Source organism: Gilvimarinus algae (genome assembly GCF_030518215.1).
Classification (GTDB): domain Bacteria; phylum Pseudomonadota; class Gammaproteobacteria; order Pseudomonadales; family Cellvibrionaceae; genus Gilvimarinus; species Gilvimarinus algae.
In genome coordinates this window covers 286,089-343,759 of record NZ_JAULRT010000032.1, presented here as the reverse complement: position 1 = coordinate 343,759, position 57,671 = coordinate 286,089, and the positions used below count along the sequence as shown (strand labels likewise).

The window sequence follows — 57,671 nt, the reverse complement described above, 5'->3', positions numbered from 1 at the left end:
TATCGGCGCTGAGCTTTTGAGTGTTGTAAGGCAGAGTGCGAATACGCCCGGTCACGGGAGACCAGTTGTCGTAGCGAAAGCCCTCTTTGAGCTGGCCTGTCAGATCCGCCGGCAGGGGCCGGGCCAATCCGGCATCGTTCACCAGACCTATGGCACCAGAGTCCACTGCCCAGAAAATATCTGCCCGGCGCACACCGGCCTTGGCCTCGGCGACAATGGTGTTGGCCAGCGCCGCCGTGACGCCGCGGCGAATGTTCAGGGTAAATTTCGGATTGCGCTTTTTAATCGCCTCGAGCACGTTTTCGTACAGCCCGCCTTCACCGCGCCCTAGATAGAGCGTCAACTCCCCCTCAAGCGGCGGAAGATCGTCCACCGAGAGCGCGGTGGCGCCAGCGGCCAATGCGCGGGCCAAGGGCAAGCTGCCCAGGATGCCGGCGCCGGCCAGAGTCTGTAGAAAAGTTCTGCGTTGCACTAAAAAACGTCCTTACGTTCTTCTTCCGCTTTCTGCAAAAGCGCTTTGGCGCGGTCGAGTTTGGTGTGCATAGCACTCACCACACCGCGCACATCATCCACGCTGCCGTTGCCAGAGATCGCCTTGGGCAGGGTGACGTTAAAGTCTTTTTCGAGCGCTTCCACCAGCTTGGCGTCCTGTTCAATCAGGGCCCCTTCCACGCCCTCAAAGAGGTTCAGGTAGGTGTCGTGAACAATGCTGGTGGCCTCTTCGGGCAACTGCTCGGCGTACTTGGCGACCACCCGATCCAGACGGTGCTTTACCTCATCCAGGGTCCCTGTGAGAGTGGTAGGCAGAGTCTCTGTGGTCTTGACCTGTGCCAGCAAGCCGCGCTGCTGATATTGGGCCGCCAGTTTAACCGCCCCGAGGGCCTGCCACAACGATTGCTCCAGTGCCGCCTGTTCGGCGCGTACTTCGGCCACGGGCTTTTCCGCATCAATGGCTTCTTTCACGCCGTACAGGCCCTGCCAGATGTTGGCGTAAATCGGCACATAGTTCACTTCAATGGCCGAGTGAAAGATCACCGATTCCCAAATATCCACCACCTGGTCCGACTCGGCCGCCTTAGCGCCTTTGGCCTCGTAGGTGTTCACCATGATATCGATTCGCTCGATAATCCAGTTCACCTCTTTGGTGTACTTGCCGAGGTTATCCTGCAGATGATTGACGTGTTCGCCAATGGCGCCATTGGCCGACACCTGCACCGCTGCCAACAGCAGGGCGGCGGCACACAAGGCTTTGTGACAGTTTCGCAATAAAACTTTCATAAAAAATTCCGTTAATAAGACTTGACCCCGCAAATGATACTTATTATCAGGAAGCTCGTAAAGCAACACCGGCGCCCGTCGCGTAAAGAAGCGAAAGCAGAGCCGCGCGAGTGGATACCCGCTCTATCGGCGTGTCATTATTCGCGCTCGGCAACTGGCAGCAGGGAGAATTCGTGTGAAAACCGCCACCGTCCTCTATCACATTGACTTTGAGCAGCTCGGCACTTGGGAGAGCACCTTGGAAGAACAAGGCTTTCGGGTGGAATACCTGAACGCCTGCACTGAAAAGCTGGCCGACATCGACCCTCTGGCGCCGGAGTTACTCGTGATCCTCGGCGGTCCTATGGGCGTTGACGACGGTCACCTTTATCCCTATCTCGACACCGAACTGGAGTGGATTCAAAAGCGCCTGGAGCGCAAAGCGCCACTGCTGGGGATTTGCCTGGGGGCGCAGCTCATCGCCAAGGCACTGGGGGCGGAGGTCAGCCCCATGAAGCAAAAGGAAATCGGCTTTGCGCCTCTGGAGCTGAGTCGCGCCGGTGCCAACTCACCGCTGGCACTGCTCGGTGACACCCCCGTGCTTCACTGGCATGGCGACCAGTTTGCTGTGCCAGAACAAGCCGAACTGCTGGCCAGCAGCGCCCAATGCCCACATCAGGCGTTTCGTGTCGGCAACAAAGTGCTCGCGCTCCAGTGCCACCTGGAGGCGGACCCGAGGCAAATCGAGCGCTGGCTGGCCGGCCACGCCTGCGAAATCGCCGGCGCCGGCATTGACCCTCGCATCCTGCGTCAGCAGGCAGGGCAGGCCCGCGAGTTGGCGGCCAAATCCCGCGCGGTGCTCACCCAATGGCTGGCACAGTGTGTCTAAGTCAGGTCGACATCGCCCACAGATGCGCGGCCACCAGAGCGCGCCAAGGGGTGAAAGCGCGCAGCCACCGCTCGGTATCGGCCTGGCTGATGTCATCCCTACCGAGTAATCGGGCCAGATTGCGGCGCACGGCGACATCGCCATGCAGTGAGGCATCCAGCCAGCCAAAACCGCGCAAAAGCGCATAGTTGACCGTCCAGGGACCTACGCCGGGTAAGGCCAACAAGCACTCCCCCAGCGCCTCAAGGGACTCGGACTCACTCGTGCGCACCTCGGGTAACTGGCCAGCTTCAAACCACTGCGCCAAGGCCACCAGTGCGCGCCACTTGCCCCGCGACAAACCAGCCGCCATAAGGGCCTCGGTATCGGCTTGCAACAAGTGCGCGGGCGCGGGAAAGCACCAAAGACCACTGCTGTGTTTTACCTCGCAGGCGAGAATCAGCCGGCGGCGAATGGCCGTGGCCGCGGTCACGCTGATTTGCTGGCCAATGATCGCCCAGGCGATGGCCTCAAACGGCGTTAAAGTCTGAGGGATACACAGGCCCGGGCGGCGAGCGATCAGCGGCCCGAGCTTAGGGTGAGAACACCAGGCGGCATTAAACGTTTGCACGGGTTGATCGAGCCCGAGAGCATGGCGGCTGAGACGCTTGAGTTCGGCCTTGAGCTTAGCCGGCGCGATCTCCCCCGCGCCATCGAGCGCGAGGCGAACCCGTGCCTGGTGGGCGGTGAAAAACCACTCCATCAGCGCTGGCCGTCCGCGCCAGACAAAGCCTTTGCCGACACGCCCGGAGGCTATCCGCTCGGCCACCGACTGGCGGTCCCGGCCATGAAAGTCGACAAAGGCGCTCTGATCATAGCCGGCGGGCAACCTCAGACGGTATTCAGCGTACACCTTGACGCTCGCGCTCCAGCAACTCGCGTTTGCGCGCTATCCCCCAGCGATAGCCGGATAAGCCGCCATCGCTGCGCACCACCCGATGACAGGGCACGGCCACCGCCAGCGGGTTGGCAGCGCAGGCACTGGCCACAGCGCGCGCACCGCTCGGCATACCCAGAGAAGTCGCCAGCTCACGGTAACTGACTGTCTGCCCCGGCGGCACCCGAACGAGTGCCTCCCAAACCCGGCGCTGAAACGCGGTGCCGCGAATATCCAGCGGTAACTCGTGCCCCAGGGCGGGGGCTTCAATCAGGCCAATCACTTGCGCGACCGTCTGCTCATAGCGGGCATCCGCGCCCACCAGCTCGGCCGCGCGAAAGCGCTGCTGTAAATCGCTTAGCAGAGTCTCGGGATCTTCACCTAACAATATGGCGCACACGCCTTTTGTCGACTGCGCCACCAGAATATGGCCGAGGGAACACTCCGCCAGGGCAAAGTAAATCGTCACCCCCGGCCCGCCCTCGCGGTACTGGCCCGCTTGCATTCCCAACATACGGTTTGACTCCTCGTAGAAACGGCTGCTGGCGTTATAGCCGGCCCGGTAAATGGCATTGGTCACACTTTCGCCTTCGCACAATTGCTGACGCAGGCGGGCCGCGCGCACTTCGCGGGCGTAAGTGTGTGGGCTGAGCCCCACCACCCGGGTAAAGCTTTTTTGCAAATGCTGTGGGCTGACGCTCAGCTCCTCGGCAAGCTCAGCGAGCGTGGGAATTTGCTCGCTCATCTCGAGCCTGCGGCAGACACACGTCACCGTCTGCAAAATACCCGATGAGCCTGGCAACTGCTGCGGCTGGCAGCGCAGGCAAGCCCGGTAGCCGGCCGACTCGGCCTGCGCCGCCTGCGCAAAAAACTGCACATTGCGCCTTAGCGGTCGGCGGGCACCGCAGGATGGGCGACAGTAAATGCCCGTGGTTGTAACGGCGTAAACGAACTGGCCATCGGCCGCTTTATCGCGCTGGAGCAACGCCTGCCAGCGCGCATCGGTTTCCCGCACGCCGAGCACTGGCATTGCCTTGTCATCTGGAGTTTGTATCATGGCTGTATAGTGCGCGCTCTTTGCTCGGCCGTCACTCCGAATCTTGTGCCCAAATTCCCGTTTGGCGTGCTATCTGTTATAAAGGGGCTGTTTCCCCATCCAGCAGGAACCTGAGTTGTGACACCCTACGATTGGATCAATATCGGCGCCGCCGTCTGGCTGTTTGTGGCCTGGATTGGTTATGCCCGCTTCGCCCGGCGTAGGGCGCGCACTGATCACTGCCTGGCCTCGGTACTGCACGTGTACCGCAAAACCTGGATGATCGAAATGCTCAGCCGCCAGAACCGCATTGCCGATACCGCGCTGATTGCCAGCCTTGAGCGCAACGTGTCGTTTTTGGCGTCCACCTCGATTTTAATTATCGCGGGCCTGGTAACCATTATGGCCTCCATCGACAAAGTCTACATCACCCTCAGTGCCCTGCCCTTTGCCAATGACAATATGACCCCGCGGCAAATGCAGCTGAAAGTGATCCTGCTGCTGTTGGTTTATGTGTACGCCTTTTTCACCCTAACCTGGGCTTTACGCCAGTACGGTTTCTGCTCGATTTTATTCGGCGCGGCGCCCGCGCACGATGCGCAAATCAGCGAGGAAGACCGCCGGCGCTACGCGGTCAGCACGGCAAAAATCATCGATCAGGCAGGCCACAGCTATAACTACGGCTTGCGCGCCTACTATTTTTCCCTGGCCGTCTTGCCCTGGTTTTTTAATACCTGGTTGTTCATCGCCGCAGTGGCCGTGGTGGTAGGCGTTCTCTACCGCCGGGAGTTTCACTCCACCACGCTGCGCGCACTACTGCGGGAAATTAATCAGCGCGAGAGTCAGGATACGGCCGCCGATCATCCGCTGGTAAGCACTCGCTCAGATAAAGACTTCGAGTAGCTCACTAACACCAAGGTCAAAACCACGACTCGCTCAGGCTAAATCCGAAGCGGAGACATCAATACATGTTAATCGGCTGACTCAACCCTTGAGCGCAGCCGCGCATTGACCGAGGTTGCCAGACCGTGGCGGCGGATAAGCTCGGCCAGCCTCTCAATTCGCTCATTAGACAATTGGCGGTAGTCAAGATAAGGCGTGACGATCTGTCGGTGAGCGACATCAATGGCGAAATGCGCATCCAACCATTCGAGCTGATTCAAACCCAGCGCTGCTGCATAGGTTTTCCCCGCGACAATATGCAGTCGCTCACCTCCAGCCGGCGGGGTAAACAGGAGGGCGCAGCCAGAGCCCGCTTGCAGCAAGTGCTTGTCCCGGTAATCCTGCCAGCGGCTTGGCCAGTGAGAGGCTGGCCCCAGGGCATAGAGACACTTGGCATAGACACTGAAGAGCTTGCGCCAATGGTTGCTTGAATTGGCGACTATGTGTTGTAACTCACCCGGCGCCAATGGCGCTATGCGCTCCAGCGCCGGGTAGTGATCAAGCGCCGGACGATTGGCAATGCAAAAGGCCAAGGCATAGTCGGGATCGCCCAGGCCGGCCGGTGTTACCAAGGCAAAACCTGACCATTGGAGTGCCAGAAGGTACCGGTGGTGGCCAGCGTCAGCTCGTCAATGCGCTGCATCAAACGTTCGGCCGCCTCATCGGGTGTAATATCGCCGTGACCACCGATCATATCGGTACCCACCAACCCCGGATGCAAAATCGCCACGGCAATACCGCGGCCTTTGAGATCCTGGGCCAGTGACATGGCCGCCGCGTTCAGGGCGGCTTTTGACATACGGTAACCGTAGCGCCCGCCGCTGGTGTTGTCAGTGATAGAGCCCATACGGCTGGTGATGACGGCCACCTTGGCTTGCGGGTTGAGCTGCCCCACAAGGGCATCGGTTACCCGCAGCGGTGCCAGTGCATTGATTTCAAATTGCTCGCGAATGGTCTCGGGGTCGAGATTGCCGAGTTGCTCGTTGCGCAAAATACCGGCGTTGTTGATCAACAGGTCAATGCCGACGCCGTCGAGACCATCCAGCAAGGTCTTGAGTCCAGCCTCTGTGCTCACGTCGACCCCATCAATGATGCGGGCATCGGAACCCTCCAGCTCGGGCGAGGCGCTGCGGCAGGCGGCGTAGACCGTATACCCCTGTGCTAGATAATGTTGGGTAAACGACAAACCAATACCGCGGTTGGCACCGGTAATCACGACAGTCTTGGACATGGGAACCTCTTTGTTTGTGCGTTAAACCGCTCTAATGGTGGTGACCGCGAGGTTTATCAACCCCGGCGGCCTGTTACCATAGAAACTGACCCAAGAGATTACACCGGATTACGCAAAAGGAGCGCAACCTATGTGCACACTGGTTATCGGTGCCGGCGGTCAAATCGGCCGGCTGATCATTGAGCAACTGTTTCAAAAGGGGGAGACACCGCGGGCCATGGTGCGCCGCCCCGCCCCTGAGCTTGAAGCGCTGGGCGCAGACACGGTGCGCGGCGACCTCGAAGGCGATTTTGTCCACGCCATGGAGGGCTGCGACAGAGTGATTTTTACCGCGGGCTCCGGTGCTAAAACCGGCGCAGACAAGACCATCCTGATCGACATGTGGGGCGCCATAAAAGCTATGGACCTGGCCCGTCAAGTCGGCATCAAACAGTTTGTTATGATCAGCTCGCGCGGCGCTGAAGATCCGGACAATGGCCCCGCCGCCATCAAGCACTATTCGGTGTGCAAAAAAATCGCCGATGATTACCTTCTGGCATGCGGCCTGCCCTACACAATTTTGCGCCCCGGGCGACTGTTAAATGAGCCCGCCACCGGCGGCTTTAGCACTCATATGCCCGCGGACAAAGAAGCTCAGATTATTACCCGCGAAGACGTTGCCGCGGCCTGTGTCTACTGCCTTGGCAACCCGGCGACACTCAATCGCATTTATCCGCTGGTAAACGGCGAGTCGCCGCTGGAAGAAGCGCTTAAATCAGCGGACTGAATAAGTGGGTGATGTTTTCAAAAAACCGTGAAACGGCGCTGCGCTTGCGCCATAGCTCAGCGCTGAGTTTTTCCGCATCCTCCCGATACTCAGCCAGAAGCCTTGATAAATCGCAAACGGTAGCGCGATCGTAGATGATCATGGTCATCTCAAAGTTCAGCCAAAGAGAGCGTAAATCGAGATTGACCGTGCCAAAAAACGCCAGGCTTTCGTCGACAATGATGGCCTTGGTGTGCAGTAAACCGGCGCGATAGGTATAAATACTGACCCCTGCCTCAAGCAGCCCGGCAAAGTATGAATGGCTGGCGTGACGCACCAGAAAAGAATCCACTTTTTCGGGCACTACCAGGTGCACCCGCACCCCGCGCCGGGCGGCAATTTTCAGGGCCTGCTCCAGAGCCTCGCCAGGGACAAAATAAGGAGTAACGATATCTACCGATTTACTTGCGGCGTATATCGCCTGTAAAAGAGCGCTGAGGATACTCTCCTTGGCCGCATCGGGTCCGGAGGGTGCGATTTGCACCAACGCCGGAGAAGTGTCAGCGGGAATCTCGCCATCGAGTAGCGGCAGAGACTCGTCGCACTCGATGTTCCAGTACCAGCGAAACACGGCATCGAGCACACACACGCTCGGCCCTTCAATCCTGGCCATTACATCAATCCACTGCCCCACACCGGCATCGGCCTTGAAGAACGCCGGGTCGATGAGGTTGAAGCTGCCCATATAGGCCACGCGATCGTCTACCACCAGGGTTTTACGGTGATTGCGCAAGTCGTAGCGAGCCAGCTGCCAGGGCATAATGCCAATGGGGCAGGCTTTTACCAAGGTGATATTGGCCACTCTTAAACGCCGCGCCTGCTCGGAGGAAAAAAACTCCGAGCTGCCCACCGCATCGAGCATCACCCGGCACTGCACTCCCCGCGCCGCCGCCTCGAGCAGTGCATCCACCACCCGGTCCGCCAATCCACCCGGATACCAGATGTAAAACTCCATATGACAAAAGCGCTGGGCGCTGGCAATGTCGGCCACCAGTGCATCGATGATGTCTCGGGCTTGCTGCAGAAACCGGATTTGGTTACCACCGAGAGGCGGTATTCCGGAGGTGCGATACTCCAAGATGGCCAGCGCCTGGCTGGCCGGGTGGCACTCGGTCCAGCTTAGGGGGTCTTCCTGAGGGCCGTTACGCCTGGCATTGACATAGGCCAGCCGCAGGCGGGTACTGCGCTGCGAGCGCTTTACCCCTAAAAAACGTTCGCCAAACAATAAGTAAAGCGCCACTCCCACGTAGGGCAGGAGCACCAACACCAACAGCCACGCCAGAGACACGCCCACCGGTAGCCGCTGCATAATTACCCGAACGGAAAAAGCCACCACCAGCAGCAAATGCCCCCAGACTAACACCTGTTGCACAATACTCAGTATGAGTGACAAACATTAGCTCCCTGTTATTTGAGGCCAACAGGCCGGCACAAGACTAGTACCTAAAACCGCGACGCGAACCACCACCCCTGGGCAAATCGCGCTATCATAGGGGCGGCTCGAATGGCTCAGTGTACCACGCCCCGTAGCCGGTTCAGGAACTGTCAAAGGAGACTGTATGTTCTATCGCAACCCACTGCTCTTGTGCTCTGCCCTACTTTATGTCAGCACTGCCCAAGCGGCAAATTTACAGTTTATGGGGCGCAGTGTCGCCAGCGAAATGACCGAAACGGAGGTCGCTTCTTTCAAAACCACAATTGGATCAGCACTGAACGATGCCCCCGATCAACAGACCATCCACTGGCAGTCGCCCGACTCGCCGCTGCAAGGACGCATCAAAGTCAAATACAGTTATGAAAACAGCGGCACCGAGTGTCGCAAGGCCATTTTGGATTTGCGCAACGATGAACAGCGGCGCGACTTTTTTCACGTTGATGTGTGCAATAACGCCGGCAAATGGCAGGTCACCGAGACTGCCGCGAGTCAATTTAGCAAAGACGACTGGACCAGCCTCGGCGAAGCTTTCGCCAAGGCGGCCGATAGCCTGCCAAACGATCAAACCGCCGAGTGGGAGCGCAGCGGCCACCAAGCCCGAATTACCCCGCTGAGCAGCCCAGTTGATGACTCTCACTGCCGGCTGATGAGCATTGAGCTAACCGACAGCAAAGACGCTCACGCCCAGGGAGTGTATACCTTTTGCAAAGAACAGGGACAGTGGCGCCGCAAAGCCCGATAAGCTAAAGCTGAGGCTCCACCGGTAAAAAGCGCAACACGCCGGCCAGAGCCCGGCGCCACCAGCTCGCCTCTGGTTCGCGATCAAAGGTCTGCCCTGTGGCCATATCCTGCCAGACGACTTTGCCATCGCGCAGGCTCACCCGGTAAGCGATATTATCCAGCAGCGGCGCCACGCCCTGCAGCAGCTTCACGGCCAGTTCAGGGGAATCGATAAGCACTCCCATTTCCGTATTCAACCAAGCGGAGCGCGGGTCGAGGTTAAACGAACCGATGAAGACCCAGCGCTTGTCGATCACAAACGTCTTGGCGTGCAGGCTCGAGGCAGAAGAAATACTCCAGGCCTTTGGCGCAATACTGGGCTTTGCCTTGACCTCAAAAACGCTCACCCCCGAGCGCAGTAAATCCTCGCGCCGCTTGGCATAACCGCTGTGCACAGCGACCACGTCGGTCGCCGCCAGGGCGTTGGTCACGACACTAACCTCAACACCTTTTTCTGCCTGCTCTCTGAGCAGCTGCGTGCCTTGTTTGCGCGGCACAAAATAAGGGGAAATCAAAAACAGCTCGCGTTCAGCGCGACTGAACGCTCCCAGCAAACGGTTGATCACAAAGGCGCTGCCCGACTCTCTAGCCCGCATCGCCTCAAGATCGGGTTTGTCGACCCAGAGCTCAATGTTCGCCCAGTGCAAGGGCAACTGGCCTTCATTCAACCGTGCCATAAATCCGGTGTTGACCAGCGCATCGGCGTAAGCGCTGCCTTCCAGCGCCGCAACCGATTGCTGTAAAAGTTTCTCCGCCCAGGCATGATGCTGACGGTCAAGCGGCTTGTGGTCGCTCAGTGTTGCAAACGAGTACACCAGTTCGCTGTTCCAGTAGCGGTCAAAAGCGCTGGACACTTCTCGCACCACAGGGCCGAGCAAGAGCGCGTCCATGTCGCCAAAATTTATCGACTGGTTTGCATCAAAGTACTCATCGCCTATATTGCGCCCGCCTACGACCGTGGCGAGGTTGTCCGCAGTAAATGACTTATTGTGCATGCGGTGATTGAGCCGGCCAAAAGAGCTGGCCAGCTGCCAGACTCTGGCGGCGCGCCAGTAAAAAGGGTTGTAGAGCCTCACCTCGATGTTGGGGTGGGCATCGAGCACAGTGAGCGGGAAGTCGTCCTGCCGCTTTTCCATATCGTCCAGTAGTAGGCGAACGCGCACCCCGCGCTCGGCGGCCTGCCAGAGAGACCAAGCCAGCAACACCCCTGTGGCGTCGCTATGGAATAAATAGTATTGAACATCCAGGCTGTGGCGCGCACTTTCTACCAGAGTCAGCCGGGCGGCGAATGCGTCAATGCCCTGAGGCAGCACATGCACACCCGAATGCGCCGCCTGAGCCGCCGACTGCTCGCGCGCCCTGCGCTCCACTACAGCCAAAGGCGCATCGGCTGCAGGCTCGAGCGCTACCGAGGTCGCCGTCACAGGCCGCCTGTCCGGGGCGCTGGCACAAGCGCTGACAACCAGCATGCCAAAGACCAAGGTCACGGCGCGAACCAGGCGGTGCGGGTATCCGAATGTGGTGTGCGTCTTCACTCGCAAAGCCTGGCCCCTATTTACTGGTGTAATACCTGAGTATAGCGTCAAGTGATCACAACTCTTTTTACCCGTGGCGCCCGGGCTCAGTGAGTGCTCTTTCGCACCACCAGAAACAGTGAGTCACCGGCTTTAGGCTGCCAGCGGTATTCGGTTTCAAAGCCGGCCTCTCGCAGCGTATCTTCCAAGGACTGCTCGCTGAAAAAGCGCACCAGCGGCAGAACGCCTATGAGCCTGCCAAACCCCAGCAGCGGGCGCCACCAGGTCATGCGATCACCAAGGCAGACATTGGTCGAGACAAACACCCCTCCGGGCTTTAACCACTGATAGACCTTGGCAATCGCCGCCTCCTTGTCATCCAGCAGGTGCAAAATATTGTGCGCCATGACCACATCGAAACTCGCCGGCTCAAACGCCAGCTCTTCGATTGTCGCCTGCTGAAAGCTGACATTATCCGCCGCCTGCGCTTGGCGTTTTTGTTCGGCAATTTCCAGCATTTTGCGGGACACATCCACCGCCAGGATGCTCTTAGTGTAGGGAGCATGAGCTAAAGCTGTGGTACCGGTACCACAGCCAAATTCAAAAACCTGGCAGTCTTTGGTAAAGAACTCGCGGGTTTTTTCCAGCTTGTGCTGATACTGCTCCTCGCTGGGTACCGCCTGCCTGGCGTACCGCTTGGCGATAAAATCCCAAAATTTTAAGTTGCGTCTGACCATACGGCATCCCTAGTTAGTAACCTTTATATCCCAAGCGATTCGCGCGACTGTTATTGTTTGTCAGGAGTCTCAGAGGGTCAACTCAAAAAGGTATAAAATTACCTATTTTTGGCGAAATCAGCACCAAAAGCGTAGCAACCTACCCTTTACAACGAAATATTAAAGGTATTAAAATACCCAAAATCGCGTGACTCCACCCCAATGAGGTATATTTTTACCCATGACAAAGATCACCAACACGCTTACCGACACAGCCGTGGCCGAGGCGCTCTTTGAGCGCCTGGAAAACCGGCGCAAGGCCATGAGCATTACCCAGGCCCAAATGGCCGAAAGAGTGGGCGTGACCCCAAAAACCTACCGCAATCTGCGCCAGGGACACAGCAGTTTACTGATTTTTATTACGGTGCTGCGTCAACTCAACCTGTTGGAATCCCTGGAGTCACTGATTCCACCAACGCAGCAACGACCAACAGACCTGTGGCAGCGCGAACACGGTCAAAAGCATCGCGCAGGCAGCGGACGCATCGCCCAGGCGCTGGCATCGCGCCAGAAGCTCAAAACCGAGACCCCGGAATCATGATTGCCAAAGCCTGCAAAGTCGAGTTTATGGGCCTGGAAGTCGGCACTCTCGCCCAACCAGACGACGCCCCCTGCGCCATGTTTGAATACAGTCCGCAGTGGCTGGCGGAGGGCTTTTCCGTGGCCCCGCTGCACATGCCGTTAAGCCGCGCCGTCTATCAGTTTCCGCATCTTCCCTCGGAAACCTACCGCGGGCTTCCCGCCGCCTTTGCTGACTCCCTGCCCGACGATTTTGGTAACGCGCTCATCAACGCCTGGCTGGCCCGACAGGGACTGGATCAGGCGCAGTTCGGCGCCATTGACCGTTTGCTGTACACCGGCACCCGGGGGATGGGCGCTCTCGAGTACCAACAGGCACTCGAGCCTTTTGCCAATCGGGCCGAAGCTCTGCAAATGACTGAACTGGTACACCTCGCTCAGCAAGTGCTCAACCAGCGCGGCCAGGTGCGAGTGAACGCCGGACAGGATCATGCCATGAGCCATCTTCTACAGGTTGGCACCTCCGCCGGCGGTGCCCGCCCCAAAGCCGTTATTGCGGTCAACGCAGATCGCACACAAATCCTTTCCGGACAAGTGGAGGCGCCGCCGGGCTTTGAGCACTATTTGTTGAAATTTGACGGAGTCGTTGAGTACCGCCAAGACCGGGAAACCTTTGGCGACCCGCAGGGCTACGGCCTGATGGAATACGCCTACTACCTGATGGCACTCGACTGCGGCCTCGATATGTCACCCAGTGAGCTGCTGGAGGAAAACGGCCGGGCTCACTTTATGACCCGTCGTTTTGATCGCGAGCGCAACCAGAAATACCACATACTCACCCTGTGCGCCATGGCCCACGCCGACTTCAAGCAGCCGGGGGCCTTTAGCTACGAAGAGCTGTTGAGCGTCGCCCGTCAACTGAACCTAAGTGTGGAAGAGCAGCGACAAATCTACCGACGCATGGTGTTCAACGTCATTGCCCGCAACCACGATGACCACACCAAAAATACGGCCTTTTATGTGGACGACGATTTGCGCTGGCGCCTGGCACCGGCCTACGACATCGCCTATAGCTACAAGCCCGGCTCACCCTGGGTCAACAGCCATCAGCTGAGCATTAATGGCAAGCGCGATGGCTTTACGCGCGGCGATTTACTGCAAGTGGCCAAACTGATCACCCGCTTCAACGACAGGCAGGCCACTGCCGTAATTGACGAGACCATTGCTGTGATCGCCCAGTGGAAAGACTACGCCAACCGGGCAGGCGTGTTCGCACCCTTCGCCGATGAGATCTTTGCCAACTTGCGACTGCAACTCTAGCGCCGATAAAAAAACACCGCCAGGTGGCGGTGTTTTTTTCAGCAGCAAAACGGAACAGTTACTCCGCAAACGGATGGCGCAGAACAATGGTCTCCACACGATCCGGGCCAGTGGAGATAATATCCACCGGGGTATCCAGAATTTCTTCCAGACGCTTAATGTAGTTGATGGCGTTTTGCGGCAGCTCATCCATGGTGTGCACACCGATAGTGGACTCGCTCCAACCGGGCATTTCTTCATACACCGGGTGTACACGATCCCAGCCGTCGGCATCGAAAGGAATAGGCATAGAGTTGCCGTCTTTGTCCTGATAACCGATGCAAATTTTCACGGTTTTCAGGCCGTCCAGAACATCGAGTTTTGTCAGGCACATACCAGACACCGAGTTAATGCGGTTGGCGTGACGCACGGCCACAGCATCAAACCAGCCGCAGCGACGCTGCCGGCCAGTGGTCGCACCAAACTCATGGCCTTTCTCGCCCAGGTGCTGGCCCACTTCGCAGCCGAGCTCCGTCGGAAACGGACCAGAGCCAACGCGAGTGGTGTAGGCTTTGGTAATGCCCAGCACGTAATCCAAATACAGAGGGCCAAAGCCTGAGCCTGTCGCGGTGCCACCGGCGGTTGTGTTAGAGCTGGTCACAAACGGATAGGTGCCATGGTCGATATCCAGTAGCGAACCCTGGGCCCCTTCGAACAAAATGCTTCTGCCCTGCTCGCGCGCCGTGTGCAGAATCTCGGTGACATCGGCAATCATGGGCTTAAGTTCCACAGCCCAGGCTTTTACCTGCTCCAGAACTTTCTCATAGCTCACCGGATCGGTTTTGTAGTACTCGGTCAGAGCGAAGTTGTGATACTCCATCACGTCTTTGAGCTTGCCGGCAAAGCTGTCCATATCCAACAAATCGCCCAGGCGCAGACCACGACGGGCCACTTTGTCTTCATAGGCAGGGCCAATGCCGCGGCCCGTGGTGCCGATTTTCGCCGCGCCGCGTTTGAGCTCGCGCGCCTGATCCAATGCGATATGGTAAGGCAAAATCAGGGGGCAAGCGGGTGACAAACGCAAGCGCTCGCGCACCGGCACACCGCTGTCCTCCAGCTCAGCCAGCTCGACAAACAGCGCCTCCGGCGACAGCACCACACCATTGCCGATCAGGCAGGTGACGCCCTCGCGAAGAACGCCCGATGGAATCAGGTGCAAAACGGTTTTTTTTCCATCGATAACCAGTGTGTGCCCGGCATTGTGCCCGCCCTGAAAGCGCGACACCAGCGATACCTGATCGGTCAGCAGGTCGACGATTTTACCCTTACCTTCGTCACCCCACTGGGTGCCCAGAACCACAACATTTTTGCCCATGATTGGCCTTACTCTCTTAAACGTGAAAATAATAAATGCTTACAATGGCGCCAGCTCGTAGCCGTCGCCTGTCTTAATCATCACTCTGTCACAGCCGAGCGCTTTTAGCTCATCGGTGCTCGCCGCGCTGACCACTCGCTCGCCATCGCTGCGAAGCGCGGCAACCTTCTGCCATTGCGCCTGGGAGTTATCATCCACAAAGCCCACAAGCCCGAGGCTTTCAGCTTTCAACAGCCCAAGCTTGGACAGGGCGGTAATATCCACCGCAAAACCCGTGGCCGGGCGACGACGCCCGAACACCTCGCCAATGTGATCGTAACGGCCACCACTGGCGATAGGGTTACCATAACCTGGGGCGAAAGCCGCAAAGACCATACCGGTCAGATAGTGATAGCCGCGCAGCTCACCGAGATCAAAGTAGAGTTCCGCCTCGGGATAGCGCTGCTCGATCACATCGGCCACCGCCGCCAACTCGTCCACCGCATTAACCGCCTCACTCGCGACAGCGGCAAAGAGCGTACGCGCCTTGGTCAGTATCTCGCGACCGCCCGCAAGCCCCGGCAAGGCCAGCAGCACCTTGGCAATGGCTTTATCGTGGATATTGTCAGCGACCCAGGCTTGGATTTCAGCCACGGCTTTGCGCTGCAACATTGCAAAGAAGGCATCTTCCTGACTTGGCTCCACGCCCGCCTTGGAAATCAGGGCACGGTAAATGCCCACATGACCGAGATCGATATGCAATTTAGGAAGGCCCGCCGCGCGGAGCGATTCGAGCAGTAAAGACACGACTTCGGTATCGGCGCCCAGCCCAGGCTCACCGTAGAACTCCACACCCGCCTGGATTGGGGTGCGGGTTGCCAGCGGGTTTTTCGGCCGGGTATGAACCACATGCCCGGCATAGCAGAGGCGGCTGGCGCCCTCGCGCTTATAGCTGTGGGCATCCATACGTGCCGTCTGCGGTGTGATATCGGCGCGAATTCCGAGGGTGCGACCGGTCAGCTGATCGGTGACCTTAAAGGTCAGCAAATCGACGTCGCGCCCCAGGCCAATCAGCAGAGAGTCGGTGTATTCCAAAAGCGGCGGAATCACCATTTCATAACCCCAGGTGCGGTAGAGCTCCAGCAACCTGCGGCGCAATAATTCAATAGGCCGTGCTTCGTCGGGCAGAATTTCTTCAATTCCGTCGGGCAGCAGCCATCTGTCGGCGTAAGTCATAACAGACTCTGTCGGTATTGGGTCTTCGTTGAAACGTGTGGCCGTGACGTAAGGCGGTCTTGCCGGGCCCCGACACAAAAAAACCGGGCCTCGCGGCCCGGCTGGGGGATTTTACCACCTTTGCGTGGCAAATGTTGAGCGAAAAATCGCCTATTTTTTGCCCTCGATATTCTTGAGGTAGCGGAAAAAGTCGCTGTCCGGATCCACCACCATCAGATCATCCTTGTTGGCAAAGGCGTTGCGATAGGCCGTCAGTGAGCGGACAAAGGCATAGAACTGCGGGTCCTGCTGATAGGCTTGGGCAAAGGTTGCCGCGGCCGTTGCATCGCCTTCACCGCGAATGATTTCGGCATCGCGATAGGCATTGGCCTCCAGCACAGCGACCTGACGGTCGGCATCGGCGCGAATCACTTCGGCCTGCTCAGCACCTTTGGAGCGGTACTCGCGCGCCTCTTTTTCTCGGTCGGCAGCCATGCGATCAAAGACCGACTGGCTGACATCTTCAGGCAAGTCGATGCGCTTGACCCGAATATCCAGCACTTCAATACCCAAGAGTTCATCGGCAACGCTGTTGAGCTTTTCCGTCAGTTCGTGCATCAGCTCATCGCGCTTGCCCGACACTACCTCGTGCAAGGTGCGGCTACCAATCTGGTTACGCAACTCATCGGCAACACGGCTGGCAAGACGGCTGGCTCCCACGGCCTCATCGCCACCGGTGCTTTTGTAGTACTTCTGCACATCGCGAATGCGCCACTTGGCGTAGGAGTCTACGATAAGCCGCTTGTTCTCGATGGTGTAGAAGCTCTCTGGGCGAGCGTCAGTGGTCAGAATGCGGCCATCGAACTTGCGCAACTTGTCCGCGAACGGAATTTTTACATGCAGCCCCGGCGCTACGTCCGGGTTGATCAGGCGGCCAAACCGCAGCACCACAGCACGCTCGTACTCAGACACGATATACACACTGTTGGCGCCGATAAGCAGCGCAACCGCCAGTACCGCCAGGCCGAAAAAGGATCGATTAGACATTAGCGGCCCTCCCGGTAGGTGTTATTGGAACGCCCCAGTTGGCGGGACACGTAATCACTGATCTGACGCAGTTGCTCCTGACTGAGCGTGGTACTGCGGGACTGGCCGGAGGACTGCTCCATCAATTTATCCAGCGGCAGGTACATCATATTGTTGCCACCCTCAACATCCACCAAAACCTTGGAAGCATTGCCCATGACTTGCTCCAGCGCCTCGATGTACAGACGCTCGCGGGTCACTTCCGGCGCCTTGGTGTACTCTGTCAGCAGATTGACAAAGCGCTCCGATTCACCTTCGGCGCGACTGGTGACTTCGGCGCGATAGGCCTCGGCCTCTTCCAGCATACGCTGGGCGCGACCGCGAGCCGCCGGGACCACCGCATTGGCGTAGGCCTGAGCTTCGTTTTTCAGGCGCTCTTCGTCCTCTTTCGCTTTAATCACATCGTCAAAAGCAGCGCGCACTTCTTCCGGCGGCCGGCCTTCCTGAATGTTCACATCGCGTACCAGGATACCCGTGCCGTAGCTGTCCAGATACTGCTGCAAGCGCACTTCCACCTCATCGGCGATTTTGCCACGGCCTTCCGAGAGCACTTGCTCGAGTTCGGTCGAACCCACGACATGGCGCAGGGCGGAATCGGCGGCGTGGCGCAGGCTCACTTCCGGATCACGGACGTTGAGCACATAGGCCTTCACATCGTTTACATTGTATTGCACGGTGATGGGTAGCTCGACGATGCTCTCGTCTTCGGTCAGCATCAGGCCGCGGCTCGGGTACTGCCGCTCCTCGGTGACGTTTTCCACAAACACTTCGGTAATCAGCGGGGCATTCCAGCGAAGGCCCGGCTGCTTGATTTCACTGAAGGCACCAAAGCGCAGTACCACGGCACGCTCTTTCTCATCCACCTGGTAAAAACCGGCAAAGGCGTAGAGCAGGCCCGCCACCACGATGGCGCCGATCAGCAAAGTGCCAAAGCCCTTGGCACTGCCGCCGCCCTTACCACCCGAGCCGCCACCAAAAATGCCACCGAGCTTTTCCTGCAGCTTTTTCAGGGCCTCATCCAGGTCCGGCGGACCGTCGTTGTTGCGATTACCCCAGGGATCCTTATCCCCGCCTCCCGGTTCATTCCAGGCCATAGATTGACTCCAATTATAATGATGTAGAGCGCGGGCTCTGCCCACGCCTGAGGTGTTCAGCGCCGGATTTTAGCACCCGTTATCGCGCGGCTAAAAGTTCCCCGCCACCTGATGTTCTTCAGGCGGCTCGCCGTCCCAGTGCAACTGCTCAAAGCCGAGGTTCAGACCGCTCAAAATCCGCATCAGGTCGCTTTGCGGGATACGCACCGACAGGGTGCTACAGCCGTCGTCGCGGTAGGATTCGGCAGACACGGCGTGCTGTTCAAACAGTCTGGCCCGCAGCCTGCCATCGGTGGGAGCGAGAATCAAATCTCCCTCGATCATCGCCTCACCGAGCAGCTCAGTAACCGCTTCAAACAGCAGCTCGACACCGTCACCGGTTTGCGCCGATAGCCAAACGGCAACAGGCGTTCCGTCATCGTCACGATCAATACGCGGAGCCATGCCGATCAGATCGGTCTTGTTAAAAACACGCAGCTGGGGCAGCTCGCCAGCGCCAATTTCATCAAGCACCTCTTCGACCTGCTCAATGTAGTGCAGCCTTTCATCGGCCGCCGAGTCGATCACGTGCAGCAGCAAACTGGAGTTGGCCGCCTCCTCGAGGGTGGCGCGAAACGCCTCCACCAGCTTGTGCGGCAAGTGGCTGATAAAACCTACGGTATCGGCAAGAATCACCGCCCCTATGTCGTCCAGCTCCACCCGGCGCATGGTGGGGTCAAGCGTCGCGAACAACTGGTCCTGTACGTATACGTCGGCCCCGGTAATGCGGTTAAAGAGGGTCGATTTCCCGGCGTTGGTATAGCCCACCAGCGACACCGTGGGAATTGACGCGCGCAGGCGCGAGCGCCTTCCCTGCTCACGCTGGGTACGCACTTTGGCCAGGCGCCGCTCGATATTGGTGATACGCCCCCGCAGCAGGCGACGGTCGGTCTCAAGCTGGGTTTCACCCGGACCGCGCAGGCCAATACCGCCCTTTTGCCGCTCAAGGTGCGTCCAGCCCCGCACCAGGCGGGTCGACATATGTTTGAGCTGGGCCAGCTCCACCTGCAGCTTACCCTCAAAGGTACGGGCACGCTGGGCAAAAATGTCCAGAATCAGACCGGTGCGATCCAATACCCGGCACTTGAGCGCTTTTTCCAGGTTGCGCTCCTGCGACGGGCTCAGGGTATGATTGAAAATAACCAATTCCGCCCGGTGCTCCTCCACCAGAGCCTGCAGCTCCTGGAGTTTTCCGGTGCCGACAAAGTACTTGGCGTGTGGCGCATCTCGATGGCCAAGCACCATAGTAACCGGGTCACCACCGGCAGACAGGACAAGCTCTTCAAATTCGCGGGGGTCTTCGGGCTCTTGGCCGCTGGAAAGGTCCAGATGAACCAGCACGGCTAGCTCACCTGAATCGGGACGATCAAAAAACAATGACTTACCTCGTGGTCTTAGTCGCCCTGTCCTTCGTCACCCTCACCCTCGCCTTCTGCAGCGGGGTTGAGAAGAGGCACACGAACAGCGCGGGAGGGCACCACAGTAGAAATGGCGTGCTTATACACCATTTGACTGACAGTGTTTTTCAGCAGCACCACAAACTGGTCGAACGACTCGACCTGGCCCTGCAACTTAATACCGTTAACCAGATAAATGGATACAGGAACGCGCTCCTTTCGCAGCACATTCAAGTAAGGGTCTTGTAAGCTATGCCCTTTTGACATCTTTTTTCTCCTTTTGATAATAAAAATACGCCTAAGTCTTTCAAAATCGGGAAAACCGCCTGAAAGGGGGCGAAGACAAGCATGAAAAACTGACTAGGGTTTTCACAGTTGTATTATATGGCCCCCGACGGTATAGAATTCAAGCTAAATCGTACAATTTCTTCGAAAGATAGCGCCTCTCCGGCCTCGTTTTCGCTCCAAATCCAGCAAACGCTCTCCCAGCCATTGAGCCAGGTAAACTGTCTTTTGGCCAATTGCCGGGTGGCAATAATGCCTCTTTCGATGGCCTCATCGAGCCCGCAGCGACCGTCCAGATAATCCCACACTTGCCGGTAGCCCACCGCGCGGATGGCCGGCAGCTCAGAATTCAGATCACCACGCCGGTACAGGGTCTCTACTTCAGCCACCAGACCTGATTCGACCATGAGGTGAAAACGTTTTTCTATACGCTTGTGTAAAGTTTTGCGATCACGCGGTGCAATTGCGAGCTGGGTCACATCAAAGCGCTCGGTAAACGCCGGCCCGCTCTGTTCGCGTTGGCGCCGGCGCAGCTCCGTCATGGTGCTACCGCTGGCGAGGTAGACCTCCAGAGCCCGGGACAGGCGCTGGGAGTGATTGGGGTGAATCTCGGCAGCACACACCGGATCTACCTCGGCCAGCTGGCGATGAACATGGGGCCAGCCGTGCTCTCGGGCATCGCGCTCGATCCGCTCGCGTACGGCCGGGTCGGCCGCCGGCATCTCGGCTAAGCCATCCAGCAGCGCCTTGAAGTAAAGCATGGTGCCGCCTACCAGTAGCGGAATCCGCCCCGCGGCATGAATGTCGGCAATCTCGCGTTCCGCATCGGCGACGAAGTCGGCGGCGGAATAGGGCTCGGCCGGGTCGCGGATATCAATCAACCTGTGTGGCGCGCGCGCCAACTCCTCGGCGCTGGGCTTGGCGGTACCGATATCCATGCCCCGGTAGACGAGGGTGGAGTCCACGCTCACCAGCTCAAGGGGCAGCTCGCGGTAGAGCGCCGTGGCGAGATCCGTTTTACCGGACGCGGTTGGCCCCATCAGAAAAAGAACCTGGGGTTTGCGAGCACTCACAAGCGGAGAATCCCGAGCATCACTGGCCGCGCATAAAGAGCTTGTCCAGCGCATCCAGCGACTGCAGCGTCCAGGTAGGCCGGCCGTGATTGCACTGGCCGCTGCGCTCAGTCGCCTCCATGTCCCGCAACAGGGCATTCATTTCCGGCAGGCTCAGGCGCCGGTTGGCTCGCACCGATCCGTGGCAGGCCATAATGGAGAGAATTTCATTTACGTGGTGCGCCAGTCGCTCGCTGGCACCGTGCTCGATCAAATCCGACAGTACGTCGCGCACCAGCTGATCGACTTTGGCGCCGTGCAAGATAGACGGAATCTGTCGGATCAGCAGGGACTCAGGGCCGGCGCGCTGTAATTCAAACCCCAGAGCGGCAAAGGTATCCGGGTGCTCTTCAGCGCAGGCGGCCTCCTTTTCACTCACCGCCAGCGTCACCGGCACCAGCAGCGGCTGGGCCTGAATGCGTCCGTCAGCGAATGCACTTTTCATGCGCTCGTAGGTGATGCGCTCGTGAGCGGCGTGCATATCAACAATGATCAAGCCCTGGGCGTTTTCCGCCAGAATATATATACCTTTAAGCTGGGCAATGGCAAAGCCGAGCGGGGGAATTTCGCCATCGGAAGTCTCTATTTCAGACAGGCTTGCCGCTTGCGGGGCTACCGGCCGGCCGTAGGCCGAGGGCGTTTCGGCGACCGAGGTATCGCCAGCGTGTGAACCCATGGCCGCCGGGAAATAAGACTCTCGCCAGTCGCCAGTGGGACGCCCCTGCCCGGCCAGCGCCATAGTGTTCTGCTGGGACATTTGCGCGACGCCTGCGTCGGCCGCTGGCACCGCCGGCTCATGCTCACGATCCAGCCGATCACCCGGCGATACCTCGGCCAGCGCATGATGCAAAGAGCTAAAGATAAAATTGTGTACTGTGCGCCCATCGCGAAACCGCACCTCGTGCTTGGTAGGGTGCACATTGACATCCACTGTGGCAGGGTCCACCTCTAAATACAGCACAAAAGCCGGGTGGCGACCGTGATAGAGGACATCCTGATAGGCTTGTCGCACCGCGTGGCTCACCAGCTTGTCGCGAATGGAGCGTCCATTCACGTAAAAGTGCTGCAAATCCGCCTGCGAGCGAGAAAAGGTCGGCAGCGCCACCCAGCCCCACAAGCGCAACCCGGCGCGCTCAATGTCTAGGTGAACGGCGTTGTCCATAAAGGCCGGTCCGCACACCTGCGCCACCCGCCGCTCGCGCTCGGCCTGCGTGCGACCACCGCGCCAGCTGTGAATGGCGCGGCCGTTGTGCCGCAGAGTAAAGCCCACATCAAAGCGCGACAGCGCCAGGCGTTTGACCACATCTTCTAAATGATTGAATTCGGTTTTCTCAGTGCGCAGGAACTTGCGCCGGGCCGGGGTATTGAAAAACAGATCACGCACCTCGACCGTGGTCCCCTGGGGGTGAGGCGCGGGCGCCAGCTCGGTCTCCATATCCCTCCCCTCAGCGGTGACCTGCCAGCCGGCCCCGCTTTCGTCGGTGGCGCTGGTGAGCGCGAGGCGTGCCACAGAGCTGATACTGGCCAGCGCCTCGCCGCGAAAACCCAGGGTCGCAACCGCCTCCAGATCATCCAGATCCGTGATCTTGCTGGTGGCGTGGCGCGAGAGCGACAGTGCGAGGTCTTCTCTATCAATGCCCGAGCCGTTATCGCGAACACGCATCAGTTTGACGCCGCCGTCTTCCACCTCGACATCCAGGCGGGTGGCGCCCGCATCCAGGCTGTTTTCCAGCAGCTCCTTGACCACAGATGACGGGCGCTCCACCACCTCACCGGCGGCAATCTGGTTGGCAAGACGAGGGCTTAACAGCTTGATTTTTGACATGAAACCGCGTTTAGGTCGTGGGGGGAATGCGCAGCACCTGACCGACCCGGATCATGTGGTTATCCAGGTCATTAAACTGCTGCAGTTGGCTGACGCTGATGTTAAAGCGCTTGGCGATATCGCTCAAGGTATCGCCGCGGGCGATGGTGTACTCGGTAATTTGACCGGCCTCGCCTCCGCCGTATTTTTTCCAGGCGAGATAAGTGCCCGCTGGCGGATATTGGTTGAAATACTGCCTAACACCGGCGACCAGCTGATCGGCCAATTTTTCCCGGTAGCGGCGGCTACCGAGGTTTTTGGCCTCTGTCGGGTTGGAAATAAAACCCGTCTCCACCAGAATGGAAGGCACGTCCGGCGACTTGAGCACCGCGAAGCCCGCCTGCTCTACCTGATGTTTGTGCAAGTGCGCCACCCGCCCCATGGACTTGAGCACGTAATCGCCCACTTGCAAGCTGGCGCCGAGGGTGGCCGTCATGGACAAGTCCACCAGCACCCCGGCAAGCACTTCGTCTTTATCCTCCAGACTGACACTGCCGACGCCGCCTATCAAATCCGATTCGTTTTCGCGCTGCGCGAGAAAGCGCGCCATTTCACTGGTGGCGCCAGAGCGCGACAGGGCAAATACAGAGGCCCCTTTTGCCGAAGGTTTGGTAAACGCATCGGCGTGTATGGACATAAACAAGTCTGCCTGCATTTTGCGGGCGATGTTGCGCCGCTCACGCAGGGCCACATAGTAATCGCCGGTGCGTACCAGCTTGGCGGTGTAGCCCGGCTCGGCGTTGATTTTATCCACCAGTATTTTGGCGATGCTGAACACCACGTCTTTTTCCCGCAGGCCATTGGGGCCCAGGGCACCCGGGTCTTCTCCGCCGTGCCCGGCATCCACGGCGACAATCACATCGCGACGGCTCTCAGAGGGCTCCGGCACGCTCACCGGTGGCGGCCCCTTAGGGGTGGGCCGCAGATCTTTCAAGTCCACCACCAGCCGGTCGGCCGCGCCAGCCTGGCGCTGTAAAAAAAAGCTGTTGGGGTTTACCGCCGTGGACAAGTCCAGCACCACACGCAAGTCGGTGCCGTCGCGAGGCGAGTGGCGAATGTCTTTAATGGGTGTCTCGCTCAAATCGAGCGAGGCAAAGCTGGATTTAAAACGGGCGTTACGCACATCGATAACGACGCGCTCGGGATTTTCCAGGGTAAAGAGTGTGTGCTCAGCCGGAGCAGACAAGTCAAACACCAGACGCGTATGGTCAGGTGCACGCCACAGGCGCACCCCCTCCACATCCGTTGCCGCTAAAACGCTGGGGGCAAAAAGCGCGAGCGCGGCCAGAAAGCCACTCAATATGCGCTTAGTGTTGTTGATGAAGGCCATAGTCACTGTATTGTTCTGCCACCCGCGCAATCAGACGAGAACCCGCATCGGAACCCGCTTCTAGCTTAACAACTCGGCCGGGCACTTGCATCTTATCTGACTGACTGACCGCCAAAGTCGCAATAATATCCGCCGGCGGCAAAATCCCCTCGCCTCGCGAGGGCCACTCAATCAGGCATAGGCTCTGCCCACCGAAATAATCGCGAATACCCATGTACTCCAACTCTTCGGGGTCGCCCAACCGGTAGAGATCAAAGTGATAGAGACTTCGCCCGGGCAGGTCATAGACCTCCACCAGCGTATAAGTTGGGCTCTTAACAGCTGAATGACCAAAGTGTTGGAGAACGCCGCGCGTGAAGGTCGTCTTGCCCGCGCCCAAGTCTCCCGCCAGATGAATACTGATGGCGCCCGGATGCTCAGCCAGCGCGCGCCCCACCGCTCGACCCGCAGCTACAGTGGCGGCCTCGTTTTCGAGAAAGCCAGACCACTCAGTCACCCAGCAGCTCTCCCAGATAGTCAAGTAAGTCGGTGGCCAACAAACTGCGCTGGCCGCGCTCAGCGGCCACCAAGTCGGCCGCATGAGCATGAAGGCTAGCGCCGAGCGCGGCCGCCTGCGCAAGCGGTGCGCCCTGGGCTAGGAGCGCGCCGAGAATGCCGCTGAGCACATCGCCCATGCCGCCGGATGCCATGCCGGGGTTGCCCGCAGTGATCACTTGTACGGGGGCATCCGCGCTCGCCACTAAAGAACCCGCGCCTTTCAAAATAACGGCTCCGCCGTAGCGCTGCTGTATTGAGCGCACAGCGGCGTAGCGATCTTGTTGCACCCCTGCAGTGGTGGAGGCCAACAACCGCGCAGCCTCGCCCGGGTGCGGTGTGAGAATCCAGTTGTCCCGACGGGCGCCCTCGCGCCACAACCGGCCGGCGGCAATCAAGTTAAGCGCATCGGCGTCCAACACCAATGGCAGGTCAGTTGCCAGGGCCTGTTGCAGCATTTGCTCGGACCAGGGGGACTCGCCCAGACCGGGCCCCACCACCAGCACCGATGGGCGGGCCAGCCAGGGCTCGAGTTCCTGCCCGGAAATAACACCACAACTCATGATCTCGGGCCTGCGCGCCAAAGCGGCGCCGACATGCTCGGGGCGCGTGGCCAAGCTCACCAGCCCGGCGCCTGTGCGCGCGGCCGCCTCGGCCGCCATGATCGCAGCCCCGCCTCGCCCCGTGTCGCCGCCGATTACCATCACATGACCAAAACTGCCCTTGTGTGCATCCGCCTCCCGCGAGGGCAGAGCCGCCAGCAAATCGGCAAACTCGGGCCGCTCGGCCGTCGCGGTAAGGCTTTTATAGATTTCGGCCGGCACGCTCAAATCGGCAAACAACAACTCCCCGGTGAGTGCCGGGGCACGGCCTGTGACCAGCCCCTGCTTGAGGCCGATAAAGCTCACGGTCAAGGCCGCACGCACCGCCAGACCACACTCGGCGCCGGTGTCAGCATTCAACCCCGAGGGGAGATCCAGCGCCACCACGGGCAGGGCACTGGCATTGATCTGCTCAATGACCTGACGGTATTCGGGCCGGACCTCGCCACTAATCCCCGTGCCCAGCAAACCATCAACAATCACACCCGCGCTCGGCGCCGGGCCCGGGGGCATCATCACCACCCCTTCCTGGCGAGCGAAATCGTAGGCGGCCCGGGCCTCGGCGCTGAGCTTTTCCACCTCGCCCACCAGCACCACATTCACCGGTATGCGTCGCGCTGCCGCGAGCGCTGCCACCACAAAACCATCGCCGGCATTGTTGCCACTGCCGCAATAGACGGTGATTTCCTCGGGCTCACTCCAGCGCGCCAGCAGCGCGTCAAAGGCGGCGCGCCCTGCGCGCTTCATCAATTGCTGCGCCGGAGTGCCGGACTGGATAAAGGCGGCGTCCAGTGCGCGCACCTGCTCGGCCGTGTAAAGCTTGGTGGCAGTCATAAAGGGTCCTGAGTCGGTATAATCTTGGCGCCATTATAGGGGCTTTACTTCACCACTCCCAACTGGAGAGCTTTTTGAGCGCTTTTGACTACGCACAACTGGCCCGCGACATCAAACGCTGGGGGCGCGAACTTGGGTTTCAGCAGGTGGGCATTACCGATACGGACCTGTCCGCCGAAGAGCCGCAACTCAAAGACTGGCTGGCGAAAGGCTACCAGGGTGAAATGAGCTGGATGAGCGAGCACGGCAATAAGCGCTCGCGCCCAGCCGAGCTGGTGCCCGGCACCGTGCGGGTGATTTCGGCGCGCATGGATTATCTGCCGGGAGACACTGAACAGATCAAAGTGCTGAAAGACCCGGAAAAAGCCTATTTGTCACGCTACGCCCTGGGCCGGGACTACCACAAACTCATTCGCAAGCGCCTGTCGCAGCTGGCCCGGCAAATCGAGGCCGCCCTGCCTACGCACCTTCAAGCGCAAGATGGGCAGCAGATGCGTGCCTTTGTCGACAGCGCGCCGGTGCTGGAGCGCCCGCTGGCGGCCAAATCCGGACTCGGCTGGACCGGCAAGCACACGCTGATTTTAAACGACAAGGCCGGCAGCTGGTTTTTCCTCGGCGAACTGTTCACCTACCTGCCCCTGCCGGTGGATGAAAGTGAGCAACCCAACCGCTGTGGCGAGTGCACCGCCTGCCTGAAAGTCTGCCCCACCGATGCCTTCCCCGCGCCCTACACACTGGATGCGCGGCGCTGCATCTCTTACCTGACCATTGAGCTCAAAGGCGCCATTCCAGAGGAGTTTCGCGAACCCATGGGCAATCGCGTGTTTGGTTGCGACGACTGCCAGGCCATCTGTCCCTGGAACAAGTACGCCCAGCCCACGGGCGAAAGAGACTTTCTGCCCCGCCACGGACTGAACGACTCGGACCTGCTGAGCCTGTTCAAGTGGGACGAGGAAGCATTCTTGCGCAACACCAAGGGCTCGGCCATTCGCCGAATTGGCTACCAGCGCTGGCTGCGCAACTTGGCCACCGGCCTCGGCAACGCACCGAGCCGGCCGGATATCATTGAGGCGCTGGAGCAACGGCTTGGCAAGCACGGCCCGGTAGTCGATGAACACCTGCTCTGGGCGCTGGAGCGCCAGCGCCGTCCCGGCTACCGGCGCAAGCGCAAAATCAAGGCCCCGAGCGCCTCTGGTTAGCCTTTTCAATCGGCGCCATAGCCAATAAATATCACCCCTGCCCAAGCAAAAGGCAGCGCATTCAGGTACAATTGCGGCCCTCAAAACCGGGCGCTGCCAATGCCCAGAGTGACCTCGGCGGCGATGATCGGTTATACACCCCTCTCCAATCACTGACAAAAGTACGGGTTGCTATGAAAACACTGTCTGATATCGGTTTGGTCGGTCTCGCCGTTATGGGTGAGAACCTTATCCTTAATATGGAAAGCAAAGGCTTCACAGTAACGGCGTATAACCGCTCTGTGGAGAAGGTAACCAACTTTATTGAGGGCCGCGCAAAAGGCAAGAATATTCGCGGCGCCGAATCGATTGAGCAGCTGGTAGCATCACTGGAAAAACCGCGCAAAATCATGCTGATGGTCAAGGCCGGCGCGCCGGTGGATGCGTTTATCGAGCAGCTGGTACCGCACCTGGACAAAGGCGATATCATTATTGACGGGGGCAACACCCACTTTCCCGACACCAACCGGCGCGTAGAACAACTGCGTGAAAAAGGCATTCACTTTATCGGCGCTGGCGTATCGGGCGGTGAAGAAGGTGCCCTGACTGGCCCATCCATTATGCCCGGCGGCGCACCTGAAGCCTGGGAAGCGGTCAAACCCATCTTCCAGGGCATTGCCGCCAAGGTGGACGACGGCTCTCCTTGCTGCGATTGGGTCGGCGAAAACGGTGCCGGCCACTTTGTGAAAATGGTGCACAACGGCATCGAGTACGGCGACATGCAACTGTTGTGTGAAGCGTATCAAATCATGAAAGAACTGCTGGGCATGAGCGCCGACGAGATTCATCAGGTATTCGCCGACTGGAACAACACCGAGCTGGACTCCTACCTGGTAGAAATCTCCCGCGACATCATGGCTTTTAAAGACGAAGACGGTGAGCCGCTGGTGGAGAAAATCCTGGACACCGCCGGCCAGAAAGGTACCGGCAAATGGACCGGTGTGGTTGCATTGGATCTTGGCGTACCCTTGACCTTGATTGCCGAATCCGTATTCGCCCGCTGCATCTCCGCCCTGAAAGACGAGCGCGTAGAGGCCTCCAAAGTACTGAACGGCCCCGAGCCGTCGTTCAGCGGCGACAAAGCCGCCTTTATCGAAGATCTGCGCCAGGCTGTACTGGCCGCCAAGATCGTCTCTTACGCCCAGGGCTACACCCTGATGCGCGAAGCGGCAAGCGAGTTTGGCTGGAACCTCAACTACGGCGGCATCGCCCTGATGTGGCGTGGCGGCTGTATCATTCGCTCCGCCTTCCTCGGTGACATCAAAGCGGCCTTTGACAAAAACCCAGAGCTGAACAACCTGCTGCTGGACGACTACTTCAAAGACGTAGTCACCAAGGCGCAACAAGGCTGGCGCAATGTGGCGGCGACCGCTATCACCAACGGCGTACCCGTGCCCTGCCTGACGGCCGCGCTGAATTACTTTGACGGTTACCGCACTGCCCGCCTGCCCGCCAACCTTCTCCAGGCCCAGCGCGACTACTTCGGCGCCCACACCTACGAGCGCCTCGATAAGCCGCGCGGCGAGTTCTTCCACACCAACTGGACCGGCCGCGGCGGCTCCACGGCCTCGACCACTTACGACGTGTAACAAGGGCCGTCCTTGCCCAAACAATAGAACCATTTCTGTGGGCAACCGATACCGTAAACGGGGAGCAAAGCTCCCCGTTTTTTCTTGTGCCAGACATGGTCATTCAAAATTGTTCTATCCCACCCCCTTGCGGTATTAGGTGACAGGCCTACAATCTGGACAGGCTTTCGCCTTATTCAACGTCTCAGCACTGAACAACTGGAGGTTTAGGCATGACGCTTTCGCGCATACTGATAATATCGACACTCGCAACCCTGATTGGCGCTTGTACCCAAGATGACAAACCCGCGCCCTCTACCATTGAAACAACCACCGCACTCAACACACCCGCTAATAGCAGCACCGCAAAGACAGCCGTTAGCAGCGCCTCATCCGACAAGGCCTGCCAGGCGGAGTTGAGCTGGATCACTGACCCCAACCCGCCCACAGAGATCCCTGGCGGCGGCACCAACTTCTGTCAGTTTTATCAGTTTTCCTGGCAGTGGTTTTTTTACCTGATGTCGCCGTCCCAGAGCGATCCATCACTGCGCAACTTTCAAATGGTTGCCGATTACCCCGTACTGGAAATTGACGGAAACTCCTGCTCCAACCCATCCAGCGAACCCGTGTTTTTTGTTCGCACCGTTAAGGACCAGGCCGCAGACACCAGTTTTACCCTACCTGAGCGTATCGGCCAGGCCGGAGGTGGTGCCACCATTTACGACCAGAACAGCAACGTTGTTTTCTACAGCATCTCATTTAGCCGCAGCCTGTGCGATGCAACCGCTACCGGCGACTTGCCGGCAGACACCACCGAGCTAAAGCTCGCCTGGCGGGTGATAGACGACTCGCTGAAAAACGAGTATTTCTGGATTGAGGCCGATGTGATTCCCGAGCAGGGCGCTCCCATCGGAGAAACCTTGGGCTTAATTGGCGTTCACCTGGTGCGCGGCACACCCGAACACCGCGAGCTGGTATGGGCCAGCTTCGAGCATAAGAACAATGCTCCCAACTGCCAGAGCCCGGCACAGGCACCTGCAGAGGGCTGGTCATTCCTATCTGCTAGCTGCCAAAGCTGTCTGGAGAGCCCAACATCGGCTTGCCTGGAAAGCTGCAGCTACAACCAGGCTACAAAAGCAAGCAGCCTGACAGGAACCGCGTCTGAAATTTGCCGTGTATTTCCGGAGGGCACCGCACCGGGCGATCACAAGGGTGAAGAAAACATTGTGGATGTCCAGTCTCTCAACAACCAAATCCAGAGTCTGCTGAACAAGAGCAGCGTACCCTCAACCATGTCCGTGTGGCGCCATTATTTTAATATCGGCGCGCTCTGGGTCAGCGACCCGTCCAAGCCCTCCACCACCGACAACCAGCGCGGCTCCATGCAACTGGCCAACCCCGTGATGGAGACCACCTTTCAAGGCAGCCTCAGTGTCAACAATGGGCAAATTGATACCTCGACCAGCGGTGTACTTAACTGTTTTGTCTGCCACGGCTACACGCCCGGCAAAACTGCTACCACGGGTCTGAGTCATATTTTTGATGACATTCAAGAGCAGCAGGGGAAATAATTGAATGTAGAACGGGGAGAGTCAAGACTCCCCGTTCTGCTTGTACGACAGCCTGCGACCCATAACACCACTCCGGTAGTGACACCCCTCTTTTACTCATTTACTGAACTCTCGCAGTAAGCAAGCTAGGCATTTACCTCAACAGCGGCTCCCAAAAACCCAGTAACCCCCGTCTTATTGGACGGCTAAAAATGAAGGATTCATTGAGTGCCACTTATCGGATTTTTCACACATAAAACCTCCTCTTTTCGCAATCCCTCCTACGTTACCCCCTTTCATTTATCGTATTTTTCAGACACAAAAAAATAACTATTCCCCTCAAGAAAATAGACATATCACATTTTGTGACTAAGTTAACGTGATTAAATACAACGTCCAGTGTTATAGTTATTTTAACAATAAGATAAGAATAATAACTTGCAACGCTGAGGCGATTATACATGAGCCAAGGAAGTTCACTTTTTAGAGAACAAGCAATTGCGGCCACCAACAACAAACTCTATGGCAGCGTCATAGCGACACCGAAAATTTCATACTTCTCATTTTTCATGTTATCGATAACCTGGCTTGCATTTCTTTCTTATGCGGCCTTCAGCGTTGAGTGGAGAAGCTATCAGTATTATCAGGCAAATGTACTCGCTCAGTCAGGGCTCAGGGCTAGAATACAGTTATCGACGGCGCCCAACCATAAAGTATCAACCGGTGAAACCATTAACCTTTACCCAAGCTCTTCAAGTACAGGGAATTCACTTAAAGGCCGCTTGATCAATCAAGACATAAATGACAAAAAATGGATTCTAGAGATTCAATTGGAGAAACCGGAAACTCTGCTCAAGACAGTAGGCCTTAAACTAGTTCAAGAAAAGCGAACTTTCTACGAGTTACTGACGCGAGAGAATTCTACGAAGCAGGAGTTTCGGCAATGAACTCTCAGCCAATTTCCAGCGACACCTCCGGCATCATTAAGCTCTTTCGTGAATCACCAAATCGGCCGTCCCGCGTCGTCCTACAAAATGAGCAAGCGGAGTGCGGACTGGCTTGCATTACAGCTATAGTCAGCGCTCACGGCCTGGACATTGACCTAAACTCCATGAGGAAACAATATCCAGTATCCATGCAGGGAATGGATCTTTCTGATGTTATTGATGTTTTCGCATCCTTAGGTCTATCTGCCCGTGCCATTCGGGCGGAAACAGAAGAACTTGATCAGATTCAGCTTCCCGCCCTGCTTCACTGGGATATCAATCACTTTGTGGTTCTTACTAAAAAGCGAAACGACCAATTTACTGTAATGGACCCCTCTCGAGGAGAGGTTTTACTTCCGTTAAGCGAATTCAACCTTCATTTCACGGGAATTGTGGTAGAAGTCACCAAAACTGAAGACTTCAACAAAGGAAACTACAATAAAAAGTTAAGGCTATCTGACCTATGGACTAACGTCATTGGCCTGAAGCGAAGTCTTTTTCAGATAATTGCAATTACCTTTGCACTCCACTTCGTGACGATTTTATCTCCGCTCTATCTGCAACTCGTAGTAGATCAGGTAGTAAGCACCGAGTACTGGGACTGGTTAGTGCCAATTGCCATAGGGTTTTCACTGCTCGTTCTCACCCAGGCGGCAATTAGCTTTCTTAGGTCTTTTGCCATATTGCACCTTTCGAAGCAACTTAGCTTACAAATGGGTGCAAACTTGTTCTTTCATCTAATAAGGCTTCCCTTTAGCTTCTTCTCGAGAAGACATGTTGGCGACATCGTCTCGAGATTTGGCTCCCTACGAAGCGTTCGGGACATGATCACCGGAGGCCTTGTCACCGCCATTCTGGATGGCGCCATGACAATAATCACTCTGGCAATCCTGTTTTACTACAGCACCACATTAACGATGATAACCCTTATGGCGGTCTCGTTGTACACCCTGCTGCGAATCTCGCTATATCGGAAGATACGCCTTCTTAGCCAAGACAGCATCATCGCCTCTGCCAATGAAAATAGCTTTTTCCTTGAGACGCTAAGGGCTGTACAAACACTAAAACTCTTTCAGAAGGAGGGTATCCGACAAGCCCAATGGGCAACAAAGTTTAGCAATCATATCGACAAAGAGGTACAGCTGTCCAAGTGGAATACTTTCACCACAAATGCCAGCAACATTCTATTTGGCATCGAAAATATTGCAGTAATTTTCCTTGCTGCACTTCTGGTCAGGGATAATCAATTTAGTCTCGGGATGCTATTTGCGTTTGTCAGTTTCAAGAGCAGCTTCACTATATCCTTCAACAACCTAATAACTCAGTCCATAGAGTTCAAGCTTCTTGACATTCATTTAGAGCGGCTCTCCGACATTGCTTTTACAAACAAGGAACCAGCGTCCAACGAAGCGAGTCTTGACAAGGACAATCGCATAGAAGGAAATATTAAAGTCGTCAACTTAGGGTACCAGTTTGAGGGAGAGAAGGATTTCGCCTTCCGTAACGTTAGCTTTGAGGTAGAGAAAGGCGAGTCACTTGCAATCACCGGCCCGAGCGGCTGCGGAAAATCCACACTGATTAAATGTCTAATGGGGCTGTATGAGCCCACCGAAGGCGAAATCCTTATCGATGGAAAACCCCTAAAATCCATACCTCAGTATCGAGGCCAGATCTCTGGCGTCATGCAGGATGACCAGCTTGTCAGCGGCAGCATCCGAGATAACATTGCCTTCTTCTCAGAATCGCCCGATGGCGAAAGAATTAAGCAATGCGCAACTAATGCTTGTATTCATAGAGACATCGAGAAAATGACCATGGGGTATGAAACCCTCATTGGTGATCTAGGTTCAAATCTCAGCGGAGGACAAAAGCAACGTGTCATTTTAGCTCGTGCGCTCTATCGCACTCCGCAAATTCTGTTCATGGACGAGGCCACCAGCCACCTGGACACTGATAGTGAGTCAGTAGTCAGCCAAAACATCGGCAAGCTCAGTATCACCCGGGTTCTGGTAGCACATAGACCGGAAACTGTTCGGTCTGCAGGGAAGCAATTTCATCTTGCCGGGAACCCTCGGCATACCATTCATAACGACTAGGAATGTCTTATGCGTTATCTAACGAAAGAAGAAATGAAGGCAGTCAGTGGTGGCGGATGTCGCGTCATCCGAGACAACTACAACAACGTGATTAGCGTTGAGTGTGACCCACCGCCACCACCACCGCCACCTTGCGATCCTTACTCTAGTGCGTGGCACTGCAACAACTAGAGAAGCAACACATCTGCGGGCTTGAAGCCCGCAGATGTTCAATCTGGCATCATGGAGTGAAACAATGAATCGGAAAATAGTGATGGTTGCCTTCGGCTCTCTGGGTGACATCTACCCTTTGCTGGCAATCGCTGAAAGACTGGCAAAGCACTGCAACGTGGCCTTCTTGGCCAATGAATACTTCAAAGACCACATTGTGGGCCGAGGCATTGAGTTCCACTCAATCGGATTGATAGAGCATCAACTTGCTGCTAGAGAGAGCGAAGACTCGTCAGGAGAAACCAAACAGGGCAGGAAACACCGCTTTGAGAATATTATTGGAAAAAGTTTCGAACGCACATTTGAGTATATTGAAAGACAGCATACTAACGGAGTCGACATTACGGTAATCACTCACGGCAACCTAAGCCCTGCCACTCTTGCCTGTGAGAAGTTCAACATTCCGTTAATCGTTACTTACTACGCCACGTCGCAGATCCCTCACAATGGTTACGATATGGATATGTACAATGAGTTTCATGGAAGACACTCATGGCTATCAAAGCGAATCCTCGGACCGCTGGAAAAACTTCATCGCCTATTCTCATTTGAGGTCGAAAGCGAGCTCAACGAATACCGAAAACAATACGGTTTAGCGCCTATACCATCCGGCTTTCGGCGAGTTATTGCGAAAGTCTTCCCTAAATTTTTAGGCTGCCGTTCTGGCGTAAAGGTCAATCTTCATATTGCCCTATTACCTGCATGGTTCAGCGATCCGGTAAACCGCTATTTCCCTCACATTGAGTTTGCGGGCTTCCCCTTCGTTACCGAACTACAGGAAAACCCACCTGAACTTCAAGAATTTCTTGAGAGACACTCAAATCCAATTGTGTTTACTCCAGGCACCGCCGTTGAGGACATCCAGCACCTTTGCCGGGAAATCATCCCCATCTGCCGAAAGCTGGGCTCACCTGCGATTTTGGTATCAAAGCATGGGCGCGCCGCTTTCGAAGCACTGAAAATCCCCTTTGACGTTCCCATTCAATTTATTGAGCACGTCAACTTTGAAGAACTTTTACCCAAAGTCCGCTGCTTGGTTCACCACGGCGGCATAGGAACAACAGCCCAGGCTATTCGGGCCGGAATTCCGCAAATCATTCGACCGAGAATGTATGACCAACCCATTAATGGCCTACGCGTAATGATGTGCGGCCTTGGCGGTTCCATCCCCGCACAAGAATTCAACGCCGACATGTTTGCCAACATACTCTTGCACATCGAATCAAGCAACATTCATCAAGAGAGAATTAGACACTTCAGCGATGACGTGAAGCGCCACAATGGGGCTGCAGCTTGCGCCAAATTTATAATGAACTTTATTGAAAATAAGGACTCAACTAATGATGCAGCTAGTGCGAATTTCGCAGCACATCAACTATAACAGACTGTCCACCACAAGCTTCTCTCCAGCAAAAAGGCTAGCTCTGTTGGCGGCAGGAGTAATGGAAGCGGCACGCTGTCAAGCATTATTCAAACGCCGCGCCAAGGTGGAGTGTAACCTATGCGGCTGGCAGGGACGATCGTTTATCAACTTCTACACTGGCTATGGCCACGTGTATCCAAACGCTGTTTGTCCAAGCTGTTACTCCCACCCAAGACATAGAAGCTACGCCTTTAGCTTGGAAAAACTTTTGAACAGCAACGGGAAAAAGAAAGTTCTACACTTTTCACCGGAAAGAATGATCACGGAAATTATTTGCAGCCATGCTGACATAGATTATCTGAGTGTCGATATTGATCACACAAAGGCAATGAGAAAAGAAGATATCACCGCCTTATCATTTCCATCTAACAGCTTTGATTATATCGTCTGCGTTCATGTCTTTGAACATATAAGCGACGATAGAAAAGCGATGGACGAGGTATACCGAGTTCTTAAACCAGGTGGAGTAGCGCTACTGGATGTGCCGATAGACCACAACAGGGAAGAAACCTATGAGGACTGGAGCATCACCTCACCAGAGGAGCGTACCAAAGCCTTTTGGCAATGGGATCATGTTCGACTTTATGGCAGAGATTACCCGCAAAAACTGAGAGCGGTAGGATTTTCTGTCCAAGAGGATCAGCTCATTAGTCATCTACCTGAGCACCAGCGAACACGGTTTGGACTCGAGGCGGAACCCAACTATCTGTGCACTAAACCGTAAATGCTAGGGTGCAGGTTAAAACCTTATGCTGCGGCAACACCCAGGCGTACGCATGGCTATGCCTTTTTCACAGACTCACTTTTCAGTATCATATCGCCGCCCTTGGCGAGCTTGCAGTCGATATTGTAGTCACCATCGACAATGCGCTTGATCACTTTAGTGCTCACTTTTAGAACCTCAGAGGCGCCTTTGACTTTCAAGTCTTTTGGCCAGAGTCGCACTATCCATCATTTTGTCTACTAAGGTTACACGCCCGAAAAAACTGTCACAGGATCAAGTCATATTTTTGATGATTTTCAAAAGCAGCAGAACATGTAAGTCAAGCAGGCAGTGGCAACGTATGTGATGCACCGCAGCCTTGCCTTACAGATGTAGCATACCAACAGCAGTCTCAAGACTTCTTCAGCTAATAGCGCCCGACCAACATCAAGCGACTTGTGCCCCTCGAGAGCTCATTAAATGAAATCTTCCAATTTATCAACATCTGTGAAAATCATGCTTGACAAAAAACGAAATAAATGATCAATTCATTTGGCAGAACCAACAAACAGTATATTGAGAATCAGACGGAGGACAAGTACATGGATTTCTCGAAGCCTGCAACATGGATCAGCAATCAGTATTCTCACCCATCAGAGGAAATAGATGCTCAATTCACTTACAATAGTCTTGAGCTCCCGATACCCTCCAAACGATTGCGAGCAACTGTAAGCGGGCCGGAGCTGGATCGATTTCTATATATTGGCTCTGCCTGGACTCAACTCAGCATGCAGTACACAACAAATTGCACAAACCCAAGAGTTCTTGATATTGGTTGTGGGGTAGGGAAAATGGCGCGGCACTTCTGCCTTTTACCTCAGTTAGAGTACATCGGATTCGACATTTATTGGCCTGCTATAGAGTGGTGCCAATATCATTTTAAAAAAGTTTACGGCAACAGGTTTAATTTTCACCACTTTGACGGAATATCTCACATGTACAATCCCAAGGGCCGGGTACCAACAAGGGATTTTATCTTTCCATGCCAGAACGGATCAATTGACCTAGCCATAGGCGCATCAATACTCACTCACCTTTATGAAGGCGATATCTCCCATTATTTAAAGCAAACAGCAGCTAGCTTATCACCTAATGGGGTCGCAATTTTTTCAACTCACACGCCGGATGAATTCTGTACCTTTTTCCCTGAAACACCCATACCGAACAACAAAGACATTGTAGGCAATGAACAAGTCATGATGATCAGCGATGATTTTTTAGATACATTGGCTCTAGAAGCTGGGCTACACCTAAAAGATAGACCTGGAAGACTGTGCGGACAGCAAATATCTGTTTTTGAAAGATCAATAAAATAAAAATTATTTATTCATATTTATAGAAAGCTCACCGAGAGAGAGAAAGAAAAGTTTTTAGAACGAACCAAACCCTAAAGACAAAGACTCCCAAACAACTACACTCGACACTAGGTAGGGATTATATAAAGCCATTTTCGAGGCTTACCGAGCACTCAAACTAGGTTGAAGGCCTTCCTTGATATTCCGATGGGTTACGAAGCGGAGAAAACCTATTAGGGCTGGACACCACCTCACCGGAGGAGCGTACCAAAGCCTTTTGGCAATGGGATCATGTTCGACTCTATGGCAGAGATTACCCGCAAAAACTGAGAGCGGTAGGATTTTCTGTCAAAGAGGATCAGCTCATTAGTCATCTACCTGAGCGCCAGCGAACACGGTTTGGACTCGAGGCGGAACCCAACTATCTGTGCACTAAACCGTAAATGCTAGGGTGCAGGTTAAAACCTTATGCTGCGGCAACACCCAGGCGTACGCATGGCTATGCCTTTTTCACAAACTCACTTTTCAGCATCATATCTCCGCCCTTGGCGAGCTTGCAGTCGATATTGTGGTCACCATCGACAATGCGCTTGATCGTCACTTTGGTCCCCACTTTTAGAACCTCAGAGGTGCCTTTGACTTTCAAATCTTTGGCAAGAGTAGCCGAGTCACCCTCAATGAGGGAATTACCGTTGGCATCTCGAACAGAAACCCCCTCATCCTTTTCTTCACCTGCTATCCATTCATGACCGCACTCAGGGCACATAAGAAACGCTTGATCTTGATAAGTGTATTCGCCCTTGCAAAGCGGGCAGGCAGGTAGTGGCATGTGGCATCTCTTCAGCGTGTGTTCGGGCCGCTATTATCTCGAGTAAGAAAGCGCTTAGCAAACTCTCAATCCTTCTTACGACGAAGAGCCAGGCCGAAGCCGTCTCACCGCTTTTACCGCCCCACCTACCACACTCAGCACAACGGCTGTGATTACCCAGACATAGGTCACCGCAAAGATCGCAAATTTGCACACGGCAAAAGAAGAATAGGGAATTGCCAACCAATTGGCAAAACCGGTGGGATTGGCCAGCATGACAAAGGAGATCAGGTTTTCCAGTGCGTCCATCAGCGCGGCGCTGGGCGCCAGCCAGACAAACACCCGGGCGATACGAAGCAGGATCCCCTCGCCGTACACCTTATGCACGGTGTGCAACACAGCTGCGGCCAGACAAAAAAAGGACAAAAACGTCGCCACCATAAACACATAATCCACAAGCTGAGTCTGGATATACACATCCAGAGTCCCCTTTTCCAGTAACTCACGGTAGTAGCCCTTGAGCACTTCGCCGCTGAAGCGGGTCTGACCGATATAATAGGGCACGGGAAATTCCGAGCGTGCGTAAAACCCGTCCAGCCAGCGCTGAGCAAAACGCGCAACTACAAAGGTGCACAGCGCCAGCAGCCACCACCGCACAGCACCGAACCTGCCGGTGGCGAACCCGATAAGCGATGATGCATAGCGTTTCAGTAAATTCCACATAAGACTTATCCTCTCCTTCAAATATACATTCCACGGAATATATTATTGTATTCTGCGGAATGGATTGTCAAGATGATGGAATGAAAGAAAATGTCATGCTCTTGGGGCAGTGCATCACCCGCTTGTCCATCTGCTACCAGCACCTCAGCGCCCATTTGGTTCAGGTGCTGGAGCCGCTCGGCCTGAACATGACTCGGATGTCGGTGCTCACCCACCTAGCACGGCGGCCAGAAGCCCCGGAAACCATCAGCTCACTGGTGGAGAAAATGGAAATGAACCAGCCCGTGTTAACCAAAGCGGTTAATGCTCTACAAGGCAGCGGTTGGGTTGAAAAAAGGCGGGATGAAAACGATGGACGCATTACCCACCTGCTGATCACCCAGGGCGGAATTAAGCAGCTTGGCGCCGCCCAGCAAGCCTGTGTGCCACTGCTGCAAGAGGCTTTCGGCGAGCTCTCCACCAACGAACTCAAGGTACTTCTCACGTTGTTGGGAAAGGTTCGTATTTAACACCCAACAAAAGCCATTGTACCTGGCGTTAAAGCGTGCATAATGCGCATCCTCTGTACACCTATGGTCTATACCTTCTGGTGAGTCTCCCGCTCAGACAAAAGCGGCAAACACGCACCAAAACTTCATCTTTGGGAATTTCTATGGCGACCGGCAAAAAGTACGACTACCGCATTATTGAGAGCAATGGCCGCTGGCGCGCGGAACTGACCCGCCGCGCCACAGCTCGGAAAACCCTTGTTTCCAAAGCGCAGGACGGTTTTGCTTCTGAAGAGGAAGCCTCCGTATGGGCACAGGCAGAGCTAAAAGCTTTGCTGGCGAACGTGCGGGCCCGCCAGGACGCCAAGAAATAGGCCGCTGTCAGCGCGGTGACGGGTCGGCCGGCAGACAGCGATTGATAAAAGCGCTGATATCGTCGATTTGCTCGCGGCAGACCTCATGGGCCATGGGGTAGCGGTGCGACTCAAACGCATAGCCATGAGCCGCCAGCGTCGCCTCGGCCCGCTCTGCCAACAAGGGGAAGACAACATCGTCGTGCAGCCCGTGCTGAATAGAGATAGGCAAATTCTTGTTTTGCTCGCTAAAGCGGCAAGTATCGCTGGTGGCAAAGTAAGTCGATAAGGCCAGCAAGCCCGCCAGCGGCCGGTTACTGCTTAGCGCGGCCTCAAACACCACGGCGCCCCCTTGTGAAAAGCCAGCGAGCAGTACCCGCTCGCTGGCGATCCCGGCAGCCACCTGCCGTTCGATGATCTCGTGAATAGCCGCACTCGCCTGCTGCAAATGCACTTCATTGAACTTTCGCTCGACATCCAAACTCACCAGATCATACCAGGCCGGCATTTCATAGCCGCCGTTAACGGTCACTGGTAGCGTGGGGGCCTGAGGGAAAATAAACCGGATGCGAGCGCCCTCGCGCAGCTTGAGCTCGGGCAGTAGATTGGCAAAATCGTTGCAGCTGGCGCCCAGACCATGGAGCCAGATTACACAGGCGTCGCTGGCGCCCGCTTTGGGGTTTTCGAGTGTTAAACACTCCAAATCGGAAAACGGGTTGGCTGATGACATAAAGCCTCTCTCTTCTGAATAAAGTAAAAGGGGTGTCAGATACACGGGCTTACTCTGCGGGCGAGGTATACACCAAAAAGCGATTGCCTCCTGCCTTTTTAGCCTTGTACATGGCGTGGTCCGCACACTGAATTAACGTCTGCTCACCGCCGCCATGCTCCGGGTAATGCGCAATACCAATGCTTGGAGCCAAGTTCAGCAGCTCACCGTTCAGGTTATACGGCCTGGCCAGCGACAGACGAATGTTTTCCGCCACTCTCTCGGCATCGGACACGGCACTAATACTGCTTAGCAACACCAAAAACTCATCGCCACCCCAGCGCCCTACGGTATCAGATTCTCGAACGCACCGCTCGAGGCGCCGCGCCACCTCCTGCAGCAACCGGTCGCCCACCGAATGCCCGCAACTGTCGTTGACGTGTTTAAAACCGTCCAGATCAATAAACAAAAGCGCGAGCTGGTTGCTATCCCTCCGGGCGCTGGCCAGGGCCGTGGCGATACGATCCTGCAACAATACCCGGTTGGGCAAATTGGTTAGCTGATCGTGCACCGCCAGATGCTGCAGCCGCCCCTCCATCTTCTTGCGTTCAGTTATATCGTGCGCCACCGCAATTCTCGCCTGATGTTTTTCCGACCACTGCGCCGTCCAAAGCACATGCACCACCCGCCCATCTTTACGAACCCAGCGATTTTCAAAGTGCGGACTCGGCTCGCCCGCCAACAGAGTATCAACTTTACTAAGCGTGCGCTCGCGGTCCTCGGGATACACCAAGTCGATCATCGGCTTACCCAACACCTCACTCGGCTTATAGCCAAAAATCTGCTCAAACGCCGCACTGACAAACAAAAAACGTCCGTCTCGATCAACCACGCAGACAGCGTCCAGCATCAAGTCCAAAACGTCTGCCAAATCAAACAACTTGCCGCTTTTCATCAACTAGGCACCTTTCGCCTTTCTAAGTGTTGGCATTATAGTCATAGATGGTTTGGGCTGCTGGAAACGGGGGGGGGTTTTATTCGTCCAATTCAACGAACGGGGGAGTTACTTTTGCGACAAAAAGTAACCAAAAATCTTGCCCAACAACCGGCCCCTTCGGGGCTCCCTCGCTCCTGCCGGTTTTAGAAGGCCTCATAGTCACTGTATCCCTTCTGTGACTATGCTTGCGCAGACTTCTTTTCTGCTTACCTCCTAAAATCGCCCTCCACTGGGCTCAGTCGTAATCGGGCGAAAAATCAACCTCTCAATTCTGATATTTTAACTAGGTGGATGATCGACACTTGAAGCACAATTAAATCTACCATCGCCCACTTCGAATCATATTGCGCTACCAATTTCTAACCTATCCTTTGACTATATGGAGTAACATACCATGGAAAAACTAAACGAAGACAGAAAAATAAAGCTACTTCAACACCCAGTTTTCATAAAGCATGAGCCCGGAACCAGAATAGTAAAAGCCCAACTGCTGTTCTTTAGCCTTTCTGCGATTGCCCTTCTGATTAGCGACTTAGATATCGGACCAAACTCATCAATATTGGGGATCAACCTAGTTGACCTAGAGAAAAGTGATATTCTATGGCTGCTATTCTCAATTATAATTTATCAGCTGAGCCATTTTTTCTGGATCTCAATTGAGTCTTTTAGCGAATGGCGGGTACGCCAAACGGCACTTGATACTGGGGGCTGGGACGGCGGCGGAGATCGAATAACTGAAGAAGACCTAACACTAAAAGTGCGGAACACCTCTATTTATCGTTTTTTAATAAGGGGCTTGTTATATGACGCGGAGAAAATCAAAGAATCAGCCAATGCTCTAGGTACAAAAAGCGATAAAGAGCTCAAACAAATTCAAACATCCTTAGACAACATTCTAGAACTATTAAGGACTCCCAGACTTGATGACGCTTTATGGAGATTCGACCACTGGTTTTTGATGTTATGCAAAATGCAAAACTACCGCTGGCTTATGTTTGAGTTCTTGATACCTATAGCCCTCGGAGTTTTCGCTCTTTCATTGATAATTCAATCTTCAACCTGATGCTTACTTCGCGTATATACAGACCGGAGAGAGGGACACCTAAGGCCCGGTTGTCCGGAGTGATTTTTGACGGAAAAGGCATTAACCAATTTCACGAGCGCATGAATGCGAAGGAGCGGCCGGTGACTTCATGCCGCACAGGAACAAGTCACTCGTCCACGCGGCGACAGAGCGCCGTCCAAAGCAAAATCAACAACCAAAAGAAAATGAAAGAAACCTCACCCCAAATCAATAAACGTCTCACGATAATGCACCAGCTCCGCAATTGAGTCGCGAATATCATCCAGCGCCAAATGCGCACCGGACTTTTTAAAGCCCTCCAGCGCCTCGGGCTTCCAGCGGCGCGCCAGCTCTTTCAGGGTGCTGACATCCAGGTTGCGGTAGTGGAAGTAGCGCTCAAGGCGCGGCATGCCGCGGGCAAGGAAGCGCCGGTCCTGGCAGATGGAGTTGCCGCACATGGGGGATTTTCCGGCCGGGACCCACTGTTCGAGAAAGGCGATGGTGGCGTTTTCGGCATCGGCGAGGGTGGTGGTGGAGTTTTTGACTCGCTCGGTCAGCCCGGATTTACCGTGCTGGTTGGTGTTCCACTCATCCATGGCGTCTAGAATACTGTCGGGCTGGTGTACGGCCATAACCGGACCCTCGCCGAGGATATTGAGCTGGGCGTCAGTGACGATGGTGGCGATTTCAATGATCACGTCGCTGTCCGGGTCGAGGCCGGTCATCTCCAGGTCAATCCAGATCAGGTTGTCGTCATTGGCGGTAGGGCTCATAGCGGTTTTTCCTTTACAATGCAGTTCGGGGCCTATAATCCCGTATGTTACCACTGCCAACCAGGGTCTGCCTTTGAGCAAACGCAAGCTGAGCCGCCGCCAGGCGTGGCGTATTGAAAAAATACAGAAAGAGCGTGAAAAGCGCGCCGCACGGCGGGATGAAAACACCGGCGAGCGGCTCGGTGAGAGCGACCTTGGCCCCGAGATTGAAGGGCTGATTGTCACTCACTACGGCACCCAGGTGATGGTGGAAAACCCCGCTGAACAAACCCTCAAACGCTGCCACTTCAGAAGCAACCTGGGCGGGCTGGTCACAGGCGACCGGGTGATCTGGCGCGATGGCAACCCCTATGGGGTGGTCGTGGCGCGCACCGAGCGGGACTCGGCGCTGATGCGGCCCGACCCCTACGGCGACTTGAAAACCGTGGCCGCCAATATCGACCGCATTGTGATCGTCATTGCCCCCTACCCCGAGCCACACTTTAACCTGGTGGACCGCTATCTGGTGGCCGCCGAGTCCATTGGCATTGAGCCGGCCCTGGTGATCAATAAAGTGGACCTGATTGACGACGATCAGCGCGACAAAGTGGAGCGCATTCACGCGCTCTACGCCGGGCTCGGCTACACGGTGATTCTCGCCTCGGCTAAGCGCGACGAGGGGCTTTTGCCGCTGCGCGAGTATCTGGCGCATTACACCAGCGTCTTTGTCGGCCAATCCGGCGTGGGCAAGTCGTCGCTGGTCAACGCCCTGCTACCCGATGCCAACAGCCGTGTGGGCGCCCTGAGCGAGAAACAAACAGGCACCCACACCACCACCAGCGCCCAGCTCTATCACATTGATACCGGCGGGGATTTAATCGACTCACCCGGTATCCGCGAATTCGGCCTGTGGCATATCGAGCCGGAGGACGTTCTGGCGGGTTTTAAAGAATTCAGACCCTACATTGGCGCGTGCAAATTTCGCGACTGCTCACATTCCCACGAGCCGGGCTGTGCTATTTTACAAGCACTGGACGATGGCGAAATCAGTGCCGGAAGACTTGCCGGCTACCGCCGAATTCTGGCAGATTTGCACCCTGGCCGCAGCGGCTACTGAGCCCGCCACCGCGATTTAACCCAAAAAAGGATTCTGTGTATGTCCCCACTGCCATTGATCATTGAGCCCGCCGAGCTGTTACCGCTGTTGGGCGGACCGCAGGCGCCGCTGATTGTGGACTTATCCAGTGAGGAAAATTACCGCCGCGGCCATATCCCGGGGGCGGCTCATGTCCCGCCGCAAATGCTGCTGTGTAACCGCCCGCCTGCGCCGGGGCGCATTGCGCCAGTGGAGCAGCTCAACCGGCTGTTTACTTACTTGGGCCTGACGCCCGAGACCCATGTGGTGGTCTACGACGACGAGGGCGGCGGCTGGGCCGGGCGCTTTATCTGGACACTGGACACCATTGGCCACACCCGCTACAGCTACTTAAACGGTGGCCTGCACGCCTGGTTGGGTGAGGATTACCCAGTAACCGGAGCAATTGAAGATCCCAACAGCAAACCCGTTGAGGTGGCGATCAATCCTGCTGAGCTGGTGGAAATTCCGGATATTCTGGCGGGCCTTGACGCGCAATCGCTGCAGGTGTGGGATGCCCGAAACCCAAGCGAATACCACGGGGAGAAAGTCACGGCGCAAAAGGCCGGTCATATCCCCGGCGCCGTCAACGTGGAGTGGACCGAGTTGATGGACCGCGATCGCGGCCTGCGTATTCGCACCGACGCGCGCGACTATCTGGCCGCTCGCGGAATTACTGGCGACAAGCCCATTGTCACTCACTGCCAGAGCCATCACCGCTCGGGCTTCACCTATTTAGTGGGCAAGCATTTGGGCTTTGATATCAAGGGCTATCACGGCTCCTGGGCCGAGTGGGGTAACCACCCGGACACGCCGGTAGAGGTGTAACCGATCTATGGAATGGCTGGATATAACGCTACTTAAAGTCGGCAACTACACGCTCACCAGCGGCGCGCTCTGCGCCTCGATCATCGTGATCATTGCCACCTTTGTGATCGCCGGATTGATCAGCCGCGCCATTAATCGCCTGGCGCTCTATCGCCACCCCACGGTGACCCACCAGATCTACACCATCAACCGGATTGTCTACTACTTTTTGGTCGTGCTCGGTTTTATTGGCGCGCTCTCGGTGCTGGGCTTTCAGCTCGATAAATTGGTGATTATCGGCAGTGCGCTGGGTATTGGTATTGGCCTCGGGCTGCAGTCCATCGTCAATAACTTTGTCTCGGGCATTATTATTTTGCTGGAAAAATCCATCAAAGTGGGCGACTTTATCGAGTTGGACTCTGGGCTGATGGGCGAGGTAAAAGCCATTCGCCTGCGCTCGACGCTGATACGCACCAACGACAATATTGATATTCTGGTGCCCAGCTCGGAGTTTATCAGTGGCCGGGTGGTGAACTGGACCCTGGAAGAGAACGTGCGCCGCTTTCGCATCCCTTTTGGCGTCGCTTACGGCTCGGACAAAAACACCGTCCGCGAGGCCGTGCTCAAGGCCGCCGCCAGTGTCAGCTACACGCTCAACGATGAAAAACACAAACCCATTGTCTGGATGAGCGGTTTTGGCGACAGCAGCCTCAATTTCTTGCTGGGCGTGTGGGTTGCGCCCGATGCGGTCAAACGCCCCACCCAGGTAACCTCGGACTACGTCTGGGCGATTGACGACGCGCTGCGCGAGGCAGGTGTGGAAATTCCCTTCCCCCAGCGGGACTTGCACTTGCGCTCAAGCCACATACCGCTGGTGGCCGACGACACTAATCCTGCGCCATAACCGCGCGGTTGCGGCCGTCAGCCTTAGCGTTGTAAAGCGCCTCGTCGGCGCGCTTGAACAGGCGGTCAAAATCCTCCCCCGGCCGGGCGCAAGCGCCGCCTATGCTTAAGGTCAACGACAGTCGGTGGCCGGGCGCGTCGAACACATGAGACTCTACCCGGCGGCGCACTTTCTCGGCAAGCGACCTGAGCGCGGCTGTGTCCACTGGCGCACAGAACAAGACAAACTCTTCGCCGCCCCACCGCGCCAGGCAGTCGCTTGCGCGTACTGTTTGCGCCAACAGCGCGGCGAGTTCACGCAGTACCCGGTCGCCGGTATCGTGACCCAGCGAGTCGTTAATTGGCTTAAAGTGATCGATATCGAGCACCAACAAGCCTGCGGAAGAGTCGAACAAACTCTGGCCTACCCGCTGCTGAACCTGACGTGCCATACCGGCACGGTTATTGGCGTTGGTCAAAGGATCCGTCAGCGAGAGCGTCTGATACTCGCGCGACTGCTGACGTAACTGCTTTACCCTCAACCCGGTATACAACAGCGCCGCCAACACCAGCAAGTAAGCGAAATAGGCCCAACCGCTGCGCCAGGGCGGCGGCTCCACACGCACGGCGATAGCCGCGCCTTGCTCGTTCCAGTTGCCTTCCTTATCGGCCGCCTTTACCCGGAACACATATTCGCCCGGTGACATGTTGGTGTAGGTCGCCGTGTGTTTGTGACCAATGAAATTCCAGTCGCGGTCAAAGCCCTCCAGCTTATAGGCGTAGCGATTGAGTTCGGGCGTGCGAAAGCTCAACGCCGCAAACTCAAAGGAAAACATGTTGTGGTCGTGTCGCAGTGTGAGCTCGCGAGTGCGATTAATGGCCTTTTTCAAAACTCCGGTGTCATCGCCCGCGCTGACCGGTTGATTAAACAGCCGCAACTCGGTAATCACCACGGGCGGCGCATTTTGATGGGTCTGTAGCTTGGCCGGATCGAACACACTGAAACCGCCAATGCTGCCCACAAACAAACGCCCCTGGTCATCTTTAAAAGTGGCATCGCGATTGAAGTTACTGGCCACCAGACCATCGGAGCGGTAGTAGCGGTTGAGCACACGAAAGGCCTCCGGATCGATGCGGGCAATACCGTTTACCGTCGTCACCCAGACATCACCGGCGTCATCCTGAATAATACTGGAGACGGTAGACGAGGGCAGCCCTTGCTCAACACTCAATCGCTCGAAGGTGCCCCTGGCATGATCAAAACGGTTTACACCGCCGTCTCGCGTGCCCACCCAAATATCGCCGGCGCGATCCTGATACAGAGAGATCACTTGATGGCTGCTTAGCCGGTCCGGGTCTGTGGCATCGGCTGGAAAATGCTCAAAGGTTTGCGTCTTTTTATTCAAACGGTCCAACCCATCCAAAGTCGCAATCCAGATGTGGCCGTCTTGCGACTCCAACAACGTCCATATCTGATTGCTGATCAGGCCCTCGCTCTGTGTGCCGCGGGCCGTATAGTGGACAAAGTCATCGGTGGCCGGGCGGTAGCGGCTCAATCCGGCATTCTCAGTGCCGACCCACAAAGTGCCGTCGCGATCTTCCAGCAACTTCCAGATAAACACACTACCAATACTGCTTGGCTGGGCCTTGTCTGGCAGGTAGTGCTGCAATTGATCGGTCGCCGGACGGTAGCGGTACAAACCACCCGACCAGGTGCCGAACCAAAAGTCGCCGTTACGGGTTTGCTCTATGGTCAGCACCGCCGCATCTGCCAGGGGCGCCAGAGCGCCACTGGCGCGAACAAAGCGGTGATTCTCCCGGTCCCAGCGGTTTACGCCGCGCTCGGTGCCTATCCAGTAGTGCCCGGCGTTATCTTGGAAAAACGTCAACACACCATTGTGACTAAGACTTGTGGGGTCGTCGGGTCGATGGGTGTAGTTCTTAAACACGAACGCCGAGCGGTCGAGAAAATCGACACCCGCCGGGAACATGCCAATCCACAGGTTTCCCTGATCGTCTTCATAGAGCCGGCGCGGCTGATCCGAGCTCAGACTGTCGGAATCGTAAGCGCTGTGAGTAAAGCGCTGAAAGTCATCCGTTTGCGGGCGGTACAGTGCCAGGCCACCGTGATCGGTGGCCACCCACACTCGCCCGCCGCTGTCAGTGAGCAAGTCAGCGACGTTATTGCTGGCCAGCGAGTACTTGTCATCGCTGCGGCTGTAACGCCAGAAGCGCCCGCTCGCGGGATCAAAACGCGTCAAGCCACTGCTGTAGGAGCCCGCCCAAATCTGCCCGGCATGATCCTCGGTAATGGCCGAGACATCGTCGTCAATCAGCGAATTGGGGTCATCGTCCCGATGGCGATAGACAACAAAACCACCGCTCTCTCGCTGCAGCCGATTCAGGCCGCCACCAGCGGTGGCCACCCAGACGCGATTGGCGCTATCGACAAACACGTCGCGCACATGATCCCGACTCAAACTGTCCGCTTGAGATTCACTGTTGCGATAGCGCGTCAACTGCTCGCGCTGCGGCCCGAGCACCAACAGGCCATTCGAGGTGCCAAGATAAAGTCGGTTTTGCGCGTCGACCGCCAGCGTAAAAATACTCTCGCCAGTGAGGCTGGTCTCGGCGGTTTGCAGGGTAAAGTGCTCGAAGTGATTGGTGTGGGGTCGGTAGATGTTCAGCCCATTACCCGTGGCTACCCAGAGGGTGCCGTCCTGATCGACCGCCAGATCCCAGACAAAATTGCCACTCAGGGTTGCGTCATTGCCGGACTGGGCGTGATAACCAACCAGCGAGCGGCCATCGTAACGGAAGACACCGTTTTCGCTGCCGAGCCAAATAAAACCCTGCGGCCCTTTCACCACGGCCCGCACAGCACTGATAGCGCCTCCGCCTTGGTCTTGAACCGCGGCCAGTGCCAAGCGCTCAAAACGCACGGATCCCTCGGCGAACGACAAGGCACTGAACAGCAAGACCACGAGTGCTGAGAAGACTGCCGGCAATTTCACACACATCACGTTTGGTGCCACTCCCTCTTTGTCTGGCACCCTTACGATAGCAGATCCCGAGATCAGATGCCGTTCATCGCCAGCGCGACCAGCTCCAACGAGCGCAGGCGGTCGCGCTGATCAAAGAAGTTGCTGGCAAAAATAAATTCATCAGCGCCGGTGAGGGTTTTCAACTCCTGAAGCTTCTGCCTTACCGTCTCTGGACCGCCAACCACGGCAATGCCGTGAAAGTCACTGATGTGCGCCGCCTCCTGTGGCGTCCACAGCGACTCCATGGACTCAACCGGTGGACGCAGCCGCAAGTGCTCACCACGCAGCAGCGCCAGAACGCTCTGCTGCGCCGTGGTATGAAGATACCGCGCCTGCTCATCGCTTGGCGCCGCACACACGGGCACACCAATCGCCGCATAGGGCGCATCGAGCACCGCTGAGGGTTCAAAGCCTGTGCGATACAGGTGAAGCGCCTCCAGCATCAACCGCGGCGCAAAATGCGAGGCAAAAGCAAAAGGTAAGCCGCGTCGAGCCGCCAGTTGCGCACTGTAAAGGCTCGACCCCAGTAACCAGATGGGCACCTGGCTGCTCATACCGGGAACGGCAAAGACTTTCTGCCCGGGCTGCTGCTCGCCCAAAAAGTACTGTAGCTCAGCCAGCTGTTCGGGAAAATCGTCTACCCCGCTGTGCAGCTCACGCCTGAGCGCGCGCATGGTAGCCCCGTCGCTGCCCGGCGCCCGACCCACCCCCAGGTCAATGCGGCCGGGGTAGAGGGCCTCAAGGGTACCGAAATGCTCCGCCACCACCATGGGCGCGTGATTGGGCAACATAATACCGCCTGCACCAACGCGAAGCGTCTGAGTCGCGCCAGCGATGTGGCCGATCAAGACACTGGTTGCCGAGCTGCCAATGCCGTCCATGCTGTGATGCTCGGCCAACCAAAAACGCCGGTAACCGAGATCCTCGGCCGCCTGCGCCGCCTCCACCACACGCGCGTAGGCGTCCGCGTAACTGGCGTCTACTTTGGCGTGGGCGAGGTCGAGAACTGAGTAAGCGGTTGCTTGGAGCATGGTGAACCTCTCTGACAGAAACACACGCCTCTATGCTAACGCGCGCCCTCAAAGACCAGAGAAAAAGAATCGTAAAGACAGGCTGGCCGGCGGTGCCAGAACGACTAACGGCCGTCGTTCTGTGGCACACCGCGCACAGAAAAGGGCCTCCCTGCCCGCTGGGTATTCGCCATCAATGGCGGCGGCCGAAGGCCTTATTGATCGTGTCCAACAACTCGTGGTTGTAGTCAGAGGTGTACTGCCAGAACATTACCCCGCCGAGCTTTTGCTCGCGAATGTACTTCACCTTGGCTGCGACCGACTCGGGATCATCGTAGCTGACGAAGGTGCGCTCTTTTTCGCTCCAAAGCCAAGGCGCCTTGGCCAGATCGTCCCAATGGCGGGTGTAATCACCCTGCCCGATAACCGCTTCACGCAGGTTGTGGTAACGACTGCTGCCAAAGGCGGGCTGGCCGGCCTTAGCGGTTTGTCCAAGACCAGCATTGCCGGGCTCAACCTCCGTCCAGGCGCGACCGTAGAAAGCCACCCCCACCACCAGTTTATGGGCCGGCACACCGGCGGCCATATGATGGGTTACCGCCGCATCGGCGGACTGACCACTGTCATCATCGGGGTGGCTGTACAATGCCGTGTGATGGCCGGTGGTGCCGCCGTCCCGCGGGAAGTTGTAGTCGTACGCCATGATGTTGATGTAATCCAAATACGCCTGCCAGTTGCCGATATCGCTCTTGGCCAAGTAATCGGGAAATCCGCCCGTGGCAATGGTGATCAACAGCTCGCGACCGAGTTCTTTTTCCAGTTTATCAAAGGCCGAGCGCAACCCTTTAAGTACCTGGGTAAAGTTGACACCGTCTTCCGGACGATGGGTATTGCCGGCACCGGTAAGACCCGGGTACTCCCAGTCGATATCAATGCCATCGAGCTGATGACGGCGCACAAAGGCCACTGCGCTGTCGATGAATGTCTGACGCGACTGCGGCGTCAGCGCCATATCGGAAAAACCGCCGGACCAGGTCCAGCCGCCGACTGAGGACAATATCTTAAGCGACGGGTTACGCTTTTTCAGGCTTTGTAGTAGTTGATAATTGTCGTCATCAAAATCAAAGCCATTGACCACCTTGCCGTTTTCAATATTGGAAAAGGCGTAGTTGATATGCGTGAGTTTTTCTGCGGCAATGGTATCCGGATCGAGGGGTTTGTCCGGGCTGAACACATAACCAATGATCACCGGATCGTAGTGGTGGTGATGGTGATCTTCGTGTGCAACAGCGCGGCAAGCTACCAGCAGCGCCAAGGCTACCAGCAGCAGGTTTATGGTTTTTTGCATGCGATCTCTCCAGTGGTTGAGATCATCTATCGGGCTCGGCGGGGAATTTATCCCTCGTCTTTTATCGGTGTAATACGGTCGCCCTTCCAGACCATACGGTAGAGGTCGTGGCGCCGGTCTTTCAGGTTTTGCACGGTTCCGCTGTTGCGCGCCATCAATAGGGACTCGGGGCGCAAATCGGCAAAAGCCACGGTTTCCACATTGGGCGTTGTATCAGCGGCAATACCGTCTCGGGCAAAAGCGAAGTCACAGGGTGTGAGAATACAGCTTTGGGCGTACTGAATATCCATGTTGGCGACATTGGGCAGGTTGCCCACATTGCCGGACATAATGACATAAAACTGGTTCTCTACCGCGCGCGCCTGACAGGAGTAGCGCACACGCAGATAACTCTGCCGCTCATCTGTACAAAAAGGTACAAACAAAAAGTGAATACCCTGATCCGCCAGATGCCGGGCCAGCTCCGGAAACTCCGAGTCGTAGCAAATCAACACCCCTATGGGGCCACAGTCGGTATCAATAGCTCGCAGGGTGCTGCCGCCTTCGATGTCCCACCAGTACACCTCATTGGGCGTGGGGTGAATTTTAGGCTGCTCGAACATGCGCCCATCGCGCAGGAAAATATAGGCAATATTTTCAATGCGCCCGTTTTCCATACGGGTGGGGTGTGAGCCGGCGATGATATTGACGTTGTAGTGCAGCGCCATATTGCGAAACGCTTCTTTCAACCGTGGCGTGTATTTGGTGAGCGCCTCAATGGATTCAAAGGGCGACAGCTCCTGATCTTCAATCGACAGTAGCTGCAGCGTGAACAGTTCGGGGAAAACCACAAAATCGCTTTTGTAGTCGGCCACTACGTCGACAAAATACTCAATGTATTTTATGAATTCGCCAAAAGAGGTAATTTTGCGCTGCATGTACTGCACAGTGGCCACTCGAACCACTTCGGGCATGCGCACCCCGTAATGTTTGGCCGGCTTGTCATTGGATTTGGGGACTTTGGGGTTTTCCCACTTCATGTGAGCGGCGTAACCGAGCGACTGCTTGTCTTCGTCGAGGTAGTTTTCAAGGATGCCGATGATTTCAAAGCCATTGCGCAACTGAAAAGACAACACCGGATCCTTGGCCTTTTTGCGAATGACCTGATCGACGTAGTTTTCCACCGTTTTAAAGCGCTTGAGCCGGCGCGACAAGTTGGGCATGCGTCCGGCAAACACCACCCCTTTAAGCTCCAGTGACTGACAAAGCTTTTTGCGCTCGTTGTACAAACGCTGGCCAATACGGTAACCGCGATAGGCATCGTCAATGCACACCTCCATACCGTAGAGCCACTCGCCATTGATGTCGTGACGCGAAGCATAGCCATTTCCGGTGATTTCAGCCCAGGTGTGCGGTTTCAAGGCAAATTTGCCCGAGATACGAAAAGTCGCGCAATAGCCCACCAGGACTTCGCCCACCATGACCACAATCTGCCCCTGGGGGAAGGTATTAATTTGGCCGACAATGGCAGAGCGCACATAGGCCTCCATGCCAATGGGAATATACACCCGCGCAGACAGGGCCACGATGGCATCCACATCGCTGAGCGTCGCATTGCGCACAATCAGGTGGGACTTTGGATCGGCGAGTTTGTTGGCGGGTGACTGCGTCATGCGAAGCCCTCATCGGAAAATATCAGCCACACTTTAAAGCAAAACGCCTGTGTTATGCTACGGGCAGCCGAAGTGGAGAGAAAACCATGTTGCACACGCGCACCTGCGTACTCATGTTGCTATTGATTGCAGGCTGCGCCGCTATTGGGGCATCTCAATTGGATGCCCGCTATGGCTCACCGAGCCCGCGCGAGCCTGGCATCGGGGGTGATGCCGCCGACTACCAGACCAACATTCGCCCGTTGCTGGAGGCGCGCTGCACGGTCTGCCACGGCTGCTACGACGCCCCCTGCCAGCTCAAGCTCGACGCCACCGAAGGGCTCCTGCGCGGCGCCAGTAAAAACAAAGTCTATGACGGCACCCGCCTGATGGGGGCGGAGCTGACGCGCCTGTTTGAAGATGCGGGCTCAACCGCTGCTTGGCGGGAAAAGGACTTCTTCCCGGTTATTAACGAGCGAGCCAATACCGCCGAGGCCAACCTGGCCGGCAGCGTCATGGCGCAGCTGCTGCTTTTGAAACAACAACACCCGCTGCCCCACTCGCCAGTATTGCCCGACAGCTTTGACTTTGCCACAGACCGGGATCAGCAGTGTCCGCGTGCCGAGGATTTTGACGGTTATGCCAGCGACTACCCACTGTGGGGCATGCCCTATGGCCTACCAGCGCTATCGGCCCAGGAGCACGACACCCTTATACAGTGGCTCGAAAGCGGTGCTCAAACTGGCGCCGAGCCGGGCGTGCCGTCAAAACTTCTCAAGATGCTGGCGGACTGGGAAACCTTTTTTAATGGTAACGACACCAAGTCCCAGCTCATCAACCGCTATCTCTATGAGCATCTTTTTCTCGCAGGGCTCTACTTTGATGCGGCACCGGATACCGTGTTTCGCTTGGTGCGTTCACGCACCCCGCCCGGCCAGCCAATTGAGCGTATCGCCAGCCGACGCCCCTTTGATGACCCGAAGGTGGAACGAGTGTACTACCGCCTCTGGCAAGACCCATCCACGCGCCTGGCAAAAACGCATATGCCCTACCGACTGCACCCTGAGCGCATGGCGAACTGGCGGCGCTGGTTTTACGCGCCCAAGTACGAGATCACCGCATTGCCCGGCTACACACCGGAGGTGGCCGCCAACCCCTTCGCCAGCTTTGCCGATCTGCCCGTGGATGCCCGCTACCGGTTTTTGCTGGACGAAGCCGAGTTCACCATCATGAACTTTATCAAAGGGCCAGTGTGTCGCGGCCAGGTGGCGCTCAATGTGATTCAGGACCACTTTTGGGTATTTTTTCTCTCCCCCGACACCGTTGACCCGGCCAACGATGGCGAGTTTCTGTCCAGCAACAGTGAGCACCTGCGCTTGCCTGCAGAAGCAGGCAACACTTTGCGCCCGCTCTCCCGCTGGCTGGAATACGCCCACCTGCAGGAGAGGTTCCTTGAGGCCAAGGCCAGATATATCGCCGAGCGCATGAAGAACGAAACGGACATTGGTATCGACGTTATCTGGGACGGGGAAGGTAACAATGACAACGCGGCGCTCACCATCGTGCGGCACAACGACAGCGCCAGTGTGACCCGAGGTATGATTGGCCCAGCCCCAAAAACCGCTTGGGTCATCGACTACCCGCTGCTCGAGCGCATTCACTACTTGCTGGTCGCCGGCTTTGACGTCTACGGCAATGCGTCCCATCAGCTGTTGAGCCGGCTGTATATGGACTTCTTGCGCATTGAAGGCGAAATGAACTTTGTCGCCTTTTTGCCCAAGTCCCGTCAAAATGAGCTGATTGCGCACTGGTATCAGGGCGCGGAGGACGATATTGAAGGGTATCTGACCCGCTATCTGGACCGCCTGCCTCCGGTGCATTTGCTCGACTATCAAACCGATCACCCCAAGGCCGAACTCTTGCAGCGGCTGCACGAACACCTTGAGCCCGCCTTTGCCGATAGTGAGCGCATTGCTCAGCTCACCTGGCCCGCCCAACTGAAAGCGGCGCTGCAGGCGCTGCAAAACACCCAGGGCCAGGGCGCCCACCTGATGCCCGAAGCGAGCCTCCTGCTGGTGCCCGGCCAGGGCGTCTTCAGTATCTTGCGCACCAGTGCCCACAGCAACCTCTCCTCAATGTTCAGCGAGGCGCAAAGGCGCCTGCCCGCGCAAGATTCTCTGGTGGTTACGGCGGGTGTAATAGGCGCCTACCCCAATACCTTCTGGCTGGTGGATGAAAAGCAACTGGCCACCTTTGCCGAGCGGGTGTCCGGCGCCCAGACCGAAGCAGACTACCGCGCCCTTAAGGCGCGCTATGGCATCAGCCGGGCGGACCCGAATTTCTGGGAGATCAGCGATCATATCCACAGCGCCTATCACCAGCAACAGCCAACCAAGGCCGGGCTGCTGGATTACAACCGACTGGAGAACCGCTGAATCACCGCCTCCGGCAACATCGGCGGCGGTGTTACAATAGCGTCTTTTGTCGGTTAAAGTGCTCGTATGAATTCGCCCCTGCTGCCAGAAAAACCCCTGGTCGTCTCCCCCTCTCTGGCTGCCGCCATAGGCTTGGAGGAGGCGATTATGCTGGGTGTGCTCAGCGATGCGTTGATCGCCAGCGGGGAAGAGGCCATCACCCTCTCAGGCGCCTACATTGCTGAGCGCCTGCCATTTTGGCCGCCGCTGGAAATACAACGCATCAGCAAAAACTTGCAGGAGAAGGGTCTGCTCACGCTGCTTAACGCGCCCTTTAGCCAAAGCGGCGAGCTGCACTTTCGCTTTACTCAGGGCGTGATACGAAGCGCCGCACCGCCTCAGCCGCCTCAGGGGCTGCGCGACGGGCCGCGACAGAGCAATCAAATCGCCCCCAACTGGAGGCCCGATGCCGAGCTGATGGCGCAGCTGGCGCAGTACAACATTCCGGATTATTTTATCCGCCAGCAGGTGCCCGAGTTTGTGACCTACTGGCGCGAACGGGGCGAGCCCCACCACGCCTGGGGAGCCAAGTTTCTCAAGCAAGTGATCCGCAACTGGCGCGAGCACGAAACCGGGCTGTTTCAGCGCGAGCAGGATACTGCCATGAGCGGCGACTGGCGCCCATCGCGCGATGCCATGGTATTGCTGGTACGTCACGCCGGCATCAACCAGGCCTTTGTCGAAGACGCCATCCCCGAGTTCGTGCTCTACTGGCGCGAGCGGGGCGAAGTGGGCCGCACCTGGAACAGCAAATTTATCCAGCACGTCAAACGCCAGTGGGCCAGGTACACCAGCGCGCTGGAGCACGACACTGAGCCCAAGCGCATACCGGATAACTGGCAACCGGGCCGGGATGTCTATGATGTCTTGCAACTGGCCAATATTGACCTGGAATTTGCCAGGCGCCAGGTGGCGGAGTTTGTCTTGTTTTGGCGCGACAGCAACCGTGTTCACAGCTCCTGGAATACCAAATTTCTGCAACACGTAAAGCACCACTGGGCGCGTCAACACGCGCTGGGAGCACAACCGATACAGGGTAATCAAGATGGCCGACAGCAATCACCTGCTGGAACAAGCGCAACGCGAGATCGAAGCCTTGTCGAAGACCTCACCGACAGAAGCTGGGCAAGCTGACACGCAGGAGCGCCCCAGAGCCTCCACCGAGCACATAGATGCGCTCAACGAGGTTTTTGCGCTGTTTCGTATTAACTATCACAACCAGTATTACAAAGCCTACAGCGACGCGAGCGTGCTCGGACAAATCAAAAAACTCTGGCTCGACTCGCTGCTGCGCTTTAGCCCGGCCACCATTCGCCGCGGCGCGCGCGAGGTCATTGAAACCTCCGAATACTTGCCCACCCTGAACAAAATGATCACCGCCTGCCAGGGCGACCCCAAAAAGCACGGGCTGAAAGATCCGCACGCCGCCTATGTGGAGGCCTGCCAGGCCCCATCACCGAAAGCAGCTTTTAAATGGAGCCACCCGGCGGTCTACTACGCCGGCAAAGCCAGCGACTGGTTTTTTCTCGCCAGCTCATCCGAACGCACGGCCTTTCCCGTATTTGAACAGCACTACCGGCGCCTGTGCGAGCGGGTGATGGACGGCGAGACCTTACCGGCACCGGACACCCCAGCGCTGCCCGAAACGCTGGAGACACCTCTGACAAAAGAGGAAAACCAACGGCGGCTGAATGAGCTGCGCAAAACCCTCGACTTGTAATGGCAGGCAATCACCTTTTATGCAGAGTCAAAAAAAATTCCAACTGACCGCCGCGGTGCTCGCCGCTTATGCCCTGGGCACTCTGGCCCTGACGCTTTACCTGAGCCAATCGGTGCATACCGCATCGCAGCTGGCGCTTCTGTCGGGCTCAACCAAACTGCCAAACATGAAGTCCATCAGTGATATTCCGTCGCGCAAGCAGACGTTTATCGATTTGTTACTGCCAATGATTGAAGAGAAAAACACCGCCTTGTTGCAGCTGCGTGGTGAGGTACTGCAGATGCAGCGACAATTGCGCACCGGCCAAGCGTTGACCCACGTGCAACTTAGGCGGCTGGAGCGCCTCAAGCAGCGCTATCAGATCGATGATGACGATAACGCTCTCAGCGCAGAACAGAGCCTGGATATTCTCAACCGTCGCGTGGACATTATCCCTCCCTCCATGGTCCTGGC

The 57,671-nt window shown here is 56.4% G+C and carries 54 protein-coding genes (2 of these 54 cut by a window edge); 24 read left to right on the top strand and 30 right to left on the bottom strand.

The genetic code is table 11. The features are described from left to right. Together QWI16_RS02915 and QWI16_RS02910 are read right to left on the bottom strand one after the other, a co-directional pair. On the bottom strand, positions 1-472 hold the 5' end (the start) of the coding sequence (locus tag QWI16_RS02915) for an extracellular solute-binding protein (RefSeq protein ID WP_302711234.1). It extends 560 nt beyond the left edge of the window; the window shows 472 of its 1,032 coding nt (coding positions 1-472); its start codon is at positions 470-472; its stop codon lies off the left edge, out of view. Beyond that, a complete protein-coding gene (locus QWI16_RS02910; protein WP_302711233.1) occupies positions 472-1,278 on the bottom strand; it encodes a hypothetical protein in 807 nt (268 codons plus the stop codon). The genes QWI16_RS02915 and QWI16_RS02910 overlap by 1 nt, the downstream gene beginning before the upstream one ends. Positions 1,279-1,453: 175 nt before the next feature. On the opposite strand from QWI16_RS02910, the gene QWI16_RS02905 reads away from it, so the two are divergent. Then, complete coding sequence (locus QWI16_RS02905; protein ID WP_302711232.1) at positions 1,454-2,146, top strand: glutamine amidotransferase; 693 nt, start codon at positions 1,454-1,456, stop codon at positions 2,144-2,146. Between the two features lies 1 nt (position 2,147). Here the strand turns inward: QWI16_RS02905 and QWI16_RS02900 are convergent, their stop codons facing one another. After that, entirely contained in the window at positions 2,148-3,038 is an 891-nt protein-coding gene (locus tag QWI16_RS02900) for a DNA-3-methyladenine glycosylase 2 (RefSeq protein ID WP_302711231.1), read from the bottom strand. After that, the gene (gene ada, locus QWI16_RS02895; RefSeq protein ID WP_302711230.1) at positions 3,028-4,119 is read right to left on the bottom strand and encodes a bifunctional DNA-binding transcriptional regulator/O6-methylguanine-DNA methyltransferase Ada; all 1,092 of its coding nucleotides are present in this window, start codon (positions 4,117-4,119) and stop codon (positions 3,028-3,030) included. The genes QWI16_RS02900 and ada overlap by 11 nt, the downstream gene beginning before the upstream one ends. Before the next feature lie 117 nt (positions 4,120-4,236). Here ada and QWI16_RS02890 point away from each other — a divergent pair, with 117 nt between their 5' ends. Further along, complete coding sequence (locus QWI16_RS02890) at positions 4,237-5,001, top strand: DUF599 domain-containing protein (RefSeq protein WP_302711229.1); 765 nt, start codon at positions 4,237-4,239, stop codon at positions 4,999-5,001. 68 nt (positions 5,002-5,069) lie between these two features. Here QWI16_RS02890 and QWI16_RS02885 read toward each other — a convergent pair whose 3' ends face one another. Together QWI16_RS02885 and QWI16_RS02880 are read right to left on the bottom strand one after the other, a co-directional pair. Beyond that, the gene (locus QWI16_RS02885) at positions 5,070-5,612 is read right to left on the bottom strand and encodes a DUF6942 family protein (protein WP_302711228.1); all 543 of its coding nucleotides are present in this window, start codon (positions 5,610-5,612) and stop codon (positions 5,070-5,072) included. Then, positions 5,606-6,271 carry an SDR family oxidoreductase gene (locus tag QWI16_RS02880; RefSeq protein ID WP_302711227.1) on the bottom strand — a complete coding sequence of 222 codons (666 nt, stop codon included), beginning with the start codon at positions 6,269-6,271 and terminating at the stop codon, positions 5,606-5,608. Before QWI16_RS02880 ends, QWI16_RS02885 begins: the two co-directional genes overlap by 7 nt. Positions 6,272-6,401: 130 nt before the next feature. On the opposite strand from QWI16_RS02880, the gene QWI16_RS02875 reads away from it, so the two are divergent. Further along, entirely contained in the window at positions 6,402-7,037 is a 636-nt protein-coding gene (locus QWI16_RS02875) for an SDR family oxidoreductase (RefSeq protein ID WP_302711226.1), read from the top strand. On the opposite strand, the gene cls is transcribed toward QWI16_RS02875, so the two are convergent. Beyond that, positions 7,021-8,469: a cardiolipin synthase gene (cls, locus tag QWI16_RS02870; RefSeq protein WP_302711225.1), complete on the bottom strand. Its 1,449-nt coding sequence runs from the start codon at positions 8,467-8,469 to the stop codon at positions 7,021-7,023. The two genes, QWI16_RS02875 and cls, sit on opposite strands and share 17 nt — an antisense overlap. A gap of 166 nt (positions 8,470-8,635) precedes the next feature. Between cls and QWI16_RS02865 the strand changes: the two genes are divergently transcribed. Then, positions 8,636-9,253 carry a hypothetical protein gene (locus QWI16_RS02865; protein WP_302711224.1) on the top strand — a complete coding sequence of 206 codons (618 nt, stop codon included), beginning with the start codon at positions 8,636-8,638 and terminating at the stop codon, positions 9,251-9,253. Between the two features lies 1 nt (position 9,254). Here the strand turns inward: QWI16_RS02865 and QWI16_RS02860 are convergent, their stop codons facing one another. Both QWI16_RS02860 and QWI16_RS02855 read right to left on the bottom strand, forming a co-directional pair. Then, on the bottom strand, positions 9,255-10,826 hold the full coding sequence (locus QWI16_RS02860; protein ID WP_302711222.1) for a phospholipase D family protein: 1,572 nt from the start codon (positions 10,824-10,826) through the stop codon (positions 9,255-9,257). An 86-nt stretch (positions 10,827-10,912) separates the two neighbouring features. After that, the gene (locus tag QWI16_RS02855; protein WP_302711220.1) at positions 10,913-11,542 is read right to left on the bottom strand and encodes a class I SAM-dependent methyltransferase; all 630 of its coding nucleotides are present in this window, start codon (positions 11,540-11,542) and stop codon (positions 10,913-10,915) included. Positions 11,543-11,762: 220 nt separating this feature from the next. Here QWI16_RS02855 and QWI16_RS02850 point away from each other — a divergent pair, with 220 nt between their 5' ends. Next, positions 11,763-12,122, top strand: a complete 360-nt coding sequence (locus QWI16_RS02850) for a helix-turn-helix domain-containing protein (protein ID WP_302711219.1) — start codon at positions 11,763-11,765, stop codon at positions 12,120-12,122. Beyond that, positions 12,119-13,420, top strand: a complete 1,302-nt coding sequence (locus QWI16_RS02845; protein WP_302711218.1) for a type II toxin-antitoxin system HipA family toxin — start codon at positions 12,119-12,121, stop codon at positions 13,418-13,420. The genes QWI16_RS02850 and QWI16_RS02845 overlap by 4 nt, the downstream gene beginning before the upstream one ends. A 58-nt stretch (positions 13,421-13,478) precedes the next feature. Here the strand turns inward: QWI16_RS02845 and QWI16_RS02840 are convergent, their stop codons facing one another. The 11 genes from QWI16_RS02840 to QWI16_RS02790 form a co-directional block, all read right to left on the bottom strand. After that, the gene (locus QWI16_RS02840; protein ID WP_302711217.1) at positions 13,479-14,774 is read right to left on the bottom strand and encodes an adenylosuccinate synthase; all 1,296 of its coding nucleotides are present in this window, start codon (positions 14,772-14,774) and stop codon (positions 13,479-13,481) included. Positions 14,775-14,813: 39 nt separating this feature from the next. Next, positions 14,814-15,989, bottom strand: coding sequence for an ATP phosphoribosyltransferase regulatory subunit (locus QWI16_RS02835; protein ID WP_302711216.1), 1,176 nt, complete (start codon positions 15,987-15,989; stop codon positions 14,814-14,816). A gap of 150 nt (positions 15,990-16,139) precedes the next feature. Then, a complete protein-coding gene (gene hflC / locus QWI16_RS02830; RefSeq protein ID WP_302711215.1) occupies positions 16,140-17,015 on the bottom strand; it encodes a protease modulator HflC in 876 nt (291 codons plus the stop codon). Then, positions 17,015-18,148 (bottom strand): FtsH protease activity modulator HflK, encoded by a 1,134-nt coding sequence (gene hflK, locus QWI16_RS02825; protein WP_302711214.1) that lies wholly within the window; start codon positions 18,146-18,148, stop codon positions 17,015-17,017. Before hflK ends, hflC begins: the two co-directional genes overlap by 1 nt. Before the next feature lie 90 nt (positions 18,149-18,238). After that, positions 18,239-19,564, bottom strand: coding sequence for a ribosome rescue GTPase HflX (gene hflX / locus QWI16_RS02820; RefSeq protein WP_302711213.1), 1,326 nt, complete (start codon positions 19,562-19,564; stop codon positions 18,239-18,241). A gap of 17 nt (positions 19,565-19,581) precedes the next feature. Next, positions 19,582-19,851 (bottom strand): RNA chaperone Hfq, encoded by a 270-nt coding sequence (hfq, locus tag QWI16_RS02815; protein WP_302711212.1) that lies wholly within the window; start codon positions 19,849-19,851, stop codon positions 19,582-19,584. A 113-nt stretch (positions 19,852-19,964) separates the two neighbouring features. Beyond that, positions 19,965-20,909 carry a tRNA (adenosine(37)-N6)-dimethylallyltransferase MiaA gene (gene miaA, locus QWI16_RS02810; protein WP_302711211.1) on the bottom strand — a complete coding sequence of 315 codons (945 nt, stop codon included), beginning with the start codon at positions 20,907-20,909 and terminating at the stop codon, positions 19,965-19,967. 52 nt (positions 20,910-20,961) lie between these two features. Continuing rightward, positions 20,962-22,806, bottom strand: coding sequence for a DNA mismatch repair endonuclease MutL (mutL, locus tag QWI16_RS02805; protein ID WP_302711210.1), 1,845 nt, complete (start codon positions 22,804-22,806; stop codon positions 20,962-20,964). 10 nt (positions 22,807-22,816) lie between these two features. Further along, entirely contained in the window at positions 22,817-24,175 is a 1,359-nt protein-coding gene (locus QWI16_RS02800) for an N-acetylmuramoyl-L-alanine amidase (protein WP_302711209.1), read from the bottom strand. After that, positions 24,153-24,671 (bottom strand): tRNA (adenosine(37)-N6)-threonylcarbamoyltransferase complex ATPase subunit type 1 TsaE, encoded by a 519-nt coding sequence (tsaE, locus tag QWI16_RS02795; protein ID WP_302711208.1) that lies wholly within the window; start codon positions 24,669-24,671, stop codon positions 24,153-24,155. Before tsaE ends, QWI16_RS02800 begins: the two co-directional genes overlap by 23 nt. Further along, positions 24,664-26,145 carry an NAD(P)H-hydrate dehydratase gene (locus QWI16_RS02790; protein WP_302711207.1) on the bottom strand — a complete coding sequence of 494 codons (1,482 nt, stop codon included), beginning with the start codon at positions 26,143-26,145 and terminating at the stop codon, positions 24,664-24,666. Before QWI16_RS02790 ends, tsaE begins: the two co-directional genes overlap by 8 nt. Before the next feature lie 74 nt (positions 26,146-26,219). On the opposite strand from QWI16_RS02790, the gene queG reads away from it, so the two are divergent. From queG to QWI16_RS02755, 7 genes are all read left to right on the top strand, one after another. Then, positions 26,220-27,344: a tRNA epoxyqueuosine(34) reductase QueG gene (gene queG / locus QWI16_RS02785; RefSeq protein WP_302711206.1), complete on the top strand. Its 1,125-nt coding sequence runs from the start codon at positions 26,220-26,222 to the stop codon at positions 27,342-27,344. A 173-nt stretch (positions 27,345-27,517) separates the two neighbouring features. Next, the gene (gene gnd / locus QWI16_RS02780) at positions 27,518-28,972 is read left to right on the top strand and encodes a decarboxylating NADP(+)-dependent phosphogluconate dehydrogenase (protein ID WP_302711205.1); all 1,455 of its coding nucleotides are present in this window, start codon (positions 27,518-27,520) and stop codon (positions 28,970-28,972) included. 212 nt (positions 28,973-29,184) lie between these two features. Continuing rightward, positions 29,185-30,522 carry a hypothetical protein gene (locus QWI16_RS02775; RefSeq protein WP_302711204.1) on the top strand — a complete coding sequence of 446 codons (1,338 nt, stop codon included), beginning with the start codon at positions 29,185-29,187 and terminating at the stop codon, positions 30,520-30,522. Positions 30,523-30,962: 440 nt separating this feature from the next. Continuing rightward, positions 30,963-31,448, top strand: coding sequence for a hypothetical protein (locus tag QWI16_RS02770; protein ID WP_302711203.1), 486 nt, complete (start codon positions 30,963-30,965; stop codon positions 31,446-31,448). Next, on the top strand, positions 31,445-33,583 hold the full coding sequence (locus QWI16_RS02765; RefSeq protein WP_302711202.1) for a peptidase domain-containing ABC transporter: 2,139 nt from the start codon (positions 31,445-31,447) through the stop codon (positions 33,581-33,583). The genes QWI16_RS02770 and QWI16_RS02765 overlap by 4 nt, the downstream gene beginning before the upstream one ends. A gap of 235 nt (positions 33,584-33,818) precedes the next feature. Beyond that, positions 33,819-35,174, top strand: coding sequence for a glycosyltransferase (locus QWI16_RS02760; protein WP_302711201.1), 1,356 nt, complete (start codon positions 33,819-33,821; stop codon positions 35,172-35,174). Next, positions 35,134-35,940: a class I SAM-dependent methyltransferase gene (locus QWI16_RS02755; RefSeq protein ID WP_302711200.1), complete on the top strand. Its 807-nt coding sequence runs from the start codon at positions 35,134-35,136 to the stop codon at positions 35,938-35,940. Before QWI16_RS02760 ends, QWI16_RS02755 begins: the two co-directional genes overlap by 41 nt. 56 nt (positions 35,941-35,996) lie before the next feature. Here QWI16_RS02755 and QWI16_RS02750 read toward each other — a convergent pair whose 3' ends face one another. After that, entirely contained in the window at positions 35,997-36,161 is a 165-nt protein-coding gene (locus QWI16_RS02750) for a PhnA domain-containing protein (protein ID WP_370659908.1), read from the bottom strand. 360 nt (positions 36,162-36,521) lie between these two features. On the opposite strand from QWI16_RS02750, the gene QWI16_RS02745 reads away from it, so the two are divergent. Next, positions 36,522-37,295, top strand: a complete 774-nt coding sequence (locus QWI16_RS02745; RefSeq protein ID WP_302711199.1) for a class I SAM-dependent methyltransferase — start codon at positions 36,522-36,524, stop codon at positions 37,293-37,295. 478 nt (positions 37,296-37,773) lie between these two features. Here the strand turns inward: QWI16_RS02745 and QWI16_RS02740 are convergent, their stop codons facing one another. Beyond that, entirely contained in the window at positions 37,774-38,103 is a 330-nt protein-coding gene (locus QWI16_RS02740; protein WP_302711198.1) for a zinc ribbon domain-containing protein YjdM, read from the bottom strand. Between the two features lie 75 nt (positions 38,104-38,178). Further along, positions 38,179-38,805 carry a hypothetical protein gene (locus tag QWI16_RS02735; protein ID WP_302711197.1) on the bottom strand — a complete coding sequence of 209 codons (627 nt, stop codon included), beginning with the start codon at positions 38,803-38,805 and terminating at the stop codon, positions 38,179-38,181. A gap of 80 nt (positions 38,806-38,885) precedes the next feature. Here QWI16_RS02735 and QWI16_RS02730 point away from each other — a divergent pair, with 80 nt between their 5' ends. Continuing rightward, positions 38,886-39,314, top strand: a complete 429-nt coding sequence (locus QWI16_RS02730) for a MarR family winged helix-turn-helix transcriptional regulator (RefSeq protein WP_302711196.1) — start codon at positions 38,886-38,888, stop codon at positions 39,312-39,314. A gap of 143 nt (positions 39,315-39,457) precedes the next feature. Beyond that, positions 39,458-39,667 (top strand): DUF3622 domain-containing protein, encoded by a 210-nt coding sequence (locus QWI16_RS02725; RefSeq protein ID WP_302711195.1) that lies wholly within the window; start codon positions 39,458-39,460, stop codon positions 39,665-39,667. Between the two features lie 7 nt (positions 39,668-39,674). Here the strand turns inward: QWI16_RS02725 and QWI16_RS02720 are convergent, their stop codons facing one another. Beyond that, entirely contained in the window at positions 39,675-40,376 is a 702-nt protein-coding gene (locus QWI16_RS02720; RefSeq protein WP_302711194.1) for an alpha/beta hydrolase, read from the bottom strand. A gap of 49 nt (positions 40,377-40,425) precedes the next feature. After that, positions 40,426-41,310: a diguanylate cyclase domain-containing protein gene (locus QWI16_RS02715; RefSeq protein WP_302711193.1), complete on the bottom strand. Its 885-nt coding sequence runs from the start codon at positions 41,308-41,310 to the stop codon at positions 40,426-40,428. Between the two features lie 436 nt (positions 41,311-41,746). Here QWI16_RS02715 and QWI16_RS02710 point away from each other — a divergent pair, with 436 nt between their 5' ends. Continuing rightward, positions 41,747-42,415, top strand: coding sequence for a hypothetical protein (locus tag QWI16_RS02710; RefSeq protein ID WP_302711192.1), 669 nt, complete (start codon positions 41,747-41,749; stop codon positions 42,413-42,415). Positions 42,416-42,633: 218 nt separating this feature from the next. Here QWI16_RS02710 and orn read toward each other — a convergent pair whose 3' ends face one another. Next, a complete protein-coding gene (orn, locus tag QWI16_RS02705) occupies positions 42,634-43,188 on the bottom strand; it encodes an oligoribonuclease (protein WP_302711191.1) in 555 nt (184 codons plus the stop codon). Positions 43,189-43,261: 73 nt separating this feature from the next. Here orn and rsgA point away from each other — a divergent pair, with 73 nt between their 5' ends. The 3 genes from rsgA to QWI16_RS02690 are packed head-to-tail and all read left to right on the top strand — an operon-like array spanning position 43,262 to position 46,013. Further along, the gene (gene rsgA / locus QWI16_RS02700) at positions 43,262-44,284 is read left to right on the top strand and encodes a small ribosomal subunit biogenesis GTPase RsgA (RefSeq protein WP_302711190.1); all 1,023 of its coding nucleotides are present in this window, start codon (positions 43,262-43,264) and stop codon (positions 44,282-44,284) included. A 39-nt stretch (positions 44,285-44,323) separates the two neighbouring features. Next, positions 44,324-45,130, top strand: a complete 807-nt coding sequence (locus QWI16_RS02695) for a sulfurtransferase (RefSeq protein ID WP_302711189.1) — start codon at positions 44,324-44,326, stop codon at positions 45,128-45,130. Between the two features lie 7 nt (positions 45,131-45,137). Further along, positions 45,138-46,013 (top strand): mechanosensitive ion channel family protein, encoded by an 876-nt coding sequence (locus QWI16_RS02690; RefSeq protein WP_302711188.1) that lies wholly within the window; start codon positions 45,138-45,140, stop codon positions 46,011-46,013. Here the strand turns inward: QWI16_RS02690 and QWI16_RS02685 are convergent. The 4 genes from QWI16_RS02685 to QWI16_RS02670 all read right to left on the bottom strand — a co-directional run bounded on the left by QWI16_RS02685 (position 45,997) and on the right by QWI16_RS02670 (position 53,045). Then, on the bottom strand, positions 45,997-49,005 hold the full coding sequence (locus tag QWI16_RS02685; RefSeq protein ID WP_302711187.1) for a ligand-binding sensor domain-containing diguanylate cyclase: 3,009 nt from the start codon (positions 49,003-49,005) through the stop codon (positions 45,997-45,999). The two genes, QWI16_RS02690 and QWI16_RS02685, sit on opposite strands and share 17 nt — an antisense overlap. 62 nt (positions 49,006-49,067) lie before the next feature. Beyond that, entirely contained in the window at positions 49,068-50,066 is a 999-nt protein-coding gene (locus QWI16_RS02680; protein ID WP_302711186.1) for an LLM class flavin-dependent oxidoreductase, read from the bottom strand. Between the two features lie 172 nt (positions 50,067-50,238). Continuing rightward, complete coding sequence (locus QWI16_RS02675) at positions 50,239-51,393, bottom strand: glycoside hydrolase family 18 protein (RefSeq protein WP_302711185.1); 1,155 nt, start codon at positions 51,391-51,393, stop codon at positions 50,239-50,241. 47 nt (positions 51,394-51,440) lie between these two features. Then, the gene (locus tag QWI16_RS02670; protein WP_302711184.1) at positions 51,441-53,045 is read right to left on the bottom strand and encodes a carbon-nitrogen hydrolase family protein; all 1,605 of its coding nucleotides are present in this window, start codon (positions 53,043-53,045) and stop codon (positions 51,441-51,443) included. Between the two features lie 86 nt (positions 53,046-53,131). Here QWI16_RS02670 and QWI16_RS02665 point away from each other — a divergent pair, with 86 nt between their 5' ends. From QWI16_RS02665 to QWI16_RS02650, 4 genes are all read left to right on the top strand, one after another. Then, the gene (locus QWI16_RS02665; protein WP_302711183.1) at positions 53,132-55,459 is read left to right on the top strand and encodes a fatty acid cis/trans isomerase; all 2,328 of its coding nucleotides are present in this window, start codon (positions 53,132-53,134) and stop codon (positions 55,457-55,459) included. 66 nt (positions 55,460-55,525) lie between these two features. Beyond that, positions 55,526-56,632, top strand: a complete 1,107-nt coding sequence (locus QWI16_RS02660) for a DnaT-like ssDNA-binding domain-containing protein (protein WP_302711182.1) — start codon at positions 55,526-55,528, stop codon at positions 56,630-56,632. After that, the gene (locus tag QWI16_RS02655; protein WP_302711181.1) at positions 56,544-57,218 is read left to right on the top strand and encodes a replication protein P; all 675 of its coding nucleotides are present in this window, start codon (positions 56,544-56,546) and stop codon (positions 57,216-57,218) included. Before QWI16_RS02660 ends, QWI16_RS02655 begins: the two co-directional genes overlap by 89 nt. A 19-nt stretch (positions 57,219-57,237) precedes the next feature. After that, on the top strand, positions 57,238-57,671 hold the 5' portion of the coding sequence (locus QWI16_RS02650; RefSeq protein WP_302711180.1) for a glucosaminidase domain-containing protein. The gene runs 370 nt beyond the window's last position; the window shows 434 of its 804 coding nt (coding positions 1-434); its start codon is at positions 57,238-57,240; its stop codon lies beyond the right edge, outside the window.

Coding starts and splice junctions, on each gene's coding strand:
- gnd (WP_302711205.1), top strand. CDS start 27,518: ATGAAAACACTGTCTGATATCGGTTTGGTCGGTCTCGCCGTTATGGGT.
- QWI16_RS02845 (WP_302711218.1), top strand. CDS start 12,119: ATGATTGCCAAAGCCTGCAAAGTCGAGTTTATGGGCCTGGAAGTCGGC.
- QWI16_RS02790 (WP_302711207.1), bottom strand. CDS start 26,145: ATGACTGCCACCAAGCTTTACACGGCCGAGCAGGTGCGCGCACTGGAC.
- ada (WP_302711230.1), bottom strand. CDS start 4,119: ATGATACAAACTCCAGATGACAAGGCAATGCCAGTGCTCGGCGTGCGG.
- mutL (WP_302711210.1), bottom strand. CDS start 22,806: ATGTCAAAAATCAAGCTGTTAAGCCCTCGTCTTGCCAACCAGATTGCC.
- QWI16_RS02675 (WP_302711185.1), bottom strand. CDS start 51,393: ATGCAAAAAACCATAAACCTGCTGCTGGTAGCCTTGGCGCTGCTGGTA.
- hflC (WP_302711215.1), bottom strand. CDS start 17,015: ATGTCTAATCGATCCTTTTTCGGCCTGGCGGTACTGGCGGTTGCGCTG.
- orn (WP_302711191.1), bottom strand. CDS start 43,188: ATGAGCCCTACCGCCAATGACGACAACCTGATCTGGATTGACCTGGAG.
- QWI16_RS02715 (WP_302711193.1), bottom strand. CDS start 41,310: ATGAAAAGCGGCAAGTTGTTTGATTTGGCAGACGTTTTGGACTTGATG.
- QWI16_RS02690 (WP_302711188.1), top strand. CDS start 45,138: ATGGAATGGCTGGATATAACGCTACTTAAAGTCGGCAACTACACGCTC.
- QWI16_RS02670 (WP_302711184.1), bottom strand. CDS start 53,045: ATGACGCAGTCACCCGCCAACAAACTCGCCGATCCAAAGTCCCACCTG.
- QWI16_RS02910 (WP_302711233.1), bottom strand. CDS start 1,278: ATGAAAGTTTTATTGCGAAACTGTCACAAAGCCTTGTGTGCCGCCGCC.
- QWI16_RS02840 (WP_302711217.1), bottom strand. CDS start 14,774: ATGGGCAAAAATGTTGTGGTTCTGGGCACCCAGTGGGGTGACGAAGGT.
- QWI16_RS02680 (WP_302711186.1), bottom strand. CDS start 50,066: ATGCTCCAAGCAACCGCTTACTCAGTTCTCGACCTCGCCCACGCCAAA.
- QWI16_RS02725 (WP_302711195.1), top strand. CDS start 39,458: ATGGCGACCGGCAAAAAGTACGACTACCGCATTATTGAGAGCAATGGC.
- hflK (WP_302711214.1), bottom strand. CDS start 18,148: ATGGCCTGGAATGAACCGGGAGGCGGGGATAAGGATCCCTGGGGTAAT.
- QWI16_RS02745 (WP_302711199.1), top strand. CDS start 36,522: ATGGATTTCTCGAAGCCTGCAACATGGATCAGCAATCAGTATTCTCAC.
- QWI16_RS02850 (WP_302711219.1), top strand. CDS start 11,763: ATGACAAAGATCACCAACACGCTTACCGACACAGCCGTGGCCGAGGCG.
- QWI16_RS02770 (WP_302711203.1), top strand. CDS start 30,963: ATGAGCCAAGGAAGTTCACTTTTTAGAGAACAAGCAATTGCGGCCACC.
- QWI16_RS02710 (WP_302711192.1), top strand. CDS start 41,747: ATGGAAAAACTAAACGAAGACAGAAAAATAAAGCTACTTCAACACCCA.
- QWI16_RS02875 (WP_302711226.1), top strand. CDS start 6,402: ATGTGCACACTGGTTATCGGTGCCGGCGGTCAAATCGGCCGGCTGATC.
- QWI16_RS02735 (WP_302711197.1), bottom strand. CDS start 38,805: ATGTGGAATTTACTGAAACGCTATGCATCATCGCTTATCGGGTTCGCC.
- miaA (WP_302711211.1), bottom strand. CDS start 20,909: ATGGGGCCAACCGCGTCCGGTAAAACGGATCTCGCCACGGCGCTCTAC.
- QWI16_RS02755 (WP_302711200.1), top strand. CDS start 35,134: ATGATGCAGCTAGTGCGAATTTCGCAGCACATCAACTATAACAGACTG.
- QWI16_RS02655 (WP_302711181.1), top strand. CDS start 56,544: ATGGCCGACAGCAATCACCTGCTGGAACAAGCGCAACGCGAGATCGAA.
- QWI16_RS02730 (WP_302711196.1), top strand. CDS start 38,886: ATGAAAGAAAATGTCATGCTCTTGGGGCAGTGCATCACCCGCTTGTCC.
- QWI16_RS02865 (WP_302711224.1), top strand. CDS start 8,636: ATGTTCTATCGCAACCCACTGCTCTTGTGCTCTGCCCTACTTTATGTC.
- QWI16_RS02760 (WP_302711201.1), top strand. CDS start 33,819: ATGAATCGGAAAATAGTGATGGTTGCCTTCGGCTCTCTGGGTGACATC.
- QWI16_RS02775 (WP_302711204.1), top strand. CDS start 29,185: ATGACGCTTTCGCGCATACTGATAATATCGACACTCGCAACCCTGATT.
- QWI16_RS02740 (WP_302711198.1), bottom strand. CDS start 38,103: ATGCCACTACCTGCCTGCCCGCTTTGCAAGGGCGAATACACTTATCAA.
- QWI16_RS02695 (WP_302711189.1), top strand. CDS start 44,324: ATGTCCCCACTGCCATTGATCATTGAGCCCGCCGAGCTGTTACCGCTG.
- QWI16_RS02855 (WP_302711220.1), bottom strand. CDS start 11,542: ATGGTCAGACGCAACTTAAAATTTTGGGATTTTATCGCCAAGCGGTAC.
- QWI16_RS02765 (WP_302711202.1), top strand. CDS start 31,445: ATGAACTCTCAGCCAATTTCCAGCGACACCTCCGGCATCATTAAGCTC.
- QWI16_RS02720 (WP_302711194.1), bottom strand. CDS start 40,376: ATGTCATCAGCCAACCCGTTTTCCGATTTGGAGTGTTTAACACTCGAA.
- QWI16_RS02835 (WP_302711216.1), bottom strand. CDS start 15,989: ATGACTTACGCCGACAGATGGCTGCTGCCCGACGGAATTGAAGAAATT.
- QWI16_RS02800 (WP_302711209.1), bottom strand. CDS start 24,175: ATGGCCTTCATCAACAACACTAAGCGCATATTGAGTGGCTTTCTGGCC.
- QWI16_RS02660 (WP_302711182.1), top strand. CDS start 55,526: ATGAATTCGCCCCTGCTGCCAGAAAAACCCCTGGTCGTCTCCCCCTCT.
- hfq (WP_302711212.1), bottom strand. CDS start 19,851: ATGTCAAAAGGGCATAGCTTACAAGACCCTTACTTGAATGTGCTGCGA.
- QWI16_RS02880 (WP_302711227.1), bottom strand. CDS start 6,271: ATGTCCAAGACTGTCGTGATTACCGGTGCCAACCGCGGTATTGGTTTG.
- QWI16_RS02665 (WP_302711183.1), top strand. CDS start 53,132: ATGTTGCACACGCGCACCTGCGTACTCATGTTGCTATTGATTGCAGGC.